Annotated in this window: 57 protein-coding genes, 5 tRNA genes, 1 other RNA gene and 2 pseudogenes; 18 read left to right on the forward strand and 47 right to left on the reverse strand. The window is 48.1% G+C overall.

Annotated elements, in window-relative coordinates:
• Positions 1-110: 110 nt before the first annotated feature.
• The 5 genes and pseudogenes from EDM55_RS27090 to EDM55_RS27110 all read right to left on the reverse strand — a co-directional run bounded on the left by EDM55_RS27090 (position 111) and on the right by EDM55_RS27110 (position 4,858).
• Positions 111-752, reverse strand: coding sequence for a replication initiation factor domain-containing protein (locus tag EDM55_RS27090; RefSeq protein ID WP_259676109.1), 642 nt, complete (start codon positions 750-752; stop codon positions 111-113).
• 843 nt (positions 753-1,595) lie between these two features.
• Positions 1,596-1,949 carry a hypothetical protein gene (locus EDM55_RS27095; RefSeq protein WP_122961834.1) on the reverse strand — a complete coding sequence of 118 codons (354 nt, stop codon included), beginning with the start codon at positions 1,947-1,949 and terminating at the stop codon, positions 1,596-1,598.
• Positions 1,950-2,544: 595 nt separating this feature from the next.
• Positions 2,545-2,676: pseudogene (locus EDM55_RS31545) on the reverse strand (RHS repeat-associated core domain-containing protein); the annotation flags it as partial.
• 31 nt (positions 2,677-2,707) lie between these two features.
• Positions 2,708-3,939, reverse strand: a pseudogene (locus tag EDM55_RS27105) (IS110 family RNA-guided transposase).
• Positions 3,940-4,078: 139 nt separating this feature from the next.
• The gene (locus EDM55_RS27110) at positions 4,079-4,858 is read right to left on the reverse strand and encodes a recombinase family protein (RefSeq protein WP_122961835.1); all 780 of its coding nucleotides are present in this window, start codon (positions 4,856-4,858) and stop codon (positions 4,079-4,081) included.
• A gap of 160 nt (positions 4,859-5,018) precedes the next feature.
• On the opposite strand from EDM55_RS27110, the gene EDM55_RS27115 reads away from it, so the two are divergent.
• Positions 5,019-5,219 (forward strand): helix-turn-helix domain-containing protein, encoded by a 201-nt coding sequence (locus tag EDM55_RS27115; RefSeq protein ID WP_122961836.1) that lies wholly within the window; start codon positions 5,019-5,021, stop codon positions 5,217-5,219.
• Positions 5,220-5,471: 252 nt separating this feature from the next.
• Here EDM55_RS27115 and EDM55_RS27120 read toward each other — a convergent pair whose 3' ends face one another.
• From EDM55_RS27120 to secG, 11 genes are all read right to left on the reverse strand, one after another.
• A complete protein-coding gene (locus EDM55_RS27120) occupies positions 5,472-6,386 on the reverse strand; it encodes a phage/plasmid replication domain-containing protein (protein ID WP_122961837.1) in 915 nt (304 codons plus the stop codon).
• 169 nt (positions 6,387-6,555) lie between these two features.
• Positions 6,556-7,512: a phage lytic cycle repressor MrpR family protein gene (locus EDM55_RS27125; protein ID WP_122961838.1), complete on the reverse strand. Its 957-nt coding sequence runs from the start codon at positions 7,510-7,512 to the stop codon at positions 6,556-6,558.
• 176 nt (positions 7,513-7,688) lie between these two features.
• Complete coding sequence (locus EDM55_RS27130) at positions 7,689-7,943, reverse strand: hypothetical protein (protein WP_122961839.1); 255 nt, start codon at positions 7,941-7,943, stop codon at positions 7,689-7,691.
• A gap of 2 nt (positions 7,944-7,945) precedes the next feature.
• Positions 7,946-9,382: an RHS repeat-associated core domain-containing protein gene (locus tag EDM55_RS31340; protein WP_141295725.1), complete on the reverse strand. Its 1,437-nt coding sequence runs from the start codon at positions 9,380-9,382 to the stop codon at positions 7,946-7,948.
• Positions 9,383-9,528: 146 nt separating this feature from the next.
• The gene (locus tag EDM55_RS27140; RefSeq protein WP_122961840.1) at positions 9,529-10,206 is read right to left on the reverse strand and encodes a helix-turn-helix domain-containing protein; all 678 of its coding nucleotides are present in this window, start codon (positions 10,204-10,206) and stop codon (positions 9,529-9,531) included.
• Positions 10,207-10,339: 133 nt separating this feature from the next.
• Positions 10,340-10,846 (reverse strand): NUDIX hydrolase, encoded by a 507-nt coding sequence (locus tag EDM55_RS27145; protein WP_170184456.1) that lies wholly within the window; start codon positions 10,844-10,846, stop codon positions 10,340-10,342.
• Between the two features lie 501 nt (positions 10,847-11,347).
• The gene (locus tag EDM55_RS27150) at positions 11,348-11,683 is read right to left on the reverse strand and encodes a helix-turn-helix domain-containing protein (protein ID WP_122961842.1); all 336 of its coding nucleotides are present in this window, start codon (positions 11,681-11,683) and stop codon (positions 11,348-11,350) included.
• A gap of 182 nt (positions 11,684-11,865) precedes the next feature.
• Positions 11,866-12,222, reverse strand: a transfer-messenger RNA (tmRNA) gene (gene ssrA, locus EDM55_RS27155).
• A gap of 254 nt (positions 12,223-12,476) precedes the next feature.
• On the reverse strand, positions 12,477-12,950 hold the full coding sequence (gene smpB / locus EDM55_RS27160; RefSeq protein WP_055745511.1) for an SsrA-binding protein SmpB: 474 nt from the start codon (positions 12,948-12,950) through the stop codon (positions 12,477-12,479).
• A gap of 118 nt (positions 12,951-13,068) precedes the next feature.
• The gene (rnr, locus tag EDM55_RS27165) at positions 13,069-15,570 is read right to left on the reverse strand and encodes a ribonuclease R (protein ID WP_122961843.1); all 2,502 of its coding nucleotides are present in this window, start codon (positions 15,568-15,570) and stop codon (positions 13,069-13,071) included.
• Between the two features lie 143 nt (positions 15,571-15,713).
• A complete protein-coding gene (secG, locus tag EDM55_RS27170) occupies positions 15,714-15,956 on the reverse strand; it encodes a preprotein translocase subunit SecG (protein ID WP_003843341.1) in 243 nt (80 codons plus the stop codon).
• Between the two features lie 292 nt (positions 15,957-16,248).
• Here secG and EDM55_RS27175 point away from each other — a divergent pair, with 292 nt between their 5' ends.
• The 5 genes from EDM55_RS27175 (at position 16,249) to EDM55_RS27195 (ending at position 20,127) form a co-directional block, all read left to right on the forward strand.
• Positions 16,249-16,647 carry a YqzM family protein gene (locus EDM55_RS27175; protein WP_092275265.1) on the forward strand — a complete coding sequence of 133 codons (399 nt, stop codon included), beginning with the start codon at positions 16,249-16,251 and terminating at the stop codon, positions 16,645-16,647.
• Positions 16,648-16,732: 85 nt separating this feature from the next.
• Positions 16,733-17,494, forward strand: coding sequence for an ABC transporter ATP-binding protein (locus EDM55_RS27180; protein ID WP_092275267.1), 762 nt, complete (start codon positions 16,733-16,735; stop codon positions 17,492-17,494).
• Positions 17,491-18,243, forward strand: coding sequence for an ABC transporter permease (locus EDM55_RS27185; RefSeq protein ID WP_092275270.1), 753 nt, complete (start codon positions 17,491-17,493; stop codon positions 18,241-18,243). Before EDM55_RS27180 ends, EDM55_RS27185 begins: the two co-directional genes overlap by 4 nt.
• Positions 18,244-18,356: 113 nt before the next feature.
• Entirely contained in the window at positions 18,357-18,881 is a 525-nt protein-coding gene (locus EDM55_RS27190; RefSeq protein WP_092275273.1) for an RNA polymerase sigma factor, read from the forward strand.
• Positions 18,871-20,127, forward strand: coding sequence for a YjgB family protein (locus tag EDM55_RS27195; RefSeq protein ID WP_122961844.1), 1,257 nt, complete (start codon positions 18,871-18,873; stop codon positions 20,125-20,127). Before EDM55_RS27190 ends, EDM55_RS27195 begins: the two co-directional genes overlap by 11 nt.
• A 120-nt stretch (positions 20,128-20,247) precedes the next feature.
• Here the strand turns inward: EDM55_RS27195 and EDM55_RS27200 are convergent, their stop codons facing one another.
• Positions 20,248-21,270, reverse strand: coding sequence for an ABC transporter substrate-binding protein (locus EDM55_RS27200; protein WP_092275279.1), 1,023 nt, complete (start codon positions 21,268-21,270; stop codon positions 20,248-20,250).
• A 218-nt stretch (positions 21,271-21,488) separates the two neighbouring features.
• Between EDM55_RS27200 and EDM55_RS27205 the strand changes: the two genes are divergently transcribed.
• The 5 genes from EDM55_RS27205 to EDM55_RS30020 all read left to right on the forward strand — a co-directional run bounded on the left by EDM55_RS27205 (position 21,489) and on the right by EDM55_RS30020 (position 25,079).
• On the forward strand, positions 21,489-22,499 hold the full coding sequence (locus EDM55_RS27205) for a FecCD family ABC transporter permease (protein ID WP_122961845.1): 1,011 nt from the start codon (positions 21,489-21,491) through the stop codon (positions 22,497-22,499).
• Positions 22,496-23,527 (forward strand): FecCD family ABC transporter permease, encoded by a 1,032-nt coding sequence (locus tag EDM55_RS27210; protein WP_122961846.1) that lies wholly within the window; start codon positions 22,496-22,498, stop codon positions 23,525-23,527. The genes EDM55_RS27205 and EDM55_RS27210 overlap by 4 nt, the downstream gene beginning before the upstream one ends.
• A 19-nt stretch (positions 23,528-23,546) precedes the next feature.
• The gene (locus EDM55_RS27215; protein ID WP_092275288.1) at positions 23,547-24,374 is read left to right on the forward strand and encodes an ABC transporter ATP-binding protein; all 828 of its coding nucleotides are present in this window, start codon (positions 23,547-23,549) and stop codon (positions 24,372-24,374) included.
• A gap of 199 nt (positions 24,375-24,573) precedes the next feature.
• Positions 24,574-24,723: a hypothetical protein gene (locus EDM55_RS30490; protein ID WP_170184455.1), complete on the forward strand. Its 150-nt coding sequence runs from the start codon at positions 24,574-24,576 to the stop codon at positions 24,721-24,723.
• A 116-nt stretch (positions 24,724-24,839) separates the two neighbouring features.
• On the forward strand, positions 24,840-25,079 hold the full coding sequence (locus EDM55_RS30020) for a hypothetical protein (protein ID WP_141295721.1): 240 nt from the start codon (positions 24,840-24,842) through the stop codon (positions 25,077-25,079).
• Between the two features lie 81 nt (positions 25,080-25,160).
• On the opposite strand, the gene eno is transcribed toward EDM55_RS30020, so the two are convergent.
• The 11 genes from eno to EDM55_RS27270 form a co-directional block, all read right to left on the reverse strand.
• Complete coding sequence (gene eno / locus EDM55_RS27220) at positions 25,161-26,447, reverse strand: phosphopyruvate hydratase (protein ID WP_092275290.1); 1,287 nt, start codon at positions 26,445-26,447, stop codon at positions 25,161-25,163.
• A gap of 91 nt (positions 26,448-26,538) precedes the next feature.
• Positions 26,539-28,080 (reverse strand): 2,3-bisphosphoglycerate-independent phosphoglycerate mutase, encoded by a 1,542-nt coding sequence (gene gpmI / locus EDM55_RS27225; RefSeq protein ID WP_122961847.1) that lies wholly within the window; start codon positions 28,078-28,080, stop codon positions 26,539-26,541.
• A gap of 30 nt (positions 28,081-28,110) precedes the next feature.
• Positions 28,111-28,866: a triose-phosphate isomerase gene (tpiA, locus tag EDM55_RS27230; RefSeq protein ID WP_092275296.1), complete on the reverse strand. Its 756-nt coding sequence runs from the start codon at positions 28,864-28,866 to the stop codon at positions 28,111-28,113.
• 11 nt (positions 28,867-28,877) lie between these two features.
• Complete coding sequence (locus EDM55_RS27235; RefSeq protein ID WP_122961848.1) at positions 28,878-30,062, reverse strand: phosphoglycerate kinase; 1,185 nt, start codon at positions 30,060-30,062, stop codon at positions 28,878-28,880.
• A gap of 99 nt (positions 30,063-30,161) precedes the next feature.
• Positions 30,162-31,166: a type I glyceraldehyde-3-phosphate dehydrogenase gene (gene gap, locus EDM55_RS27240; RefSeq protein WP_122961849.1), complete on the reverse strand. Its 1,005-nt coding sequence runs from the start codon at positions 31,164-31,166 to the stop codon at positions 30,162-30,164.
• A gap of 19 nt (positions 31,167-31,185) precedes the next feature.
• Positions 31,186-32,547, reverse strand: a complete 1,362-nt coding sequence (locus tag EDM55_RS27245) for a Na+/H+ antiporter NhaC family protein (RefSeq protein ID WP_092275305.1) — start codon at positions 32,545-32,547, stop codon at positions 31,186-31,188.
• A gap of 28 nt (positions 32,548-32,575) precedes the next feature.
• Positions 32,576-33,595 (reverse strand): sugar-binding transcriptional regulator, encoded by a 1,020-nt coding sequence (locus EDM55_RS27250; protein ID WP_092275309.1) that lies wholly within the window; start codon positions 33,593-33,595, stop codon positions 32,576-32,578.
• A 181-nt stretch (positions 33,596-33,776) separates the two neighbouring features.
• The gene (locus EDM55_RS27255; RefSeq protein ID WP_092275384.1) at positions 33,777-34,031 is read right to left on the reverse strand and encodes a glutaredoxin family protein; all 255 of its coding nucleotides are present in this window, start codon (positions 34,029-34,031) and stop codon (positions 33,777-33,779) included.
• A 21-nt stretch (positions 34,032-34,052) separates the two neighbouring features.
• Positions 34,053-35,426, reverse strand: a complete 1,374-nt coding sequence (gene rpoN / locus EDM55_RS27260; protein WP_122961850.1) for an RNA polymerase factor sigma-54 — start codon at positions 35,424-35,426, stop codon at positions 34,053-34,055.
• Positions 35,427-35,594: 168 nt separating this feature from the next.
• The gene (locus EDM55_RS27265; RefSeq protein ID WP_122961851.1) at positions 35,595-36,635 is read right to left on the reverse strand and encodes a FecCD family ABC transporter permease; all 1,041 of its coding nucleotides are present in this window, start codon (positions 36,633-36,635) and stop codon (positions 35,595-35,597) included.
• On the reverse strand, positions 36,628-37,638 hold the full coding sequence (locus EDM55_RS27270; protein ID WP_122961852.1) for a FecCD family ABC transporter permease: 1,011 nt from the start codon (positions 37,636-37,638) through the stop codon (positions 36,628-36,630). The genes EDM55_RS27265 and EDM55_RS27270 overlap by 8 nt, the downstream gene beginning before the upstream one ends.
• A 175-nt stretch (positions 37,639-37,813) precedes the next feature.
• Between EDM55_RS27270 and EDM55_RS27275 the strand changes: the two genes are divergently transcribed.
• Together EDM55_RS27275 and EDM55_RS27280 are read left to right on the forward strand one after the other, a co-directional pair.
• Positions 37,814-38,842, forward strand: a complete 1,029-nt coding sequence (locus EDM55_RS27275) for an ABC transporter substrate-binding protein (RefSeq protein WP_373863346.1) — start codon at positions 37,814-37,816, stop codon at positions 38,840-38,842.
• 171 nt (positions 38,843-39,013) lie between these two features.
• Positions 39,014-39,088: transfer RNA gene (locus EDM55_RS27280), tRNA-Arg, on the forward strand.
• A 57-nt stretch (positions 39,089-39,145) separates the two neighbouring features.
• On the opposite strand, the gene EDM55_RS27285 is transcribed toward EDM55_RS27280, so the two are convergent.
• Positions 39,146-40,150 carry an ABC transporter substrate-binding protein gene (locus EDM55_RS27285; RefSeq protein ID WP_174769313.1) on the reverse strand — a complete coding sequence of 335 codons (1,005 nt, stop codon included), beginning with the start codon at positions 40,148-40,150 and terminating at the stop codon, positions 39,146-39,148.
• Positions 40,151-40,447: 297 nt separating this feature from the next.
• Between EDM55_RS27285 and EDM55_RS27290 the strand changes: the two genes are divergently transcribed.
• Positions 40,448-40,795 carry a TetR-like C-terminal domain-containing protein gene (locus EDM55_RS27290; protein ID WP_141295718.1) on the forward strand — a complete coding sequence of 116 codons (348 nt, stop codon included), beginning with the start codon at positions 40,448-40,450 and terminating at the stop codon, positions 40,793-40,795.
• 163 nt (positions 40,796-40,958) lie between these two features.
• Here the strand turns inward: EDM55_RS27290 and EDM55_RS30495 are convergent, their stop codons facing one another.
• On the reverse strand, positions 40,959-41,111 hold the full coding sequence (locus tag EDM55_RS30495; RefSeq protein ID WP_170184454.1) for a hypothetical protein: 153 nt from the start codon (positions 41,109-41,111) through the stop codon (positions 40,959-40,961).
• 211 nt (positions 41,112-41,322) lie between these two features.
• Between EDM55_RS30495 and EDM55_RS27295 the strand changes: the two genes are divergently transcribed.
• Together EDM55_RS27295 and EDM55_RS27300 are read left to right on the forward strand one after the other, a co-directional pair.
• On the forward strand, positions 41,323-43,200 hold the full coding sequence (locus EDM55_RS27295; RefSeq protein WP_122961854.1) for a PAS domain-containing sensor histidine kinase: 1,878 nt from the start codon (positions 41,323-41,325) through the stop codon (positions 43,198-43,200).
• Positions 43,201-43,240: 40 nt separating this feature from the next.
• Entirely contained in the window at positions 43,241-43,375 is a 135-nt protein-coding gene (locus tag EDM55_RS27300; RefSeq protein ID WP_092275328.1) for a DUF4023 domain-containing protein, read from the forward strand.
• 285 nt (positions 43,376-43,660) lie between these two features.
• Here EDM55_RS27300 and EDM55_RS27305 read toward each other — a convergent pair whose 3' ends face one another.
• Positions 43,661-44,890, reverse strand: coding sequence for a branched-chain amino acid ABC transporter substrate-binding protein (locus EDM55_RS27305; protein WP_122961855.1), 1,230 nt, complete (start codon positions 44,888-44,890; stop codon positions 43,661-43,663).
• A 375-nt stretch (positions 44,891-45,265) separates the two neighbouring features.
• Positions 45,266-45,727 carry a copper amine oxidase N-terminal domain-containing protein gene (locus EDM55_RS27310; RefSeq protein WP_092275334.1) on the reverse strand — a complete coding sequence of 154 codons (462 nt, stop codon included), beginning with the start codon at positions 45,725-45,727 and terminating at the stop codon, positions 45,266-45,268.
• Positions 45,728-45,975: 248 nt separating this feature from the next.
• On the opposite strand from EDM55_RS27310, the gene EDM55_RS27315 reads away from it, so the two are divergent.
• Both EDM55_RS27315 and clpP read left to right on the forward strand, forming a co-directional pair.
• Entirely contained in the window at positions 45,976-46,191 is a 216-nt protein-coding gene (locus EDM55_RS27315; RefSeq protein ID WP_092275337.1) for a hypothetical protein, read from the forward strand.
• Between the two features lie 137 nt (positions 46,192-46,328).
• Positions 46,329-46,925, forward strand: coding sequence for an ATP-dependent Clp endopeptidase proteolytic subunit ClpP (gene clpP, locus EDM55_RS27320; protein ID WP_174769314.1), 597 nt, complete (start codon positions 46,329-46,331; stop codon positions 46,923-46,925).
• 70 nt (positions 46,926-46,995) lie between these two features.
• Here the strand turns inward: clpP and EDM55_RS27325 are convergent, their stop codons facing one another.
• The 15 genes from EDM55_RS27325 to EDM55_RS27395 form a co-directional block, all read right to left on the reverse strand.
• Positions 46,996-47,238, reverse strand: coding sequence for an IS3 family transposase (locus EDM55_RS27325; RefSeq protein WP_258957893.1), 243 nt, complete (start codon positions 47,236-47,238; stop codon positions 46,996-46,998).
• Between the two features lie 85 nt (positions 47,239-47,323).
• Positions 47,324-48,070 (reverse strand): metallophosphoesterase family protein, encoded by a 747-nt coding sequence (locus tag EDM55_RS27330; RefSeq protein ID WP_092275343.1) that lies wholly within the window; start codon positions 48,068-48,070, stop codon positions 47,324-47,326.
• Entirely contained in the window at positions 48,067-48,393 is a 327-nt protein-coding gene (locus EDM55_RS27335) for an antibiotic biosynthesis monooxygenase (RefSeq protein WP_092275347.1), read from the reverse strand. Before EDM55_RS27335 ends, EDM55_RS27330 begins: the two co-directional genes overlap by 4 nt.
• A gap of 144 nt (positions 48,394-48,537) precedes the next feature.
• Positions 48,538-48,726: an H-type small acid-soluble spore protein gene (locus EDM55_RS27340; protein WP_092275350.1), complete on the reverse strand. Its 189-nt coding sequence runs from the start codon at positions 48,724-48,726 to the stop codon at positions 48,538-48,540.
• A gap of 33 nt (positions 48,727-48,759) precedes the next feature.
• Entirely contained in the window at positions 48,760-48,945 is a 186-nt protein-coding gene (locus EDM55_RS27345) for a hypothetical protein (protein ID WP_092275353.1), read from the reverse strand.
• A 134-nt stretch (positions 48,946-49,079) separates the two neighbouring features.
• The gene (locus tag EDM55_RS27350; protein WP_055745544.1) at positions 49,080-49,337 is read right to left on the reverse strand and encodes an HPr family phosphocarrier protein; all 258 of its coding nucleotides are present in this window, start codon (positions 49,335-49,337) and stop codon (positions 49,080-49,082) included.
• A gap of 49 nt (positions 49,338-49,386) precedes the next feature.
• Positions 49,387-50,334 carry a DNA-binding protein WhiA gene (gene whiA, locus EDM55_RS27355; protein ID WP_092275356.1) on the reverse strand — a complete coding sequence of 316 codons (948 nt, stop codon included), beginning with the start codon at positions 50,332-50,334 and terminating at the stop codon, positions 49,387-49,389.
• 6 nt (positions 50,335-50,340) lie between these two features.
• Positions 50,341-51,351: a gluconeogenesis morphogenetic factor MgfK gene (gene mgfK / locus EDM55_RS27360; protein ID WP_092275359.1), complete on the reverse strand. Its 1,011-nt coding sequence runs from the start codon at positions 51,349-51,351 to the stop codon at positions 50,341-50,343.
• Positions 51,352-51,438: 87 nt separating this feature from the next.
• Positions 51,439-52,320, reverse strand: a complete 882-nt coding sequence (gene rapZ, locus EDM55_RS27365; protein WP_092275362.1) for an RNase adapter RapZ — start codon at positions 52,318-52,320, stop codon at positions 51,439-51,441.
• 223 nt (positions 52,321-52,543) lie between these two features.
• The gene (gene trxB / locus EDM55_RS27370) at positions 52,544-53,503 is read right to left on the reverse strand and encodes a thioredoxin-disulfide reductase (protein ID WP_122961856.1); all 960 of its coding nucleotides are present in this window, start codon (positions 53,501-53,503) and stop codon (positions 52,544-52,546) included.
• Between the two features lie 79 nt (positions 53,504-53,582).
• A complete protein-coding gene (locus EDM55_RS27375; protein WP_122961857.1) occupies positions 53,583-55,226 on the reverse strand; it encodes a tetratricopeptide repeat protein in 1,644 nt (547 codons plus the stop codon).
• A 148-nt stretch (positions 55,227-55,374) separates the two neighbouring features.
• A tRNA-Gly gene (locus EDM55_RS27380) sits at positions 55,375-55,450 on the reverse strand.
• A 39-nt stretch (positions 55,451-55,489) separates the two neighbouring features.
• A tRNA-Lys gene (locus tag EDM55_RS27385) sits at positions 55,490-55,565 on the reverse strand.
• 5 nt (positions 55,566-55,570) lie between these two features.
• A tRNA-Phe gene (locus EDM55_RS27390) sits at positions 55,571-55,646 on the reverse strand.
• 184 nt (positions 55,647-55,830) lie between these two features.
• Positions 55,831-55,907 (reverse strand) — tRNA-Asp (locus EDM55_RS27395).
• Positions 55,908-55,973 lie beyond the last annotated feature (66 nt).

Below are 55,973 nucleotides of genomic sequence, written 5' to 3' on the forward strand. Positions count from 1 at the left end.
CGTTGATTCTGCTTTTTCGATCGCTTATACTTCATTGTGGAGTACCTCCTGTACGGGTAATTGTTCTTTGGACGGAACGTTTCCCAGTTTACAGAAGGTGCTTTTTTTATTCAAACCCCAAATTCATTCATTACAGGAATGGCTCGTTTTACCTTTCCACATATCAATGCACATGGAACAAGTACATTCTCTTCCCATTGTTCGTATGCAATTTCATCGAAATCGACCGTTTCTTGATCGGCAAGCAATTGCATAATCGTTCTTTTATGATGTGGAGTAAACTCATCCATTGTCATCAATCCATTCTGTACCGCAAGGGCAATTGCCCGTTTCTCCGGCTTCAATGGAGTGAGGTCATTCAGAACTTGACAGAAGTACAAGTTGTTAAACTGAGGGGGATACTGAATGAGGGACTCCATCGGAATCTTTTCAGCAGGTCGATAAACAATTTCCACTCTGGTTAGTTCCCCCACTGTTTTCTTGCCTTTCCGTTCCTCCTGCTCTTTCCTCTTGTCATACACCCTACAGTAGCCTGCCTGTTGACGTTGACTCTTTCTACCAAAGTATCTTGTTCCTTCATACAGATTCATCCGCCGCCCGGTCTTTGATGAAGTAAACACGTTAGTTATCGGACTAGGAATGTCAAATGCGACATCACAGCGAACAAACCATATCGAACTAGCGTTTTGATAAAGCGTATCTAAAAGGTGCTTGAACTCAGGCAGATAGTCTGGATGCGTTTCGATACGCAAAGAGTGCTTGTGTGCTTTCGGCTCATGGTATGGCTGATAGGAGATATGTAAGTAGGCTTCATGAGACAATTCGATATGAAGATGATACTTAAATCCCCAATCTGCTTTCCCGATAGACTCGGTGATACCATAGTAGTCTCAGATGTTTCGCTTAAATGGATTAAAGAATTTCCAATGCACATCCTTGTATTCAATGACAATCTTATCAATCGACAGCTTGATGTTGGTCATGTTCTTACCCCTCCAAAAATTTTGATGAATTTCTGGCTAAATTAGAGGGGAGGTGGCTAGCCTTTCACATGTCCTTCCCAAATGCTATATGAAACTGGCACGTTACCAGATTGATTTTGACCCTTACACTGTTTAATAGTCGGGACACCATACTCATTAGTTGCGAGAGTCCATTTTGCTTCATGTTCCTTTGCATAGTAATGATCGTTTCATCCATCTGGATAGTTGCAATGAAGAGATTTTTGTCCTCTCATCCGCCCTATCGAAATAGTCAGGCTAAAAGTTGCGTTTTTCATGGATTTTTGAGAAAAACGGGAGAAAGGGAGGATAAGCAAATTACGTGGATTAATGATGGTAACTGGGGATTTTTAAGGAAATGCAATAATATCGGAAAGTAGAATTAGGGTATATTTTTAGAGCATTATGTCCGTACACTCCATTTCATAAAAACTTTGTACGGGTATTACAAGGGTTATGTTGCCTATTTGGTGATAAAGCGGTTTATTCCGCACTGGGTAGGGTCTATATTAATCGCCGCCCAATTGGGCTTAATAAGCAAAAAGAAATCCCAGATGAGTAGTCGATTACTCGTCTGGGTTTCCGTTGGTAACGCTATTCCATTAAAAGAATACATTTCCATTTAGTCATGTGGACGTTGTAGTAGTTAAAGAAATCAAGTAAATCTTGACAAAGTAATTTCAATTCGTCAATTTCTTTATCCTTTTTTTTGTATTTAATCTCTGCCTCAAAAGATTTCTCAACGAATGAAAAGTCCTGCAACGTAAAAGGTCTGATATCCTTTTCATTCTTCGGGAATGCCCACGTGTCGATTATAGTAGGGAGATTTTCCCTATCATATTCATCTAACTCGTTATCCAACTCTACGCTGATTTTAACTACTGTTCCCGTTTTTGCAACAAATTCTGGAGAACTATAGATTTTTTCAATATCATCCCATTTGCTCAAAGTAACCCCCCCTTTAATATCCTGGCGATAAACGCTTACCCAAAGGTGTCATCTTAGCAAGTCCTTTAGCAATTACGACTGCTGCACCAACAGTCGTTAATGCCTTTCTCGTACCATTATCGTTTTGGACATACATAGAATACCGCGCTTCCCCTTTGTTCGGGAATGTGATTTCCATTTTTATCTGGTCGAAAACAGTTATACCTGAGATTGTATTTAACTTCTTCCCTTCTATCAATCCTCCAATTTTTTTATATAATTCGAGTTGCGGCTTAGGGTCTTGTCCATTCAAGGGCTTAACTTCCCAAACTTGATTTCCTAAGACAATATCGGCTTCATATTTCTTTTTCAGTAAACCGAAAAACTCAGTCTCGCCCGTTTCTAAACTCTTCTCTAACTCAGGCTGTTTTCCAGTATTTTCATATAACTTTTTCGCTACATTAATTTGTGCTATCTCATGGAATGGAGTATAGAGAGACGTATGTTTTCCATTACCTAGAGCAGTATTACCACCGAATACCATCATTGATGCTTCCCAGTCGGCTACTGCACCTGAGTTATATGTTCCTGAAATTAAATTTAATGACCAAACAGGCATATGACCACTAGGATCATGGTATTTTAGAGGATTATTATGAGTATACGTATACCGATTCAAACTCAGCGGATTATCCACTTGCCCTTTATACGTATCCTCCATGATAAAGCGCTCTATGGATAAAGGATAGGTGGCAACATTTCTGCTACCACCCCGCTCACTACGCCGCCTGTTTTGTAAGCTCAGGCATTTTATATTCCGTCTTGTACTTCATCATGCTGTATATGACGTTGACCAGTTTACGCATCACGCAAATAATCGCTTGCCACTTGGTTTTCCCTTCTGCTAGTTTTCTCTCGTAGTATGCGTGGTAGACAGGATGATTTGGTTTCTTCGCCCTTGATACACCCAGTTGACGAATTGCAAGGTTATAGAAGATATCGTACAAGCTACGGTTGCCTAACTTGCTCTTTTTACTCTTCTGCTTGTTCCCTGAACTATGCTGAACAGGGGCAATCCCAGCGAAATTTGCTAACTTGTCAGCACTGGAAAAACGTGAAATATCGCCAATCTCCGCAATTAATTCCGCGGCCGTGACCGTACTAATTCCGTGCATCGTCTCTAGTTTGTAATTCAGTAATGCAAGATGCTTCGCCAACTCTGTATCAATTTGCTCTAGCTGATGTTCCCTGATAATCAAGTCCCGAACCACATTTTTTACAAGAAAATCATTGACCCCTTGATAGTCCTTCGATGTATCTCCGTCTTGTTGTACGATAGATAGAATTTCTTCTGCCTTCTTGGTAGTCATGTAGCGATTGCTCTTCTTGTATGGAAGTTAGCCAATTCGTCCACACCCACCCCGCTCAAACAACTGGGAGAAGGATATTTCATCCAGAAAGCTAATGCCGTTTTCCCATCTACTTGTGAGAAGAATTTCTTTTAACTCGGATAGTGATAGCCTAGCAACTGATGAAGCTGTAACTTGATTCCTGTTACAACACTCACAATGTTCGCTCTTCTTGTGACAAGCTGTGAAATGGCATAGTAGAGGTCATTGGGATTAGCGGTTGGAAGTGTATCCAAATCGGAAACAAGGATTCGTGCCACACACTCTGCATCCCACGCATCTGTTTTCTTGTTATTTGGACTGCTTCTCCGCATGGATACCGTGAGTGCAGGATTTACAGATTTTACTTCATACTTGTTTTCGATAAGGAATATAGCTAGTCCTCTTCCGTAGCCGCCCACATCTTCCAGACCAAAAACAGGAGTCAAGTTTTCCTTCTTAGCTATCTTTTTTACCGATTTCAAGAACTCAGGGAAAGCTGATGGTTTGTTTCTGAACTGAATTTCTCCCTTCTTCTCCTGAAAACAATTGATAATCACTGCTGTATGATGATTCTTGTGCAAGTCTACACCTATGTAAAGGTATTTGAGTTTATGATGCATAAAGTGCCCCCTCTTCTGATTTACTTTTCAATTGCCTATGCAAAGAATGTCAGCACCCTCCGAACAAGCGTTAATCATGTCGATGAACACGCACGGATACGTCAGCTCGTACATTCTCTGTTAGACAACTGAAAAGGTTCTAAATAATTGGTTGATGAATACCTTGTGATTCAATGTGACTGTATGTATACTGCCCTTTGTAGAATCCCTCACGGTCTAGGATTCGCTTTACTTGCACTTTCGTAAATGATTTTTCTTGAGCGGTTCTGTAGCCCTCCACGTCTAGCTGTAGAGCCATTTGGGTGAGTGACCAAGTGGGATTCGTTTCACGTAAGGAAAACAATCTCCGCACCGTCTCCGCTTGTCTCTCATCTATCTGAATGGATTTTTGTCCTTTCGTTGCCGTATATCCGAAAGCAACTCCTCCCCCTGCATATCCTCCTTGTTGAGCTTTCTTTTTTCTTCCCCTCCCTAGTTTAAGCGCTATCTCCAAACGTTGGTATTGATCGAGTAATTCCATCATGCCATTGATCAGAAAATCATTAGGGTCATGGGCATAAATACTATAATTGGGCTGTTCAATTGCTTTTACGTCTACACTGTGCCGTTTTAATTCTCTTTGAATGAGGACTTTCACCATGTCGGCTCTCCACAATCGGGAAGTGTTGAGAACGATAATATGGCTTACGCTGTGCCAATGAAGATTAGCGAGTAATTCCTGTAATCCCTCACGCTCAATCGTTAATCCATTCTCGTCCACCTTTGCCCCGCTGATTCCTTCATCCTTGGAGATCCCTAGCATTTCTAGGTTATTCTCCTTACAAAAGCGCTCGATCTCCTCCACTTGGTACGATAAACTGTACCCATCCTTTACCTGTCCTTTGGTGGATACTCTGACATAACCGACTACTTTTTCCATACGTTTCACACCTACCGTTACAGGAATTAAAATTGATGTAACGCATATACGATACAATAACATTTTATATCGCCATTCCGATACAATCAACAACTTTTATGTATCGATAGAAATGTGATAAGCTTAATGGAAATAGTCATTTTTCTAAGGAGTATTTGAAATGTCAGTTAAAGTACGTCTAAATGAAATCTTAACTAGTCGGGGTATGTCCCAACGTGAGTTAGCTCGTTTGACTGGACTTCGCCCCAATACTATTAGTCATCTCTGTTCCAATACGGCAAATAGTATTTATTTTGAAACATTAGAACTCATATGTAAGACTTTAAACATTTCTATTGAGCAGCTTATTGAAATTGATTAGCTGCTTATCGTAAATTTCTACAACTTCACCGTGGAACTCGATGTGCAAGGCGCTTATCTTCGGTGCTAGATTCGGCTTTAGATGTAATTTGCCCCCCACCCTTCTAATCGTCAATGCATCCTTTTTCCATAGGTTGTACCAATTTGTCCTTATTCCTCCTACTTTTCACGCTTTGGCACCTTGAATCAAATACAATATTCTGTAATTATTATCGCTATCGTAAACGTAACAGATTCAATTGGGTGGATGTCTTCATCCCTGAACTGAATCAATAATCTCTAACCTTTTTAACGCTTCCTTTTTCGGGATGGTTATTTGCTTTGCCATACTCTTACGATTAGCAAGAGTGGAAGGTGTATAAATTGCCCTTATTCCATTTTCTTGGAACAAATTTTTAAACATAGTGTAGCCTAGATAAGTCTCAATCATGGATATATCCTCCTTATTATCCAAAAGCCATGCATAATCAATGGACTCCACATTTTCTGTGTACGGTAGTCCCTCAAGTGTCATTTTGATTATGTAGGTAAAAAAGGACTCCGTGACAAGATTAATCGCTCTCTTCTCTTTGGAATACTTTTTCAAGTCATTGTCACTTGGTCTGATTTCCAATCGCAATATCCCCTTAGACTGTTCAATGACTTCCTTCGGTTCCTTTATGCGTTTACATTGCTTGTACTTGTCGTATAGCATGACTCTACTACTTTTGTTAAAAAACTCTACGGTTTCATCATGATTATAGTTTCTCGTGTCTTTATATGGCATTTTCCCTTTGCTTAACTGACGAATATACTCCCCTGTTCGATTCCCAACATGGAAATTGCAGCAAACATCTAAACGGGTAATTCTCCAATCTTCATGGGCAATATGGATACCGAATAATAGCTGTAATCGTTCCTGTACTCGTTGAAAGAAGGTAGGAATATCTGATTGTTCAATGGATTTAACATTATTTCCATAAAGTAGTTTAGGAATAGAAACTTGAATCGTTAGGGCTTTGCTCCCATCTTGATACTTGATATATGGAATAACCTCGTCTTGTATTTTATATGTGGTTATGACACCCGTTTTCTGATTGCGGTATGTAAAAGATGTTAAATTGTATTGTTGTAGCATTTCTGGTTGGATAAATACAGGACTCACTTTCATTTTCATGGAATCAAACAATAAAAATCTCTCCTTTTTACTATAAATTTTAATATATTGAACGTGATTTAGCTTGTTATAACAAAATATAGCAACTCACACGATTCATCACCTCCTTCATACATTTACAATAAATTTTTGATTTTATTCGGTGTTTCTTTCCCAGCGATTCATTACGCAGGGAAGAAGCTTAATTATATAACGTTGCAATCATTTCGGGATTCACGAAATCTTGCATTCCCCACCAAAGATACTCAAGCTTGTTGCCATTCATTACTTTGCTCACACCGAATTGTTCACATATCTCAAAATACTGCTTTTTTCCGAGTACACCATCACGTTCTAACAGTTGTTTTCCCATCCAGATCATTCCACTACGCTGAATGTTTTTAACCTTGAGATGATCAAATCCAAAATAGTCTGCTAACGTAGACAACCGACCATAGATGACATGAGGACTCACTTGTTCTACGTGAACATTTCTCGTCTTTGATGGCTTGATGACATACCCTGTTTCGATTAATTCACTTGTCGTTTTCAGGTTAGCGGCTTCGACTATACCGTTTCCTTTGAGGTACTCCTTCTGATACCATGCTCCCAAAACCAACTTGATACACTGTTCTGAAACGTGAATATCCCTTCTATCCCCATTGTGATTGATCAATGTCAGTTGATGGGTGCTTTCATCAACATGTTCCCTTTTTAGGTTTCTAGCCTCACTTACTTCTCTCCCCTCTGCTCCTTCGAAAAGCAAAGAAAGGATGACAGCATCTTGGTAATTGTTACATTGAACAATCATCTCATCCACTTCGTGCTTGGTGAAAAATAAATGGTGTGCATTCCCAACCAAGCGAGTAAACCATTCTTTTCCTACAGACTCCAAGGGATTGTTATCCTTTTTTAGTCCCTCTTCAATTGACCAGTTTAGATAAGCCGAAATAGTACGTCCAGCCGTATTGATCGAATCACCTGTAGTGGCATGAAAGCTACGTAAGACTGTTTCAATATCTTCTAGCGTAAAATTATACAGTTCCTTTTGCTTTTCCATTTCAAATTGCATCGTTAGATTGAAGACTCTGGAGTAAGCTTTTTGAGTATTTTCCTTGTATCTATGAAGAAAGGTTGACTTTGTTTCAGGGTTATACATAGTTTGCACCTTACTCTCACGGTATTACTATAAATTTCAGTATTAGGATCGCTTGAAGTGATAATACTATAAATTTACAGTTTAATGCAAGGTTTATTTTTCAACTTTTTCCTCTGCATAATTTACAAAAAGAAACCCCAGACGAGTTGATCTCGTCTGGGGTTCGATGTAAATGATTAGAAGATAGTGGTAACCTCAACATCAACCCAAATATCTCTAAGCAGCTTTGACTTTATTCTAGCATTCTTCAATAAATCCATGACGTTATTGAAAATTTGAAGAGTCTCATAGTCATAAAACTTCATGATGTTCCATCCTTTATCGGTCTGGGTTATTGAATATTTTTCGCCTTGATAAACGAACTCTATCTCATGCCCTAAACCTAAATCTTCTTCAAGTTGTTCAAAAGAGTATCTCAAATTTTCTTCCATTCTTACCTCCATCGTCCTCGGGGTGGTTTTTTGGTCCAGTCCCAATCATGCTCATGTGGTACTTTTGGATGCATTTTAGGATTTCCGTGATCAGTAAAGTCAACATCTCGCAATGCTCTTCCATCAGAACCATAATATCTTCTTGTTTTCAAATCTCCATCTTCATCCATCAAGTCCATTGAAGAATTTGGTCTGCTAGACGTTGGCAGATTCCTACCTGTTGTTACAGAATGATCGGTAAGTTTTGGATAGTTAGTTAGTGCGTCTGGATCTAGATTTATCCCTGCAAGAAAATCAGGATAACCTTTTTCTATCTGATCTGCCATATATTCTTGTAGATTCCACTGTCGTAACTGTAACTGAGTTTCTCTACTAGAATTAAGGTAAACTTGGTTATCCCCTCTCATCCAAAGTATATATTTGTCATAACTTGATAAATCATCTTTTGTGAAACGATCTCCATAAGGTCTACCATCATATTTCTCTCTACTACCAATATGCTCATAATCAGGACTCCACGATGAAGAGGAACTATTACAACTTCCTCCATGTGACCATCTGCCATCTGCCGACTCACACCAATTCCCAGTAGGATCAATATTGTTAACTGGGTTGTTGTGAACATATGTGTAGCGGTTCAATGAGAGCGGATTATCCACTTGCCCCTTATACATATCCTCCGAAATAAACCGCCCTACGCTTGGATCATAGTACCGCGCACGTAAATAATACAATCCAGTCTTTTCATCATAAACCTCTCCGCTATATTTAAACGGGTTAGTCATACCCTCTGTCTGGGAAACTACTTTTCCCCAGGTGTCATACTCATACGTATTCAGGTCGTTCCCACTATTATCGCTAACAGACACAACATCACCGTGACTGTTATACCCATAATAACCACTTTCTCCAGATGCAAAGTCCTTTCGGAATAAAAGCTCATTACCCCAGATGTTCCGTGCTTGGACATTTCCAACTGCATCAAGCTCCTCAACGACCTTCCCATTCAAGTAGACGTATTTTGTTTCAGTACCATTTTCCACCTTTGTAGCACGCAATCCGTCTCCAAAGTAGGTGTAGGCTGAAGTATCTCCTGTCTTGGCATTAGAAGTACCACGTAGTCGGTTTCGTTCATCAAATGTGTACGTAACACTCCCGTTATCAACGGACTTTTTCCCTTCAAAAGGTGCATCGGCATTGAATTGACGGTTTAGTAGGTTTTCCGCCACCTGCTGCGGCGTGGCGTTTGTGTACTTCTTTTTCTTTCTCCGGATAACAGACTTGATTCCCATTACCTTCATTAACCGTTCTACGCGCTTATGGTTAATGGTTTTTCCGGTTTGTTTTCGCATATGCAGGGTTAATTGACGGTAGCCAAAGGTGTGCTCCACTTTCTCATAGATGGTCATCATCATCTGGGTAAACTGCTCATTCTCCATCTCTCGAGCACCGGGTTTGCGATTTAGCCACTTGTAATAGCTTGAGCGTGCAATTCCTGCAATTTCACATAGGAGTTGAACGCTAATTGACGTATCTTTTTGAAGCGCTTGGATGGCAAGGTAAATTGTTTCCTGCCGTGTCTGATTTAGCGTCGCCTTCTTTCTAGCTCCTCTAACTTTTTTAAGAATGCATTTTCCGCCCGAAGTCGCTCAATTTCGCACTCCATCTTCTTCATCTTGAGTTTCTGTTGATCGGCCTCTGTTAACTCCTCCGGAGTTTTCTTTCTCCCTCGGCCATCCTTTAACGCATCCTGACCGCCATCTTCGAATTTCTTCACCCATTGGTATACTTGCTGGTAGGAGACCTGAAAATGTTCAGCTGTCTTTTGGTAGTTATGTTCATGTGCCAGACAATACTGCACAATCTCAATTCGTTCTTGCCAAGTCGTAGAGCGACCCTTTGTCATAGCTTTTGCTTCCCCTTTATAGGCTTTTAAGCTGCTATGACCATTATACGTGTTGATCCAATTAAAAAGCTGTCTCGTGCTAGCAATCTTGTATTTATCGATGATCTGGTACTGAGACAATCCCCCCTCAAGGTAATCCTTTAGCGCTCGGAGCTTAAGCTCAGCACTATAGCGTTGAAGATGCGTACGACGCTCTAACCCTTCATATCCATACATCTTGTACCGACGCTGCCATTTCATTAAAGTCGTCTTGTTAATCTCATATTTCTTCGCAGCTGCCAGGAAACCAATTTCCCCATTTGATACTTCTTCGAGAATGGCGAGTTTCTCCAAAGCATTATATTTACCTCTAGACATGAAAAAGCTCCCCTCACAATAGCAAGCTTTTTATTATTTCGCCTGTCTACCGTATGGGGAGCATATCAGTCTTAGACTGCCGCTGTTGTCTTTGAACTAACGAACCCGTTAGTATAACAACAATAATGGGTCATCAAAACTCCAATATGTCCTTGGTATTAATGTGTTTTATTTCGTTAATACTTTCTGATTTCCCCTGGTTGGTCAACATTTCTAATAATCCGTCTGGGACAAGCTTAATATTCGGATTATCCTTAAAATCGGTCACACGTTTCCAAACTGCTATAAATTTGTTTTCCCCTTCGAAACCTTCAATAGCTTCGTGTTCATAAGATTTGTTGGAGAGTAACTTTGCTTCATATATAAAATCGAATTCATGACCAGTCTCGGCATAGTAAGGGAAAATATTCTCAATGATTCCCAATAGCCTTACTTCAGTAATTTCCTGATTGATTTCTTCCTTCACTTCACGAATTACAGCAGATTTACTGTCTTCACCGTATTCGATAGTTCCGCCGACTGGACGAAAAGTGATTACATCGTCCTCTTCCGGAAATTGTTCTAACAATATTGATTCCTCTTTCCAAATGATACAAAGTGAAGCCGCCCTGTATTTCAGAATTTGAGATATGCTAACCACTCCCTTAAATTGGATATAAATGTAATGATATTCCAAATGTTTTGGTAGGTAAAGTTAAACTAAATAGAGCTTTTGTTAGCTACTGTTGCTCAACTATCCTTCCCTTTACTTCTGTAAAAAAGAAGCTGCCTTCACCGTTGCAGCTTCTTTCGCTATAGAACCCGTTAGCGTAGTCACCAACCTTGAATATAATTCCTCCAAGGTCTTGTTTCAGCTTTGTCTCGCTCTTTTAAATCGGTGAAATCTCAGTCTATTTTACGCAACCTTTACAAGGAATTGGGTAATGCTTAGTTTGATTATTTATTCCGATATGAGTTATGAACCATTTTTTATGATCATGAGGATCATAGTAGAGTCTTGAATGCTCGTCATCATGTACATATTGTCCTCAATACCCACTTTTATCACCCCTATAATCACTCAGCATCGAATTTGAACTAATAATACCATTTGTCCAGATTATATTTTTACTTTTTTCTATACTTTTTTTACTGAAGTTAGCTATTTAAGATTATTCCTTATCTTTCTATGTATTTTAAATTCTATAAATTCTTCAATCTCTTTTTGGCAAATTAAGTCTAGTTCCCTCGTCTTTCTAATTAATTCATAATCTAATGATGTTACTTGGGACGACTCAACCCCCCCCATCACCAACCAGTTTAAGTCAATCTTAAAATGCTTCTTTATTTCATACAACGTTTCCACTGATGGTTTTAATTTTCCCTTTTCTATTTCACTTAACGTACCTTGAGAGATACCCATCAAAGCAGCAAAATCAATTTGAATCATGTTGTTAATCTTGCGTATATATTTTATTCTTCCTCCAATATCATTCATCTTAGACTCCTCCTTAATTAATGGGGAATATATACAAAGAAGTCCTCATTTTATTGAGGACTTCTTTTAGGTGTATATAATTAAAGCATTTGTTTGCCGAGAGTTTATTAAAGCATATACTTGCCAAAGCGGCAAAGATTTGATTTAAGTCACACCTTTACAGGTGACATCACTGATATGTAAGGTGGAGGCGGGGGGATTCGAACCCCCGTCCGAAAACAGCGATACATGAGCATCTCCGAGCGCAGTCACTCATTTAGAGTTTCGGTGACAGATTCGCGGAGTGACGCGCTGACCTGGCACCTAGCCTGATTGATCTTCTTCCTTCGGCTCCAGGCGGAAGCCTCCGGCGTATCCCACTAAAGTTGAGCGCTAGTCATGCCACATGGGCGATGGAATGGTAGCGCCTCACTGGTTATTAAGCAGCGAGAGAAAGTTGTTTGTTGCCAGTTAAATGGCGTTTGCGTTGATGACGAGGTCCGCAACCCCCCGGCTCGCTTCTCATGCTCTACCATCCCCGTCGAATCCAGAACGCCCCCAGGATAAGAGGTGACAAAAAGTCTAGGTGAAGAGACAACCATCATGTTCCGCACCTAGACTGTGTTTAACAGTGTACTGTTTACTGCTCCTTAACTATAGCACATTGGCCAAGCAAAACTCAACGTTGATTCCTGCCAGCCATGCCATCGGGAACCAGACTTGGAAAGTCAAACTTTCTTTGCCACCGCTATAGTCGTGTACATTCCCGCCATTGTGCGGGTGGCGGTTTGTAACGAAGTGCAGCTATACCAGCCTACGCCTTCTGCCGCTCACGCAAGGCACGTTCCACTTCGCGCGCAGCGTCCTTCTTCTTGAGATCCTCGCGCTTGTCGTAGTTCTTCTTCCCTTTGACCAGCGCCAGCTCGACTTTGGCCCAGCCGCCCTTCAAATAAATGCTGAGCGGTACGAGCGAGTAGCCTCTCTCGCGGATCAGGCCGTTGAGCTTGAGAATTTCCAAGCGTCTCATCAGCAGTCTGCGGGTACGCTCCGGCTCATGGTTAAAGCGGTTGCCCTGCTCGTACGGGCTGATGTGCACGTTGTACAGCATCAGCTCGCCATTTTGCACACGGGCGAAGCTGTCCTTGAGCTGGACGCGGGCAGCTCGCACAGATTTGATCTCCGTTCCGGTCAGCTCGATACCCGCTTCAAATACTTGCTCGATGTGATAGTCGTGGCGTGCTTTTCGATTTTGGGCAACTGTTTTGGTCCCGGCTTTGTCTTTTGACATGGAGATCACCTCACTTGCGATTTTCCTGCGTTTCGTACCAGTAAGTCTAGCAAATTTTAACCAGTGTGGCAAGCCATTTACCCGGCAAATGCCGCATAAACGGCCATTACACAACTGTTTAACGGCGTTTCCGCTTCGCTGTTTGCGTCACGTTTTTCCGGTTCTTCTTCTTGGAGCGAACGAGATCCTCCCAGAACCCTTTTTGACGTTGGGTTGGCGTATCTGTTCCCTCTCCAGTTCCGATAGCGACCACATCTTCACTTGCAGTTGAGGTACTGCGTTGTCCACCGCGTCGGGAAGATGTTTTGGGTCCTTCATTCTTCCTGCGCTCTTTGTACTTTTGGCGGATGGCAGCTGGATGCGGCTTATCCTTATCCTTTTGACGTTCCGGTCGATCTGAACGGGAACGGTCCTGCTTACCGCCACGACGCTCTCCACCGCGTCCGTCGATGACCTTCGGCGTGCGTTCACGACTTCCGCGGAAGCCTGCAGCCTTGGTCATACCCACGATTTCAAAATCGATGGTCCGCTCATCTACATTGACACTTGCCACGCGGACCTGTACCAGATCGCCGATGCGGAACTGCTTGCCCGTCCGCTCCCCGACCAGAGCGTACATTTTCTCGTGGTAGTGGTAGTAATCGTCTGTCAAAAAGCTGACGTGAACCAAGCCTTCGATCGTATTCGGCAGCTCGACGAAGATCCCGAACGAGGTAACACTGGAGATAACGCCCTCGAACTCTTCTCCGACACGCTCCTTCATGAACTCCGCTTTTTTCAGATCGTCCGTTTCCCGCTCGGCATCTACAGCCAAACGCTCGCGCTGAGAAGCATGCTCCGCGATTAACGGCATGTGCTCTGTCCAATACGCCATGCGTTTTTCTGACAGCTGCTCTCCAGATTCGATCCAGTCACGAATGCGACGGTGAACGATCAGGTCGGGATAACGGCGGATCGGCGAAGTGAAGTGCGTGTAGAACTCCGTGGAAAGACCATAGTGCCCGAGGCTTTCCGCGTCATAACGCGCTTGCTTCATCGAACGCAGCATCACGGTGCTGATAATGATTTCTTCCGGCTTTCCTTTGACCTCTTCCAACAGCTGCTGCAGGGCTCTCGGATGTACCGAGTTACCTTTTCCACGAATAGAGTAGCCAAAGTTGGTGATGAACTCCATGAAAGCCATCAGCTTCTCGGCATTCGGATCTTCGTGGACCCGATACATGAAAGGCTGCTTCATCCAGTGGAAATGCTCGGCTACTGTTTCGTTGGCGGCAAGCATGAACTCTTCGATGATTTGCTCGGCAATGGAACGGGTGCGGAACCCGATATCCGTCGGTGTCCCCTCTTCGTTCACGTAAATTTTTGCTTCACGGAAGTCAAAGTCGATAGCACCGCGCTGCATCCGTTGCTGACGACGCTTGAGCGCCAGCTTCTCCATCTCCTGGAACATCGGGACGAGCTCGCTGTATTTCTCGATCAGCGCTTCATCCTTGTCCTGCAGGATGCTGCGTACGTCCGCATACGTCATCCGCTCGTTGGTGCGAATCACGCTGAGGAAAATGTCGTACTTCACGACCTTCGCCTCTTTGTCCATCTCCATGTCGCAGGAGATTGTCAGTCGATCGACCTTTGGATTCAAGCTGCAAATTCCGTTGGACAAACGGTGCGGAATCATCGGAATCACTCGGTCGACCAGGTAGACGCTGGTTCCGCGGCGATAGGCTTCATTATCTAAAGCCGATTTTTCCTGTACGTAATAGCTCACATCCGCGATATGAACTCCCAGGCGCACGTTGCCATTTGGCAGCGTCTCGAGGGACACGGCATCGTCGAGGTCTTTGGCGTCTGCACCGTCGATCGTGACCATCATACGGTCGCGCAGGTCGCGGCGTCCTTTAATCTCTTCTTCGGAGATTTCACTAGGCGCAGCCTCTGCTTCGGACAATACATCCTCGGGAAATGCCTCTGGCAGGTTAAACTTGCGGATGATCGAGAGAATATCGACGCCTGGGTCGTTTTTGTGACCCAAAATCTCTACGACTTCTCCCTCCGGATTCACTCTGCCTTCCGGATAACGCACGATGTTGACCACGACTTTGTGGCCATCTACGGCTCCGTTGTACGCATTTTTCGGAATGAACACGTCCTTGCCGATTCGCTTCTCATCCGGGATGACAAATGCGTAATGCTGCTCATCCTTAAACGTCCCCACGACTTGCTTGATGCCCCGCTCTACGACGCGAATGATGCGTCCTTCCAGCCGGTTGCCCCCTGGCTCCTTCTCGACTCGAACGAATACGGTGTCGCCGTGCAAAGCGCCATTCATATCATTCGCATGGACGTAGACGTCTTCCATCTCCGGTGTCTCCGGAATGACAAAGCCAAAGCCTTTCGGGTGACTCTGCAAACGCCCACGCACCAAATTCATTTTCTCTGGAACGCCGTAGCGATTCGCCCTCGTCCTGATGACCTCGCCGCTCGCTTCCAGTCCATTGAGCGTTTTCACCAGTTCTTTAAACGTTGCGGAATCCTGAATCCCAAAAGCTTCTTCCAATTCCTTTACGGTCATCGGGTGGTATGCCTGCTCCCGCATGAACGCAAGAATATCTTGATCCTTCATTCACAAACCTCCTTTTTCGCTTGGTTGATCACCGAGCTTCCTTTTCACTCATTACTATGTAGTATTCACCGGTTACACGCATCGCAATCGGAATAGAGAAAAAGGCAGCAAGTCGCACTTGCTGCCTTTTGGCCATTCGTCTATTACGCCCCTGTTTTCAAGAAATAACCGAGCAAAATCGCAAAAATCATGAAAGCTACCGCAAATACAACGGTCAGCTTGCCCAAAAGTGCGTCAATCCCACGAGCTTTTTGTTTGCCCATGAGTTGCTCAGCACCGCCACCAATCGCTCCCGAAAGGCCGGCACTTTTACCAGATTGTAACAATACGACGATAATTAAGCCAATACTTGCAATCACAAGTAAGATTTTCGCAGCCAATGCCATCTTCATTCACCTCAAAACGTATTTCCAAGGCGGTAAAAAACCAATACGTCTACTTTATCACAATTCATAGCTAGCATCAAGCTGGCTGTGCCTACAGATTTAGTGAACTTCTACCAGAATTGTCACGTTGTATGCAGGGCAATAATATATAGAAGGAACGAATAGTGAAGTAGAGATTATTTGGAAATTGTGTACTTTCTTTGTCGGTTTTTTAGTCGCCTTGCAACTGTCAAGATTTTGCCGTAAAATTGCAGTTGAACCTTTATTACTTGCCTTGGGAGGTCTTTGTCAGATGGCTGGGTCCAACAAAAAAGACATGAATCAAAACGACGTAATTGATTCCGCGAAGGCCTTTTTTACTTCGTTTGGTATCTTGTTTCTAGTTTTTCTCATTGCACTTGTAGGATCGATTATTTTCCCACCAAAACATGGGGAAGAAGCTGCAGGCCCAGGTGGAGCACCTACTGCTAACATTGACGCTGCTGCTATTTTTAAACAAAACTGCGCTTCCTGTCACGGTCAAAACCTGGAAGGGATCGTTGGACCAAACTTGACTAAGGTTGGTGCAACTCACAGCGCTGAAGACATCCAGAAAATCATTAAAGAAGGAAAAGGCGGCATGCCTCCAGGATTGCTGAAAAAGAATCCAGAGATTCAAGCTGTTGCCCAATGGCTGTCTGAACACAAATAAGTACATAGATGGCCCGATTAAAGAACACCGGAGACTCGTCCTCTTCGGTGTTTTCGCCATTATATAAGGAAGTGAGCAGCCGAACATGAAGCCCCAACTAGAAATCGAAAATCTAGGAAAGCAGCACGCTACTCTCGCAGATGCATGGCTGTTTCGCCATTTCTCCGCAAGCGTCACCGAACCTGAAATCGTCGGCATCCTCGGCAAATCGGGGCAAGGCAAAAGCACGCTGCTCCGTATTTTGGGACGCTTGGATAAAGCTAGCCAAGGCAGCATCCGTCTCCAAAATAAAGATCTTAGTCTATGGGAGCCTGAGGCGTGGCGGATGACAATGAGCTATGTCGCCCAGCAGCCCGTGATGCTGCCTGGAACGGTCGGAGATAATCTACGTATCACGAGCGTGCTCCATCAGCGCCCTTTTGACGAAAAGCTGGCGAAAGACTACATGGAGCAGCTGGCTTTGGAACATCTGGACTGGGACAAATCAGCAGCTAAGCTCTCAGGTGGTGAAAAGCAGCGTCTCGCTCTCATCCGCAGCCTTCTCTTGCGGCCTCAGGTGCTCTTATTAGATGAAGTCACATCCTCACTCGATATGATCAGCAAACAAGCTGCAGAACGCCTCCTGATCGATCTGCATACACGTGCAGGCACGACTCTGCTCTGGATCACGCATGATCTCGAAGAAGCAAGGACAGCGTGCAACCGGATCTGGTTTATGGCAAACGGACAGCTCGAGGAGGATTCCCCAAGCCAATCCTTTTTTCGCTCCCCGCATTCAGCTGCCGCACGTGATTTTCTGAATCACCCGACTTCATCGGCAATGGCAGCCACGGAGGTACAAGCATGACCTATTCTTCCTTTTCCTTGTGGTTCGCGTTTGCCTTTGTCCTCATCGCTCTTTTGCTGTCTGTCTGGCAGAAGCTCGGTCTGGAAAAGGAAATCGCTATCGGAACAATTCGCTCAACGGTGCAGCTCCTTGTGATCGGCTACGTTCTTCAATTTGTTTTCCACTCCAACAGCACCTGGTTTATTGTGATCCTGATTGTCATGATGGTGACTGTAGCTGCGAAGAATGCCGCCAGCCGCGGTGCCCAGCTCCCCGGAATCTTCTGGCGAATCGCCTTTTCCCTGCTCATCACCGAAATCATTACGATGGGGCTACTAGTCACATTCAAGCTGATTACTCCTACCCCGCAATACTTGATTCCCATGAGCGGAATGATCATCGGCAGCTCCATGGTTGTCTGCGGACTTTACTTGAATCATATGAATCGGGAAACCGAGAGTGCCCGCGGAGAAATCGAAGCCCTGCTAAGCCTTGGCGCTACTCCTCGTCAAGCGATCCAGGGCGTTTTGAAGCGCGCAGTCAAGGCGAGTATGATTCCTACCTTTGATACCATGAAAACGATCGGTCTCGTTCAGCTGCCTGGCATGATGACCGGCATGATCGTGGCCGGTGCCAGTCCGATCGAGGCTGTCCGCTATCAAATTCTGATCATGCTCACTTTCTCCTCTTCTGCGGCTATTTCTGCCGTTCTCATCAGTCTCGTCAGCTACCGTCTCTGGTTTACCCGTGAAGCATTTTTACGTTCCTAATAACTCTTTCTCCACCAACTGCCGGGCATCTCGGCAGTTTTTTTTCGTGAACTGTAATGAAAACATGCCCGATACGTCAAATTACAAGGAGAAAGAGCAAAGGTGGTTCCGCTATGGACAAAAACGACTTGATTGAGCAATGGTTTCTGCGCTATGGCGATGATATTTACAAGTTTCTCGTTTACTACACGGGCAGTAGAGACGTAGATGACTTAGTACAGGATGTTTTCCTCAAGGCTCTCGGCTCCGTTGACTCGTTTCAAGGGAGATCGCAGCCCAAGACATGGCTCCTGACGATCGCTCGACATACGGCCATCGATCACGCCAGAAAAAAGCGTCTGCGCAGTTGGCTGCCCGACATGTGGCTCTCTCATCTGGCTTCCGATGAAAAGACCCCCGAGGAACAGCTGGATCTACAGGAAGAACAACAAGCGCTTTACCGAGCGATCCAGCAAGTAAAGCCCGCTTATCGAGAGGTACTCATCCTCCGGGGCATCAAAGGTCTGTCTGCCAAAGAAACAGCGGAAATCCTGCAATGGTCGGAAAACAAGGTCAATGTCACTTTGCACCGCGCCATGAAAGCAGTCAGAGACAAGCTGGAGCTGGCAGGAAAGGAGCTGATCGGAAATGTCATCTAAAACAGACGAGCAACTGATGGAAGAATTGCGCAAACTACCTGATATCCAGATGTCACATGACACTAAACAAAAGATCGTTTCGACGATTCGATCCAAGGAGGCACTCAACATGGAACAAACCGTACACCCTCGACGCTTCGGCTATTTCGGAAAAGGATTGGCGATTTGCTCCGTACTCGCAGCTACTGTCTGGATGGGGACCACACTCATCCAAACCAACCAGCCAGCAACATTGCCTGGCATCTCTAATGGCGCAAGCCCTACTCCTTCTGCTCCGAATCCAGTACCGAACTCTCAAAACGGTGTCGTAACCCCTACTCCGACTGCGCCAGCAACCCCTCAAGGCGAGGAATTGCTCAATACCATCCGAAAGAGGGCGGAAAAGGGAGCCGTCATCAACTCGACCTACACTGTAGAGACAACTGTTTTTGACGATGTAGAAAAGGCATGGGGGGCTCCAGACCGCTCTGTCTATGCAAATGGGCTCACATACGCTACCTACGAAAAACACGGTGTGGAGATCGGCTACAACAAAGGCATGCAAATCGTGGAAATCCGTTCGTTCGACCCGCGAATCAAGCAGCTGACCCTCGCCGATATCGAGAAAAAATGGGGAAAACCAAATCGTGTCGGAGAATTCGCCGGACAGCAGATCTACACCTACGATGTGACAGACAAGTACCAGGTCAAATTCGCGTTTGAGCCGTCAGCAGCAAACAACAACCAGATGGTGCTCGTTCGCTACAGCGTCTACTATCCGCAAGGCAATCACAATCTGATGGCGGATATGAATCCGACAGAGCTGCTGCAAAACCTGCGCGATCTCGCTAAAGACGGAAAAACGCTCGGAAGCGAGTTCCGCGTAGAAAAGGATGTTTTCGATACGGTTGAAAAAGAGTGGGGCAAACCGGATATCGTCTCGACTGTCAATGGAATCACCTACAATACGTATCGTGGCCGCGGTTTAGTCTTTGGCTTCAATAAAGGAATGCAGATCGTCGATATCCGCTCCTATAACTATCAGCTGCAGTACATCCCTCTGGCAGACGTCGTGAAAACATTGGGCAAACCGCAAAGCAACGCCAATGTCGGCGGGCAAACCATCTACACCTACAAGGTCAACGACAACTACGAGCTGAAGATCGTCTTCTCCGGCATCTACGACGGAAGCAATGCCAACAAGCTGTACATCGATCATGTCAATGTCTTTTATCCACGAGGAACGATCAACAACATGGCTGGATAACTTCCCCTAGTAGCAACGAAGCACACACGAGCTCCCCAAGAGCTTATGTGTGCTTTTTTTGGAAGACAAAAAGACGACCGGAGCCCATACGCTCCAATCGTCTTTCTGTTAGCGAAAACCTTATTTACCGATGATGTAGCCTTCCAGCTCATCCAGTACTTTGTTCGCTGCGATTACACCGCCGGAAGTGTTCCAGATGGTGTCATCCACTTTGAATGCTTTACCCGCTTTTACTACGTTCAGGTTTTTCCAGAGAGAATCATTTGTCCACTCTTGCTCCAGCTTGGAAGCTTCGCCTTTACCTGTTTCGTAAGTGAAGTAGAACATGATGTCGCCGTCCATCTCAGGAATGCGCTCTTTTGTTACTTCTGCTGCGAACTCTTCCTTGTTTTGGGAGGCTGGACGAGCAAGTCCGAGATCTTTGAAGATAGCGCCAGTGAAGGTGTCGTTGTAGTAAATGCGAACTTTACCTGGCATGAAACGTACTACGGAAACTTGTGTTTTCAGCTTGTCGCCTGCTTTAGCTTTGAACTCTTCTACACGCTTGTTCCAGTCAGCGATGACTTTCTCGCCTTCTGCTTTTTTGTTTACTGCTTCAGCGAACAGGGAGAAGTTTGCTTTCCAGTCACCGCGTGGCTCATCTACGAAAACAGTTGGTGCGATTGCACTCAATTGCTGATAAATTTTCTCTTGGCGGAATTTCATACCCAGAATCAGGTCTGGCTTCAGAGCCGCGATGGCTTCCAGGTTTGGTTGAGACTCAGAACCAACTACTTTTACACCTTCCAATTGCGGTTTTACAAAATCGTAGAACTGCGTTGGATCAGTAAAGGAACCTACAGCACCGACAGGTTTTACACCCAGGGCCAGAAGTGTTTCCACCCCTTGCGTAGTCAGCATAACAACGCGTTGTGGCGTACCTTTAATAGTCGTTTCGCCCATGACGTGTTTGACTGTGTAAGATTGATCCGCGCTACCAGTGTTGCCATTGCCGCCTGCCGCTTGTTCGGCTGGCTTTTGTTCGGCTGGCTTTTGTTCAGCCGCTTGTTGACCTCCGCCGCAGCCAGTTACGATCAACAGCATCGCCATCAGGACAGCAAAAAATGCCTTGCCGCCTGCGGTCCGATATGTACGAGAAAACATGATGAAAGGACCCCTTCCTTCTCTAAAAGTTCACGTTGAGATTGAGAATTACCTTCAATAACAATGATTATCCTACAGGCAAGCCCATAAGAAGTCAACAAGAAATTGATAATGACTATCAACATCATTGACACATCTCCCACCTCCATCTAAACTTAACCTTGTTACGAAATTCACTCTAATGAAAGCAGACTGCTAAATAAAAGGATGTAACTGCCATGAATGCTTTATTATCCAGCAATTTTCGTAAGATTTTGGGAGTCGTTTTCGCCCTTCTTTTTCTTGCTTATCTCAGCTATGCCAGTCTCGTTTTCGGCGTAATCGATACGAGCTGGCAGACGGCTATCGATGCGTACACACAGTTCAACGGCACAAACGAGCACATCGTTATCAAAGAGGTCCGTGTCCCGCGTGTGCTAAACGGTCTCACCGTCGGCTTTTGTCTCGGCGTGGCAGGTATGCTGCTGCAATCGCTGACGCGAAATCCTGTAGCAGATGTGGAGCTGTTCGGTCTCAATGCAGGCGCTTCCGTTTTCGTCGTGTTCGCCGTCACCTTCTTTGGCATCAGCTCCCTGACCGAGTTTACTTGGATCTCCTTCGTTGGTGCAGCCGTAGCAGGCCTTATCGTGTATATATTAGGCTCCCTGGGACGAGATGGTTTGACACCAGTCAAGCTCGTGCTCGCGGGTGCTGCAATTACTGCCCTGGCCGGATCTATTCGACACGGCATGATGGTATTAAATGAAAAGGCTACCGACGAGGTCCTCTTCTGGCTCGCAGGCTCCATCGGTGGCAGAAAGCTCGAATATTTGGCCACCGTGTTTCCTTACATGCTGCTCGCATGGATTGCTGCCTTCCTGCTAGCTCGCCCTATTCAAACGCTTTTAATGGGGGATGATGTCGCAAAAGGCTTGGGGCAACGAACGCTGCTCGTCAAAATCCTCACCGGTGTGGTCATCGTGCTTTTGTCCGGTTGCGCTGTAGCTGTGGCTGGCCCAATCGGCTTTGTCGGCCTGGTCACTCCTCATCTCGCCCGGTACTTTGTCGGGATCAGCACGGCATGGGGAATGTTGTACAGCGGTTTGCTCGGCTCGATCCTGCTGCTAGTCTCAGACATCGCCGCTCGCTTTATCGCGATGCCTGCTGAAGTACCGATTGGTGTAATGACAGCCCTTATCGGCATCCCATTCTTCATCTATGTCGCACGAAAGGGGCTGGAAAAAGGATGAAACAATACCTGCCTCTCCGCATTGGCAAGACATCCATTCATCTACATAAGAAAACCGTGGTTTACACAACCCTGGCGATTCTGCTGACCATTGTAGCTGCTATCGTCAGTCTGGGAATAGGTGAAATGTACATTCGCCCTCTCGACGTCGTCAAAGCCTTGCTTGGCTTCGGTGCCGAGCAAGATGCGCTAATCGTTCAGCAGTTCCGCATGCCACGGATCATCATCGCCATTCTCGTCGGTGCCGCTCTAGCTGCTGCCGGTGCCATCATGCAAGGGATCGTGCGAAATCCGCTGGCTGCTCCAGACATTCTCGGCATTTCCAGCGGGGCATCCGTGGCGGCTGTGGCGTTTTTGCTCTTCTTTGAAAACGTCAGTATCAAGTGGCTGCCACCTACGTCCTTTCTCGGAGCCATGGCGACTACGATTCTCCTTTATGCGCTCGCTTGGAAAAAAGGCGTGACCCCGCTGCGACTCGTGTTAATCGGGGTAGGGATAAAGATCGCTGCAGGCGCGGTCGTGACGCTCTTGATCATGTTCAGCCCGTTTCTTTTGCAAAACAAAGCCTTGCTCTGGCTGACAGGCAGTATCTACGGTGTGGACTGGAATGATGTGCTGATGATCCTGCCGTGGGTTGTGATCTTGATCGTGGCAGCTGCCTTGCTCGCGAGAAGAGTGAACATTCAACAGCTCGGAGACGATATTGCTACCAGCTTGGGAAGCTTCCTGCAGCTGGATCGCTTTCTCCTCCTGATCATCTGTGCCGCATTGACTGGTACAGCTGTTTCTGTAGGCGGAGACATCAGCTTCGTCGCACTGCTCGCGCCTCACATCGCCAAGCAGCTGATTGGCCCCTCTTTTGGTGGAGCCTTGCCGCTTTCGGCTTTTATCGGATCCTTGATTCTCTTGATTGCCGATCTCATCGGCCGCGTCGCTTTTTCACCGCTCGACATACCGGTCGGCGTTTTCACCTCAGCAGTGGGCGCCCCGTTCTTCATTTACCTGCTTTACAAAAATCGAAATCGCTAGTGGAAGGAGACGAATGATCATGCAAGCTCTGGAAACCCGTCAGCTCACTTTGTCCTATGGAGATCGCAACATCATTGAGACACTGGATTTGAATATCCCCCGTGGAAAAATCACCGTCTTTATCGGGAGTAACGGAAGCGGGAAGTCTACTCTGCTTCGTTCCCTGGCTCGCCTGCTCAAGCCAAAGGAAGGAGCCATCCTGCTCGAAGGGGAATCCATCGCCAAGCGCTCGACCAAGGAAGTAGCGAAACGACTGGCTATCCTGCCCCAAGGTCCTACCGCTCCGGAAGGTTTGACCGTTCTCCAGCTGGTGAAGCAAGGACGCTATCCTTACCAAAACTGGCTTCAGCAATGGTCCGAGGAAGATGAGAAAATGGTGAATCGAGCGCTGGAAGCGACTCAGCTGACTGCCCTCGCCAATCGTCCGGTCGACTCTCTCTCCGGCGGTCAACGCCAACGCGCCTGGATCGCGATGACGCTGGCGCAAGGAACGGAAACCATCCTGCTGGATGAGCCGACTACCTACCTCGATATGTCTCACCAAATTGAGATTCTGGACCTGCTGTTTGAGTTGAACGAAACCGAGCAGCGTACCATCGTGATGGTCTTGCATGATCTGAATCTGGCTTGCCGCTACGCTCACCACATCGTGGCAGTCCACAATTCCACAGTCGTGGCAGAAGGCTCGCCTGATGACGTACTGACAACGGATCTCGTGCGAACCGTATTCGATATGGATTGCCAGATCACACTCGATCCTCTGTATGGCACGCCGATGTGCATTCCGTACAGCAAAAGCCGGCTGGCTGCCGCCGTGCTGGAGAAAAAAACTGCGCTGCTTTCCTGATTAGAAAACTTGGTCCGCCAAGCCTTTTCGCAAGAGCCTTAGTTGTCTTTCTGTACAAGCAAATACTGACCCCATCCGTGCGGGTCAGTATTTTTTTGCTTTTTGCATGCACAGGCGAAAGAGATATAGGCACACTCCGCCCCTTCTCCATACAATGGAAGTATCATCGGTTTTCTGCCAGCGGAAGGGAGTGTGCGTGATGAAGCCAACCAAGTCTATCAAAGGAAACCAACAAAATCCGACGTCGACGTCCCCTCCTGACTCCCTAGGCTCCTTGCAGGAGTATGTATACGTGCGCCCAAAGTATACGACTGGATACTCTCCAGCTGCTGGCAGCGATACCAGATAGCCGTTCCGGAACCATACATTTGCATTTTGCAAAAGGCCTTATGCTCCGGGCGTGACATCTACGTAAGCTGATTGGATCCCTTCTCCGTCGACTGTGCTAAAGCTCTGTCTATACGAGTGCTTCCACCGATTCGCCGGACGGTTCTACCTGTAAGTGGTCACGGCTTTCCAGCAGGCGTCGTTCGCACTGTGCTCGAGCTTTGTGCCTCGATTTTTGTTTTTGCGGACAGTGAGCTGCTGTTTGATTTCACGACCACCCTGCTCTTGCTAGACGAGCTGGTTGCCTGTACAGAACTCATCGAAGAGGCGATAGCACAAACCGATATCCAAGCCAAACCATGCCCGCCTCGGCGATAGCTCGATAAGCAACGTAAAAAAGGGCTGTTTCCACACCTTTTACAGGTGGAAACAGCCCTTATCTTCCTATGCGATTCGATACTACTTCTTCAGGTTGTAGAAAGCAGCACGGCCGCCAAAGCGGGAAGTATCGCCCAACTCGTCCTCGATACGGAGCAATTGGTTGTACTTCGCTACACGGTCTGTACGGGAAGGCGCACCTGTCTTGATTTGCCCAGCATTTGTCGCTACGGCAATGTCAGAGATGGTGGAGTCTTCGGTTTCACCGGAGCGGTGGGAAATAACCGCTGTGTAGCCTGCGCGCTTCGCCATTTCGATCGCTTCGAAGGTCTCTGTCAGCGTACCGATTTGGTTTACTTTCACCAGGATGGAGTTTCCAGTCGCGGTTTCGATACCACGTGCCAGACGCTCCGTGTTTGTTACGAACAGGTCGTCTCCAACGAGCTGCACTTTACTGCCCAGCTTGTCAGTCAGTGCTTTCCAGCCATCCCAGTCGTCTTCGGACAAACCGTCTTCGATCGAGATGATAGGGTATTTGCTTACCAGATCTTCGTAGAACGCGATCATTTCTTCCGTCGTTTTCACAACGCCTTCGCCTTCGAAGTGGTATTTGCCATCTTTGTACATTTCAGTAGCCGCTACGTCGAGCGCGAGGAATACATCTTTACCTGGCTCATAGCCAGCAGCCTGGATCGCAGCCAAAATGGTTGTGATCGCTTCTTCGTTGGATGTGAGGTTTGGTGCGAAGCCACCCTCATCCCCTACAGCTGTGCTCAGACCTTTTTCGGACAGCACTTTTTTCAGGGAGTGGAAAATTTCCGCGCCTGTGCGCAGCGCTTCTTTAAAGGATTCTGCCCCGACAGGCATCACCATGAATTCCTGAATATCAACGGTGTTGTCTGCGTGCTTACCACCGTTCAGGATGTTCATCATAGGTACTGGCAGTGTTCTTGCGTTGAAGCCGCCCAGGTAGTTGTACAGTGGCAGACCCAAGGAATCTGCTGCTGCACGAGCTACTGCCATGGACACGCCCAGGATCGCATTTGCACCCAGCTTGCCTTTGTTGTGAGTACCATCGAGCTGCAGCATCGCCATGTCTACGCCTACTTGATCCAGCGCGTCCATACCGATCAGCTCAGGTGCGATGATTTCGTTTACGTTCTCTACAGCTTTCAGCACGCCTTTACCCAGGTAGCGGGATTTGTCGCCATCACGCAGTTCAACCGCTTCATAAGCACCCGTAGAAGCGCCCGACGGAACAGCAGCGCGGCCCATCGAACCGTCTTCCAGATACACTTCGACTTCCACAGTTGGGTTACCGCGGGAATCCATAATCTCGCGTGCGTAAATGTCTGTAATCATCGCCATTACTCATCCATCTCCTTTGTTTTCGAGCGGGTCTCCCCACCATTATTTATAGACTTGCATTCGGCACCATTTCAGTTTGTGCCAGAGCGAGCTATTTTGCAAGTAACGATTTGCCTGACATTTCTGTAGGTTGTGGAACACCGAGAAGAGCCAGCAAGGTTGGCGACAAATCAGCCAAAATACCGTCCTCGCGCAGCGTCACACCTTCTTTGGTCACAATGACCGGTACAGGGTATGTGCTGTGAGAAGTAATCGGGCGTCCAGCTGGGTCCAGCATCAGGTCAGCGTTTCCATGATCTGCTGTGATGACTGCCACTCCGCCCTTTGCCGTAATCGCTTCTACGACACGTCCCAGGCAAGCATCTACCGTTTCTACCGCCTTGATGGTCGGCTCCATGAGGCCGGAGTGTCCCACCATGTCGCAGTTGGCGAAGTTGAGGATGATCGCGTCAAAATTGTCTGCTTCGATCTCGGCAACTACTGCATCTGTCAGCTCAATCGCACTCATTTCCGGCTGCAAATCGTAGGTCGCCACTTTCGGAGACGGGATGAGAATACGGGTCTCTCCCGGGAATTCCTGCTCACGTCCTCCGCTAAAGAAGAACGTTACGTGCGGGTACTTTTCCGTTTCTGCAATGCGCAGCTGCTTCAATCCTTGCTGGGAAAGTACCTCTCCGAGCGTGTTGTCCAAATTGGACGGCTTGTAGGCTACATATCCATCGACTGACTCGGAAAAGTGCGTCAGGCAGACGAAGTAAAGATTGCGCGGGCGCTTTTCTCCCCGGTCAAAACCGCGGAAATCCTCGTTCGTGAAAGCCTGCGAGATTTGAATCGCACGGTCTGGACGGAAGTTGTAGAAGATGATGGCATCCCCGTCTTGAATCGTAGCGACTGGCGCTCCCTGCTCATCCACAATCGCGGTTGGCATGACGAATTCATCCATAATAGACTTCTCGTACGATTCCTTTACGGCTTTGATCGGATCCTGATAATGCGGCGCATCCGCGTACACCATCGCACGGTACGCCTTTTCGATCCGCTCCCAGCGCTTGTCGCGGTCCATCGCGTAGTATCGTCCTTGCACGGTTGCAATTTTCCCTACACCGATTTCTGCAATCTTGGCTTGCAAATCTTCGATGTATCCCACGGCGCTGTCAGGGGATACGTCACGGCCGTCGAGGAAGCCATGGATATACACTTGCTCGAAGTTTTGTTTCTTCGCCATTTCGAGAATCGCAAACAAGTGGGCAATATGGCTGTGTACGCCCCCATCGGACAAGAGGCCAAACAGGTGCAGCTGCTTGTTGTTCTCTTTTACATGGCGGAACGCATCCAGCAAGGTTTCGTTTTCAAAAAACTCTCCTTCGCGGATGGACTTGGTGATACGGGTCAGGTCCTGATACACGACACGCCCCGCTCCGATGTTGAGGTGCCCCACTTCCGAGTTACCCATCTGACCTTCTGGCAGCCCAACTGCGAGCCCGCTCGCTTCCAGGGTGGCATGGGGATAGTGATTCCAATAACGGTCAAAATTCGGTTTCTTCGCTTGCGCTACTGCGTTGCCGTACGTCTCATCACGCAGGGCAAAGCCATCTACAATCAGCAGCGCAACCGGTTTCGGCCGGTTTGCCATCTCGTTTCTCCTCCTATTGCTGAGCTTCGTTTACAAGCAAGCTCCGTTTACGAGCTGCAAATAACTTTCTGCAACCAGGCTCGCTCCACCGACCAACGCTCCGTCGATATCCGGCTGAGCCATGTAGCTGGCGATATTCTCCGGTTTCACACTGCCGCCGTACTGAATGCGAATTTGCTCCGCTGTTTCCTGCCCAAAGCGCTCGGCAATCGTCTGGCGAATGATCGCGATCGTTTCGTTGGCATCCTCAGCTGTAGAAGATTTGCCTGTCCCAATCGCCCAGATCGGCTCGTACGCGATCACGACATTCGCAAGCTGTGCAGCATAAAGTCCAGCCAACGCTCCCTCTGTCTGCGTACGCACGACGTTCGCTGTCTCGCCCGCTTCCCGCTGCTCCAGACTCTCGCCTACGCATACGATTGGCACCAAATCATGCTTCAGGGCAGCATGCACCTTTTTATTCACGGTCTCATCCGTTTCTTGAAAATACTGGCGGCGCTCCGAATGGCCGAGGATGACATATTTCACCCCAATTTCCTTTAGCATGCCCGGGCTGATCTCTCCGGTATAGGCTCCCTGCTCTTCAAAGTGCATGTTTTGTGCACCCAGCGCAATATCCGTACCTGCGAAAATCTGGCCCAATGCCGGAAGCGCTGTAAAAGGAGCGCAAACGACTTTTTCGACGCCAGCCTTTGTTGTCCCCGCTTTGGCTTCTTGCGCAAAGGCAGTAGCTTCTGCGATCGTTTTGAACATCTTCCAGTTCCCCGCGATAATTGGTGTTCTCAAGAAAACTCCCCCTATTCGTTATCGGCGAGCACCGCAACCCCTGGCAGTTCTTTTCCTTCCATGAATTCCAGGGAAGCTCCGCCGCCCGTAGAAATATGTGTCATTTGTTCCGCTACGCCTGCTTTTTCAACAGCGGCTACCGAGTCCCCGCCACCGATGATAGTCGTACCCGAGCATTCCGACATCGCCTTCGCTACACCGATCGTACCTTGGGCAAATGCGTCCATTTCAAACACGCCCATCGGTCCATTCCATACGACCGTTTTCGAGTCCACAATCACTTTGTGGTACTGCTCTACGGTTTTCGGGCCGATATCGAGTGCCATCCACCCATCTGGAATCGCATCGATACTCACCGTCTGCTTCTCCGCATCGGCTGCAAAACGGTCAGCGACAACTACATCTACTGGCATGAGCAAAGACACATTGCGTTCTTTTGCCTGTGCCATCAGCGTGCGTGCCAGATCCAGCTTATCGTCTTCACACAAAGAAGCACCGATTCCATAGCCCTGTGCTTTCAAAAACGTATTCGCCATGCCGCCGCCGATAATCAAATGATCGACCTTGGTCAACAGATTTTCGATAACAGCAATTTTATCTTTCACCTTTGCTCCGCCGACAATCGCCGTAAACGGACGCTCTGGACGAGAAAGAGCTCCACCCATAAAGCGGATTTCCTTTTCCATCAATAGGCCTGCTACAGCCGGTATGTAATTAGCGATCCCTGCTGTAGAAGCATGGGCGCGGTGTGCGGTACCAAACGCGTCGTTTACAAACAGATCAGCAAGCGCTGCAAAGCTTTTTGCAATGTCCGGATCGTTCTTTTCTTCCCCTGCGTGGAAGCGTACGTTTTCCAACAGAATGACGTCTCCTGCTTCCATTTGCTGAACAGCTGCTTCCACTTCTGCTCCGATGGAGTCATCCAGCTTCTTTACGTCTTTCCCCAAAAGAGTAGACAGATGGGCAGCGACCGGGGTCAGACGCATCTCTTCCACTACTTGCCCGCTAGGACGGCCAAAATGGCTTGCCAGGATTACTTTTGCCCCTGCTTCCACCAGGAATTGAATGGTCGGCACGGCAGCACGGATGCGTGTATCATCGGTGATAATCCCGTCCTGCATTGGCACGTTGAAGTCGACGCGGCAGAATACACGCTTGCCTGCCAGTTCAACATCGCGGATAGATTTCTTATTCATGAACGATCCTCCCAAATCATTGGCTTTTTATTCGTAAAACAGATATGGGAAAAGGGAGATTGCTCTCCCTTTTTTTCCACAACAGTTCTATTTTATCTGTTAGAAGCCGCGCTGCGCAACAAAATGGCACAAGTCTACAACACGATTTGAGTAACCCCATTCATTATCGTACCAAGATACTACTTTGACCATGTTTCCTTCTAGGACCATAGTCGACAAGGCATCGATTGTCGAGGATGCTGGGTTCCCATTGTAGTCGGAGGATACGAGCGGTGCTTCGGAATAGCCAAGGATGCCTTTGAGTGGTCCCTCTGCTGCTTCCTTCAACGCCAGGTTCAGTTCATCAACCGTCACATCTGCTTTCAGTTCAGCTACCAGATCCACGACAGATACGTTAGGAGTTGGTACGCGCATTGCGAAGCCGTTCAGCTTGCCTTTCAGCTCAGGCAGTACGAGTGCCACTGCTTTTGCTGCTCCTGTGGAGGTAGGGATGATATTCTCTGCTGCTGCACGCGCACGGCGCAGATCTTTGTGCGGCAGGTCGAGAATTTGCTGGTCGTTGGTATAGGAGTGGACGGTTGTCATCAAGCCGCGCACGATACCGAATTTGTCGTTCAGGACTTTCGCAAAAGGTGCCAGGCAGTTCGTAGTGCAGGATGCGTTGGAAATCACGGTGTGCTGTGCTGGATCGTATTTGTCTTCGTTTACGCCCATAACCACTGTGATGTCTTCATTGGTAGCAGGTGCGGAAATGATAACTTTTTTCGCTCCGCCTTCCAGGTGCTTCGCTGCATCTTCGCGTTTGGTGAAACGACCTGTGGATTCTACCACGATCTCTACGCCGTAATTCGCCCATTTGAGCTGAGCTGGATCACGTTCAGCGAGAACCTTGATTTCTTTTCCGCCTACGATCAGCGAGTTTTCGCCTGCTTCTACATCCAGATCAAGCACGCCATGAACCGTATCGTATTTGAGCAGATGTGCCAATGTCTGTGCATCAGTCAGGTCATTGACTGCCACGATTTCCACATCTGGATTGTTCAGCGCTGCACGAAACACGTTGCGACCAATGCGTCCAAAACCGTTAATACCAACCTTTACCATAAGGAATACCTCCCACTAGTTATATCGCTTTTTTATTGGCTATTGAGCCCCCCTCCGTGTTGAAATTTCGGGAGGCAACAATCGTTACAATCGGCAACAGCAAGGAAAAGAACAGGTACGGCAGCGTTTCTACCGTAGATACACCCAAGGCGATTGAAATCACCATCGCCAGCCCATTCCAAGGAATCAGAACAGGCATGACCAGCGTCGTGTCCATCATCGTTTTCCCCAAAAACACCCGTCCGTCGTTCCACTGTGAGAAGCGATGGAGCAAGGTAGATCCGAGCACGAGGATCGGGATCGTCTGATTGCAGCTGATGATGACGACCAACAGCGACAGGGCTGCAGCCTTCGCTACCAGAACCGTGCTCTTTTTGGTAGATCCCATCATCTTGTCAACGATGGGAGTCAAGAGGTTAGCCCTGTTCAAAATTCCGTTCAAAAATCCTGCAAGGATGATCAGGATGAGTACACTGATAATCGACAGCATCCCGCCACCGTGTACCAGCTCATCGAGTGACGTGCCTGAGTGCAGCTCGTAGCCGTAAAGCATGGAGCCTGCAAACGTCTTGGCGTCAGGAGTCGCCGTCACAAACACCAGAATGGCACTGGCAACAATTCCGTAAAGCAGGGCGACTATCGCTTTTACTCGAAAGGCAAAGGAAGCAATCAGCACAATCAGCGGCAGCATGAGCAGCCAGCTGATGGAATAATGACGCAGGAGAAGCTCCTGGTACATCTGAATGGTATTGCTCGAGCCAGCCTGTGACCGAAACAGATCGAGCACCAGGTACAGTACCACACAAATACCTACGGTCAGCCATGCAGGGCGTCGCGTCTGTCTATCCTTCTCTTCTGTCATTCCTACACTGGACAATACCAGCAAGCGGCTGCTGGAGATGGGCGAGAAACGCTCACCAACCATCGCTCCAGAGATTAATGCGCCTGCGACCATCCCCTGTGAAATGTCAGCAGCATGCGCGATCCCCATGAGCGATAAGCCGACGGTACTCAGTGTTCCCACAGACGTCCCGAGCAAATAGCTCACGGCCGCAGTCATGAGAAAAGCTAGGACCAGCAGGTAGTCAACATTGACGATGGAAAGCCCGTAGTAGATGATTGCGGGAATCGTACCTCCCATCATCAACAGCGGAATCAGCAGCCCGACCAGAAACAGGATCATCAGAACAGGCTTTGTCTGCTTGACGCCTTCCCAGCCAAAGGCAAATTGTGCTTTCCATGAATAGCCAAGCTTCACTACACTAACCAGTGTGACCAAGATCGCGAAAACAATCCCCAGCGCGAGCGGAAAACCAATCGTCAAGCTGAGCACGATACCTGCGATCAGCGAGAAAATCGGGAGCATCGCTGCCATAGGCATTTCAATCAACTTCCTTCCTTTTATACAGTCATGTAGACAACAGAGACCTCGCAGCCCCTTCATCTGTGATAAGTACATTCTGACATGACTGTTTGGCAAAGGAAAGAATCGCTTTTGCCTTGCTTTCGCCACCCGCAATGGATAGCACTTTCTCCGCTTCGTGAACCTCCTCCAGCTGCAATCCGATGGTCGGCATGCGCTGGACCGTCACTCCCGCCTCATCAAAGTAATACCCAAACGCCTCTGAAACCGCTCCAGCAGCCTCCAGCTCATGAAGCTCATCTTCGGAGTAGTTCCTCCGTTTCGCCATCGTCATCGCGTCACCGATCCCATGCAAGACGATGCGCGCCTCTCCCAGGAGCGAAAGGACGTCTTGTACCTGCGGCTCCTTGAGCAGTGTCTGCAGCGCTTCTGGATGGAGTCGGTCAGGCACGTGAAGCAGTCGGTAGGAAGCCCCCGTCTTTGCCGCCATCGCAGAGGCAAGCGTATTCGCCTGCAGCTCCACTCGCTCTCCAAGGCCACCGCGAGCCGGTACGAACTGGACGGAGCGGAAAGCAGCGGATGGCGATAAATGCTTCGCTACACTGGCTATGGAGGAGCCACCTGTAACCGCGACGATATCTCCCTCGGAGATGACCTGCTTGAGTACGCGAGCTCCCACGCGTCCCAGCTCTTCCTTCACCCAGGGCGACTGATCGGCATTGCCTGAGACGACGATGACTTCCGCGATCCCCAGCTTTCGCTGCAAGCCTTCAGCAAGATCTGTCAGACCGAACAATTCGCCTACCATCGGCTCCATCTCATCCAACACCTGCATGCCTTCTTCACTGAGACTCATACCCGCTGCGGTCACGTGGAGCAGTCCTGTTTCTTTTAAAAGATCCACTTCTGCTCGCAAGATCCGCTCGGTCGTACCCATTTCCTGAGCCAGGCCCCTTCTGCCAATCGGCTGCAGGTGATAGATCGAACGCAGCAGCATGTATCGGTCGCGCAAGATGGGAATCAGGTCGGGTAAAAGCTTTTGTTGCAACTCAAGTAATCGGCGCATAAACCTTCTTCCTTGTGTGTGTGGATGGGCTATTCATATTACGGGACGTTTTTTGTCCCTCTATATACATTTTATGTCCCGCGTGGAGCAAAAAAAAAGAAATCTCGCTACAACACGAATGTAGCACATCTCCTAAAAACTTGCAAGACCTCCCCAAGCCCACTTAACGTGGGGAGACCTTTTACTTGCTGGTCCTGCGCGTCAGTTCCTGATGCAGTTCCTGAAATGTCACGACATGCGTCACCGAACGGAAAACAATCTCCCCGTCGATCGCCACTACAGGAATGACCAGCATCATCTCTTCGTGCAGCACTGGATCACTCTCAATATCAACCACCTGCAGACGAAGCGGGAACTCCTTTGCCAAGGTGCGGATCAAGAGCTCCACCTCGTCGCACAGGTGGCATCTGTTTCTTCCATAGAGGACTATTTCCATCACTCGTTCTTGTACCAAACGTTAAAACCTCTTTCTTTTTGCGGACGACGGAATCATCATTTCTTCCCGGTATTTGGCAACCGTTCGGCGAGAAATCTCGATTCCCTCTGTCTGCAGCATTTCTCCCAGCTTTTGATCGGACAGCGGTGCCTTCCGGTCTTCCTGCTCGATCAAGGCCTTGATTCTCCGCTTCACACTCTCTGATGAGGTCGCTTCCCCGCTCGAAGTAGAGAGCGCAGAGGTAAAGAAGTACTTCAGTTCAAATATTCCCCTTGGGGTCTGTACGTATTTATTGCTGGTCGCCCGACTGATCGTAGACTCATGTAGACTGACCTTTTCGGCAATTTCTTTTTGCGTCATCGGCTTGAGGTAGTCGATCCCGCGATCAAAAAAGTCCTGCTGCATTTCCACGATCGCCTGTGTCACGCGCATGAGCGTCAGCCTGCGCTGCTCCAAGCTTTTCGCCAGCCACATCGCCGCATTCAGCTTTTCGTGAATGAATTGCTTCGCTTCCTCCTGGCTCTTTTGCTGGCTTAGCATTTTTTCATAAAAGCTGTTGATTTTCAGGCGAGGTGTCGCAATGTCATTGACCAGTACCACATACTCGTTTCCTACCTTTTCGACCGCTACATCCGGGATCACATAGCGTGTATCCGCATGAGAGTACGCTGCACCCGGACGCGGATTCAATGTACGCACCAGATCCGCCATCGCCTGCACGTCCAAAGGGGTGCATCCGACCTTATCGGCAATGCGCTGGTAGCGATTATCCGCCAGATCCTGCAAGTGGAACTTCACCACCTGGACGATCTTTTCATCATCGAGGGCCAGGTGTTCCAGCTGCAGCAGCAAGCATTCCTCCAAGCTTCGCGCCGCGACTCCAACCGGATCAAAGTGCTGCAGGATCGACAGCACGTCTTCGATCTCCAAAAGATCCGCTCCCAGCTTGGCGCTCGCTTCCTCGAGCGTGACCTCCAAGTATCCCTTTTCATCCAGATTTCCGATCAAGAACAAAGCAATTTTCTTTTGCAGCGGAGTAAAGCCTTTTACATACCCGAGCTGGCGTTCCAGATGCTCATACAGGCTATCCGAGCCTTGCTGGACAAAATCAAGCGGATTGTAAGTGCTTTCATTTTTAGTTGCAGTGTACTCGCCTGACGCCCGATTCCCTACGATTTCCTTCCAGTCAATTTCCGGCGTCGGCTTTTCCGCCTTGGCTGAGGCCACTTCTCGCGGTGCTTCCAGATCGAAGACTGGATTTTCGATGGCCTGCTCCTGCAAATAGGAAATCAGATCGACGGCAGAATACTGCAATATGGTAATCGCCTGACGCAGCTCCGGCGTCATCACTAGCTTCAGCGTCTGTTCTTGAAACAATCCCAGTCCCATGTTCATGAAGAAATCGCCCCTTTCCTCTTTCCGGCACTTCCTCTAGCTGCTTTTCGTCTCTCGTCTCTATTGTCATTATATTCGTTCTCCCTTGCAATTTTCCTGCCAATAAATGAATACCTAGCGGAAAAAAGTGGCCCATCGATCAAGGCCACTTTTCTGGAGGATTTGCGTTTATTCTCTTTTGCTTCTATATAACAAGTACATAAAGAAAGGGGCACCCACAGCAGCCGTAAAAACACCAGCGGGCACATCCAAAGGCACAAACAGCGTCCGCGCTGCCGAGTCCGCCAACAGGACAAAGAGTCCACCCAATAGCGCAGAGGTCGGCAGCAGGGCACCGTAGGACGAGCCTACCAGCTTACGTGCCATATGAGGTGCCATCAGGCCCACGAAGCCGATTCCTCCGGCAATCCCTACGGCAGCAGCTGCCAGGGCCACACTTACCGCGATGAGGATCAAACGCTTCCTTTCTACCTGCACCCCTACGCTTTTGGCAATATCATCTCCCAGCTCCTGTACATTAAGCGTACGCGACTGGATGATCGTCACCAGCAAAAAGCCGACTACCCATGGCAGAATGGTGAGAACATGATCCCACGAGGTTCCATAAACCGTTCCCGACATCCAGCCAAGCGCTTGGGAAGTCAGATACAACGGACCTGAGATCATAAAGTAAACGGACAACGCTCCCATTGCCGCCGAAATGGAGACACCGATCAAGGCAAAGCGAAACGGCGACAGCCCCCGCTTCCAAGCCGTCACATAAGTCAGCGAAGCTGCGAAAAAGCCGCCGATCAAAGCTACCAGGGGCAGCCAATGAATGCTGTAAGTCCCATTGGAAAAAGCGATAAACGCAACCGCAGCAGCAGTTGCTCCATTTGTCGTCCCGATCAAGTCAGGTGAAGCCAGAGGATTGCGGACGAGCGCCTGCAAAATGGCTCCAGAAACAGCCAGCGCGGCACCGACCATGACCGATACCAGAATGCGAGGCAGACGCAAATTCACGACGACCAGCTGGAAGGTGCTGTCCCCCATCCCGACTAGCGATTTCAGTACTTCCGACACTGGGATGCGAATGCTCCCCAGCCCGATACTTGCCACAATCGCCACAGCAAGCAGGCTAATGAGCATGCCGATAATCACAAAAGAACGAACGTGAATCTGAAACGAAAGCAAAGGCTTTTGACTGCGAACGACCGCAAATTTATTCATGCGCCCTCCTCCTAACGATGGCGATGACAAACGGCACGCCGATGACAGCCGTAGCCACTCCTACTGGTACTTCCTCCGGCATCAGCAGAAAACGGGATACCAGATCCGCCAAGACGAGAAACATGCCTCCCATGACCACACTGTAAGGAATCACCCAGCGATGGTCTATCCCGACCAGATAGCGGCAGATATGCGGAATTACGATCCCGACAAAGCCGATGGGACCTGTGAGCGCAACCGCCCCCCCTGCGAGAAGGACGACGACGATCACGATACAAGCCTTCACCCAGACAATTTTTTGTCCGAGGCTCTTCGCGACATCATCGCCGAGGGCCATCAGATTTAAAGAGCCAGCCAGAAAAATGGAAAGGATCCATCCAGTCACAAGATACGGAATAATCATCTGGGCGTGGCGCAAATCTCTGCCTGACACGGAACCTACCAGCCAGTAGAGTGCTTCTTCCATCGTCTTATCGTCGATGAGCATAAACAGCGAGGTCAAAGAAGACGCAAACGCAGCGACTGCCGCGCCAGAGAGCGTCACCTTTACGGGGGACATCCCTCCTCTACCTGCAGAACCAAGTATGTAGACGATCAAGGCAGTCAAGGCTGCACCTAAAAATCCGACCCACATCATCTGCGTAAAGGTAAACATACCTCCGAACAAAAACAAGGCAACGACAATCAGCAGGGCCGCTCCCGAGTTGATCCCAAAAACGGAAGGGGAAGCGAGTGGATTGCGGGTCAAAGCCTGCAAAAGGACTCCCGCCAATGCCAAGCTCCCTCCTACAAAGGCTGCTACGATCGCTCGAGGAACCCTCGTATGCAAAATGATGAGCTGCTCGTTGCTCCCGGTAAAGCTGGTATACGCTTCAATCGCAGTCGCAATGCGAAAGTTTTGGATACCGTACAGAACGCTAGCAACCATGGCTATACCTAATAAGACGATTCCTACAACTAGAACAACCGACTTTTGAACGCGGCTGTGCAAAAGAAATTTCACGGCTGTTCCCTACTTTCTTCCCAGGCAATTTCCTCTCATTGTAAGCTGTCTATTTCCAGCTCGTCAATGAGATTGATAATTGTTATCAAAAAATCCGTTGACATTCCTTTTCCTTAATTATACAGTATGACTTGTATAAACGATAATGAATATCACTATCAGGAGGTCGTCCATCATGCTTACTCCTCGTAAGCCAGTCTTTCAGGTTTTATGCTCCCTCGGCTTGTCTTTGATGCTGTTTGTCACAGGCTGCGGCTCCGGTAGTCAAAATGCTGCAGGCGGTCAAAATGCCGCAAATAGTCAGCCAACAACAGCAGCAACAACAGCACCCGCTTCAACTCCCGCTTCTAGCGATACCCGCTCGGAAGTGAGAAAGATTAAACATGCGATGGGGGAAACCGAGCTCAAAGGAGATCCCCAGCGCGTTGTGATCCTCACCAACGAAGGGACAGAAGCCCTTCTCAGTCTCGGCGTCAAGCCCGTAGGAGCAGTCAAGTCCTGGCAAGGCGAGCCCTGGTATGACCATATTAAAGAGCAAATGCAAGGTGTCACCGATCTTGGCGAGGAAACCCAGCCCAATATCGAGCTGATCGCCAGTCTGAAGCCGGATCTGATCATCGGCAACAAAGTACGTCAGGAAAAAATCTACTCCCAGCTTTCCTCCATCGCACCGACCGTGTTTGCCGAGGACCTGTCCGGAAGCTGGAAGATCAACTTCAAGCTTTATGCGGAAACGGTAAACAAAAAGGCAAAGGGTGATAAGCTTCTGGCCAGCTTTGACCAAAGAGTAGAGGAAGCGAAAACCAAACTGGGTGAAAAGACAAAGACGAAGGTATCGATCGTCCGCTTCTTGCCAGGAAAGGTCCGCCTCTACATGAAAGACACGTTTGCAGGCGTGCTGTTCAACCAGCTCGGCTTTGCACGTCCCGCTTCTCAGGATAAAGATGAATTCATGCAAGTCATCGCAAAAGAACAAATGGCTGAAGCCGATGGCGATGTCCTGTTCTACTGGGTCTCCGACTACGACGACAAAGCGGCTGCGACTTACCGTGACGAATGGGTCAATGATCCTCTTTGGAAAAACCTGAGCGTTGTAAAAAACAATCAAGTCTTCCAAGTCAACGAAGTCATCTGGAATACAGGCGGTGGCATCCTGTCCGCCAACCTGCTGCTCGATGAGATCGTGGCACACTTTTCGAAGTAAGATCGCGTAAACGCATAAAACAGAAGGGGCAACGTCACGGCGCGGCTGCCCCTTCCCTTTTCCCTTGAATGAGTTCACCCTCACGAAAAAATTGAACCAAAAGCAGGTTTTTTGTTTGCATTTGGCTCAGAAGATGTCTTATAATGGGTAAGTATTACTTTTCCATACCATACGCCTGTAGCTCAGTGGATAGAGCAATGGTCTCCGGAACCATGTGCGGGGGTTCGATTCCCTTCAGGCGTACCATCGAAGTAATGAGAAGACTGAATGATTCCAGTCTTCTTTTGTTTTCCTTCCCCTTGTCTATTTGATTTCCCCGAAGATCCTCTCCACGTCTTTTACCATCAGTTCAGCAGCCAGAATGCCTCCCGAAGAGTTCCAGATCGCTTCGTTCACCAGGTAAGCGCGCCCTGTCTTAACCACCTTCATGTTTTGCGCGAGTGGATCGCTGAGCCATTCCTTTGCTGTTTTGGTCGCTCCGTCATCGCCTTCACGATCGGAAGTAAAGTAGAAGAAAACATCCCCATCCAGCAGGTTGATCTGCTCTTTCGCAATGTCTTGCGTGAACTCATCCTTGTTTTGTGCTTCCGGTCTTGCAAATCCGATCTTATCCAGAATGACTCCCGCGAAATTGTTTTTGAGGTATGCTCGTACTTTGCCAGGCTGGAAGCGAGCCATGGATACCTGCATTTTTGTTTTATCGCCGAGCTTCGTTTTCGCTTCCTCGATCGTTTTGTTGAAAGCGTCGAGTACGGCCTTTCCTTCTGCTTCCTTGTTCAGTGCCTGTGTGTACAGCTCAAAGTTCTCGATCATGCTGTCACCGAGATTTTCGGTAAATACGGTTGGAGCGATGGACGAAAGCTGCGTGTAGATTTTCTCTTGGCGTACCTTCGTACCGAGGATCAGGTCCGGCTTCAGGCTTGCGATCAGCTCCATGTTCGGCTGCGTTTCATCTCCTACTACTTCCACTTTGCCCATTTGATCCTTGATGTGATCGTACCACGGGTCACCGATCCACGATTTGACGGCCCCTACCGGCTTGATTCCCAATGCGAGCAAGCTCTCCGTCCCCTGTGTGGTCAACACGACAATCCGCTGTGGTGTCCCTGTAATCTTGGTTTCTCCCATGGCATGCGTGATCGTTCTCGCCTCTTCTGCGGCTGGCGCTAGACTTTCCTTGGCTGCAGGTGCTTGTGTTGCGGCTGGAGCTGGTGCCGTTGTCTGACTCCCGCACGCGGATACGAGCAACGATAATACGACGAGCAGCATCGCTGTGATTCTTCCTTTTGTGAAAGCTCTGGTAAACATGAATCTTTTCCCCCTAGCATCCTTTGTTAAAAATGAATATCATTATCAGTTAAAAAGACATAAAAAAAATAAAACATCCTTTCCCGATATCCCTGCCCCCTTCTCTGTTCTCCCGATGCGCATGCGGCAGATCAAATGTTACAATTGTAACACTAATATAGATTTCTCTCGTTTTCAAATGATTTCACGCAAATCAGAGGGAAAATAGACAAACGAAAGGATTTGTCACTCTACCAAGATAAAGACGATATTTTGTTTGACTATTTATGCCAGCTTTATGCGGAGCTCTGGCTAAAAGTGGATGAACCCAATGGACTGGACGAAAATATGTTTATCTCGCTGTTTCGCATGTGGAAGGAGCATACGCCTGTCTCCCTTGTAACCAACATTAACAACCGAGACCGGAAAATCAGGCAAATCATCTTTCGCAGCCTGGAATATGTCATTTCTGAGCTCGTCCAGCCTGACTCTGAGGCAAAGAAGCCTTTTCCCCTGGAAGGACTGGACTACTATGCCCAACGCTCCCTTTCCTCTACCCTTCACGTCTTGCTAACCGAGTGGACTTTGCGCGAGTTTCGCGAGACGCCGGAGGAAATCGGACGACTCGCCTTCCAGCTGACTAGCTCGATGCGGGCCTTGCTGTAAAAGTTGCAATAAGAAAACCTCTATCGAGGCCTGCTCAAGGAGGAGCGACCGCGTTTTAGTGGAAAGTTTTCATGCGCTCCAGAATTCATAAGCATTACGCTTATAAATTCTTATACGTTGAAAAAAGCCTGCAGCAGCGGCCGCAGGCTTCTATATGTGAAAGCTATTGATCCAATTCTTTCCGAATACCCTCTTTACCCGGTAACGGATCGATCCGCTCCGACTTGCGGGAGTAAGCTTTATTCGTGACCCAGAGGGTGCTTCCGATAATTAGAACGAATATAATGACCACCACTACAAGAAAACCCGTTGTCATTCACAATCCCCCCTGTCTTTCTTTTTCTCTTCATTATACCTGATTTCTACGCTGCAGGATGTCACTCATTTAAGCCAATCTCGTGAATTTCAAATCACTCTCGATAATTCCGTCCTCAGCGATAGGAAAAAGGCATCTTCAAAGCGAATAGTTACGACATCATCCATCACAGTGCATTACACCATCCCACTGACAAGGCAGGGAACCAACAATGGACAAGCTCACTTCCTCCTTTTCATGGAAAAGGAAGAGATCCAAAAAGCAATTATCCACGCAACGGCTTTCCGATCAGCTCCTTCGTGCCTTTTTTCACTACACGACGGATGCGATTTCATTCAGTGATATGGACAACACGCTCATCTTAATCAATCAAGCTTTTGAACACAATTACGGATGGACAATGGACGAGCTAAAGGAAACACCCTATTGTTTTATCCCGGAGGATCTGAAGGTGGAAGCCCATCAGCTCTTTGACGCTGTACGCACAATGGGGGTACAAATCACCAATTTCGAAACCGTTCGCCAGCGTAAAGACGGATCCCTGATGGATGTGAACCTGACGATTGTACCCATTTTCGACGAGCATGGGACCATTATCGGTTCTGCTTGCACCGCTCGCGATATTTCGGACCGTAAAAAAGTCGAAGAAGCCTTGAAGCAGAGCGAGACCAAATATCGCCTGTTGATCGATCATACCCAAGACATTATTACGATTTTTAATCCCGCCATGGAACGCATTTATATCTCACCATCTGTCGAGCAGCATCTCGGATATTCGCACATGGAGTTCCAGTCCTCAAGTCGATTGCTGCTCGTTCACCCTGACGACATGCCTCTTATGCGAGCTTGCCACCAGCAAATCATGGCAACCAAGGAGCAAGTCCAGTTTGAAGTTCGCTCCCTAAGCAGAGACGGTTCACCCATTGTGTTTGACACACGCGGCTTCCCCATCCTCGATGATCAAGGACAGGTGGAAAACATCATGTTCGTCGCACGCAACGTAACGGAACGAAAGTATTCCGAGGCTGCCCTGCTCCGAAGCGAAGAGAAAAACAGGATCATCCTCGAGCACACCGACGATTTTATCATGATTACCGATAAACAGGGAGAAATCCTGTACCTGTCGCCCTCTCATGAACGTGTGCTGGGGCGTCACAAGCTCATGTCACAAGTGACGCTGGAGCACGTACATCCCGATGACCGCAATCTTTTCATCAAGCATTTCAACCAGTTGATCCACTATCAAAAAGCAGGAACGTACGAATTCCGCTATCAATGCGAGAACGGCAAGTGGATCGTCTTAGAATCCAAAGGTGTTCCGATCATGACCAAGGAAAATGAATGCGACGGCTTCATCTTGGTATCCCGCGATATTACCGAGCGCCGGAACAATGAAGAGCTTTTGCGCAAAGCAGAAAAGCTATCCGTCATCGGAGAGCTGGCAGCAGGAATCGCCCATGAGATCCGCAATCCCTTGACTTCTCTAAAGGGCTTCATTCAGCTGCTGTATCCGACTCTGCAGGACAACAAGCTGTACGCCGACATCATGCTATCCGAGCTCGAGCGAATCAATCTCATTGTCAGTGAGCTGCTGATCTTGTCCAAACCGCAGAATCTGCAGATCAAGCCGATTTCCCTCATCGTCCTGATGCAAAACCTGCTGGCACTGCTCGCCTCGGAGGCCAACCTGAAAAATATACGGTTCCAGACCTCCTTTGGCAAATGCCCTCCTATCGCTGGTGAAGAAAATCAGCTGAAGCAAGTATTTATCAACATTATAAAGAACTCGATCGAGGCCATTGCGAATCATGGGCAGGGGGAAATCCGTATCTCCACCCGATTGCTGCCAAATCGCCACGTCTTGGTCAGACTGGCTGACAACGGTTGTGGGGTACCCGAGGAATTATTGTCCAAGCTGGGCGAGCCGTTTTTCACGACCAAAGATAAGGGAACGGGTCTTGGCCTGATGATCAGTAACAAAATCATCAAGGATCACAATGGCACCTTCCATATCACCAGCAAAAAAAATCAGGGAACCGTCGTAAAAATCACCCTGCCGATTGTCGACGATGACATTGGGTCATCCTAACAGGGTACGATTCCTTAGGGCAATGGGAGGTGTGCAATCCATGGATTTTACGAAAATGAGTACGAGTGAGTTCGTGGCCAAAATCCACGAAGCGCAAGCCAAAGACCTCAAGAACAAGCAGCATCAAGGGTATAATCACCCTGAAAAACGCCTGCCGAACAAACAGGGCCTTTAAGCGTTTGGCCACTGCATTGGCCCCACTTACAGAAAATGCCCACCCTCGAGCACTCAGCTCAACGGGTGGGCATTTCCTTTGCTGCTTTACTGCGGATCCTGCTTGTTCAGGTTGCGGTCTCGCTCAGACTTTTGGTTCTGGCTCTTTTGATTCTTACTGCTGTGACCTTGGTTGCCGCCGTTTTGGGTGTTGCGATTGTTTGACATTCGATTCCCTTCCTTTGCTGGGGCTTAAGGTTGTCATGCCAAACGTAGTATGTCCCAAAACGCTTTCGCACCTAAGTCGTTATTTCGCTTCGCCGATAAATACTTTTTGGCCGTTCTCGTATTTGTACACGTATACGGATGCAAATGTGTTGTCGCCTTTATCGTCGAAGGTTACGTTTACGAATTTACCTTTGTAGTCTTTTGTTTTGTGAACAGCTTCCAGCACTTGCTCACGGGAAGGCTTTTTGCCGCCGTTTGCTTTGATCGCTTCTTCCAGACCATTCAGCATAACACCCATGGAGTCATAGCCAAAGGAAGTAAAGATCCCTACTTTGTTGCCAGTCGAGCTTTCGAAGTCGGAGATCCACTTCTTGCCGTCTTCTGTAGCGCCTACATCGCCAACCGTGGAAGTAAAGACAACGTTGTTCGCGTTGTCAGCACCTGCGATTTTCACCAGGTCTGCAGAGTCGTAGCCGTCTCCACCCATGAAGATCCCTTTAAAGCCTTTTTCACGCGCTTGCTTCACGATGATTCCTGCATCGGAGTAGTAACCTCCGAAGTATACCATCTCTGGGTTTGCCGCAACGATTTGGTTGATCACTGCGCTGTAGTCTTTTTCACCAGCTGTTACGCCTTCGAAGCCCAGGATTTGAACGCCGTCTTTCTCAAATTGCTTTTTCACTTCTTCTGCCAGACCTTGGCCGTATGCTTGCTTGTCATGCATTAGATAAGCTGTTTTAATATTCAGCTGATTTTTTGCGTAGATCGCTGCTTTGGATCCTTGTTGGTCGTCACGCGCGCAAATGCGGTGTACGATCTTTTTGCCTTGCTCGGTCAGGTCGGAGCCTGTTGCAGAAGGAGAAACCATTACCAGCTTTTCTTGATCGTATTGAGCAGCGGCCGTAATGGAAGCACCGGTAGTCGCATGTCCAACTACCCCTACCACGTCTGGGTTGGAAATCAGCATTTGTGCTACCGCTACCCCTTGTTTCGGGTCAGCCTGGTCGTCTTGAGCGGAAAGCTGCACGTCGAAGCCCAGTTTCTTGAAGGCTTCCGCTTTCTCTTTCAGTGCGTACTCTGCACCAGCTTTTGCCGTGCTTCCATAGTCAGAATATTGGCCCGACATTGGCCCTACGACGCCGATTACCAGCTTTTCCAATGTGCCGCCTGCACTTGCACCGCCGCTGTTGCTTTGCTCCGATGTGCCGCTTTGTTGTGGAGCAGCACTTTGACCTCCACCACAGCCAGCCAAGAGTGAACCCAACGCAAACGTAGCTGCGAGAATTGACAGTGTCTTCTGTTTTTTCATAGCAAACATCCCCCTCTTTATTTACGAACAAACTATGAACTACTACTACATTGTAAAATAAATTAGAAAATTTGCAACTAAAATAACAATTTTTCTATTCCATATGAACGATGATAATATATTTAAATAGAAACAGCCGCTTCCTGATAAGGAAACGGCTTCATTTGGAAAATACTTTCTATTCTTTGTATTTATGGGAATACGCTTTGCACATCACGTAAATGGCCACTGCCACAAAAACAATGATCATGACTACGCTGGCAATCGTGCTTCCTTGCATGTCTGGTGCTCCTCTCCGTTGCACGTGCTTTGTCTCTATTATAGGGAAGCTCGGAGACGACTACAACGGAGGATTCCTCCAGAAGCTTTCGCTGACTATGATTTGATTTCGATCGTCAGGTTGTAGGTAAGCTTTTTCGCATCGTAGCTGACTTTTGCTCCCAGCTCCTGTGCAATGAATACGAGCGGAACCAGAACCGCACCCGTCGTTACACGCGGTGCATACGGGACTCTGGTTTCCTTACCGTTTTTATAAGCAAACGTGCTATTTTGGTACATGCGCAGCGCGTACTTGTTGTCCTTTGCCACCAGAAGCGATTTGCTCATCGTATCCCAAGCTGCCGAACCACCCAAAGCAATTGCCAGCGTACTGGAGTTCACGTAAGCTACACCATTTTCCGTAACGATGTCCTGCGGGAAAGCAAGCTCCTTTCCGTTCAGGTTGACCTTGATTTTTTGCTGTTGGACCGGAGCCGACTGGGCAAAGGCAGCCGTTGCTGCTACACTGCCAGTCAAGAGCGCTGCTGTCAGGAAAAATGCCGAAAGCTTGCGAAGCATGGTAAACACCCCTCAATTGTTAATGAAATAAATTCCAAATTTTTAACTTCGACGCTTGTTTTACGGAATCCTTTTTTCTACCACTCTTTTCCTATGCAGAAGAATCCTCATTCATGCCCACACTATAGACAATAACAAACATTTACCCAGTCAAATTTTTCTTGATTAAAAAAAATATCCCGCGAACAAATGTTTTTGTGCACAAGCTGTGGATAAAACTGTGGGTAACTTATAAACGTGAGGTACTTATGGCAGAAGAGCGTTATTTCTTGATCTTCCAGGAAGCAAGCGACGAAGAATGCCTGCTGACCATCCAGCCCTATCAGGACGAGCAGTCCCTGGCGGAGGCCATCAACCAGCTGCAGGCCAAACAAATTGACGAATACACGATCATTCACGGGAAAAAGATGACGGCGAAGCTGCGTCTTGCAGTGGAATTAAGCGAGGTAGAAGACGAAGAATAAATGTTTTCTTTGCTCAATAGGTTTAAGGGTAGGCAAGTTGGCAAACATGGTAATGAGGGCTTGCAGTTAAGTGTTTGACCTTCATTGACCTTTTGTGTATGATATTCTTACAAAGAGAGGAGGAAGACTAGATGCACATGAATTTGATCCCTACTGTCATTGAACAGACCAACCGCGGTGAACGTGCTTATGATATTTATTCCCGCCTGCTCAAGGACCGCATCATCTTTCTGGGAACCCCCATTAACGATACGGTAGCGAACATTGTGGTGGCCCAGTTGTTGTTCCTTCAGGCAGAAGATCCAGACAAAGATATTTCTCTGTACATCAATAGCCCTGGCGGTTCCATTACAGCCGGTATGGCCATTTACGATACGATGAACTTCATCAAGCCTGCTGTCTCCACGATTTGTATCGGTATGGCAGCTTCGATGGGTGCCTTCTTGCTGGCAGCCGGTGAAAAAGGCAAACGTTTTGCGCTTCCGAACAGTGAAGTGATGATCCACCAACCTTTGGGTGGCGCGCAAGGTCAAGCGAGCGACATCGAAATCGCTGCAAAACGTATTTTGAAAATGCGTGACCACTTGAATCAAATCCTTGCTGAGCGTACCGGCCAGCCTCTGGAGCGCATTCAGAAGGATACAGATCGCGACAACTTCCTCAGTGCTGCTGATGCGGTTGAATACGGACTGATCGATAAAGTGATCACTTCCGAGCCTTCTTCGAAAAAATAAGCTTTCGGAATGAAAAAACACCCGCCCCGAGTTGGTCAAGACCCCAAATCATAGACAGCTAAGAAAAGCCCTACCCAACAAGCTGGCTCCGGTACTGTACCGGGGTCAGCTTGTTTAACTTTCTTTGTGGTCGGCTGTTATTGTAAAAATGGATGTATTCCTCAATTCGCCTATGTGCTTCCTCAACAGATCGAATATCATATGGATAGTGCGCTTCTGTCTTGAGATGCGAGAAGAAGCTCTCCATTGAGGCATTGTCATAACAATTGCCTCGGCGAGACATGCTGATTTGGGCGCCAACCTTTGGCAGCATGTCGTGGTAATCGTAGGACGTGTACTGGAAACCCTGATCGCTGTGAAGGGGTGCACTTTAAGTGGCTGGGTGTTTTTCTTATGGGTTACGGTATGTAGGCGTATCCCGTACGTATGGCGTAGCTGTAATCCGGTCTGCCCTTTTCTTCTGCAATTCGGCTTGCCTGCTCCCAATCATAGGGAACCATGATTTGCTCCGCCCTCCAGCCATGCGTGGTTCGCCACAATATCGCGTATTTCGCATGTGGCGACAAGGACTCCATCGCGTGTGGATGCGGCTCTTCCTCGTAATAGGCGGGAAAACCGACACTGCCCGGATTCATGACAAGCTTGCCATCTGGCAGCTGCACGCTCTTTGGCAGATGCGTATGCCCACAGACAATGACGCGTTGCTCGAGGTGCTTGAGCTGCTCCGCAACCGCTTGAAGCTCTCTGTTGGCTGCTCCGTTTTCCGTGACCTCCTCCAGCAGATACGTATCATCTGAAAAAGGCGTTCCGTGGCAAAAGAAGATGTCTTCGTAGACCCAAGTCTTCCGAAACGTACGGATCCATTCCAGGTGCGCATCGGTAAGCAATGGCTTCACCTGCTGAAACGTCAAAGACTCGCTTTGCTCCTCCAACAAAATCCGATCGCAATTTCCCATGATAGAAATGACATTCTTCTTGGCCATGAGTCTCTCCGCCGTCTCCAGAGGACATATCGGACCAAATAGCACATCTCCCAGGTTTACGATCATGTCAATCTCTCTCTTATCCAGATCAGCCAGCACTGCATCCAGAGCAAATACGTTGCTATGCACGTCTGAGAGGATCGCAATCCCTTTTGCGGTCATGATTCGCTTGCCGCCTTTTTCACAGACTTCACTTCATAGAGAGCAGCTTCCGAACTTACAATATATTCAGGCTTCGGCTTTCCGAGATTCGCTTTGTGTCCAGCGATATGAGCGTCACTCTTCTCCCATTGCTTCCAGTGAGCCTCTGACTCCCAGCGGACAATCACCATGACCTCTTCGTCTCCACGACTGACCTTTTTTACGGGAACGGTTGAATCAATGAAGCCTTCCTGTTTCTCGACTAGTCCCTCACCACTGAATCGAGCGACTACTTTATCGGCATTCCCTTCTGTTTCAACCGTTTTGCGAACCTGTACAAACATGCAAATCCCCTCCCTATGTATCTCCTTACTTAAAAGTATATTTGACAAGAATTTTCATTGTCAAATCACTGGCAAGCTGATAGAAGCGAAAAAAACCGAGCGCATTGGATTTTTTCTCCACTGAACGCCCGGTTTGTATAATGGTCACTGATCCCGTTTTTCCTCCAGCTGACCTACCTGAACTCTCAAGCTGCTGGCAGGATTTCGTTCGGTATGGATGCGAGCCGTTTGCGTTGACTCGTCCAGCTCGTCAATCCATACGGAATCTCCCTTGTAGTGTACCACGATTTTTTCGTTGGAGTGGACAATCTCCTGCGCACGTGTCAAATCCATTCTGCTTCCCTCCTGATCATGACTTCCCCGTAGTTATTCTAGCGCTTGCTTGGCTGCAGTAGCACCGGTCATTGTGTCGACACTCGTCTCCTCGATCAATCCATTCTGATCGGTGACTAGCCCTCCACCCAAGCCTTCGTTAATCATGCGGTCAATATCCATGTCATAGGAGTCGCGGCCTTCATTGCAGCTGTCTTGGCACGTATCGCGATTGGTCATTTTCGTTCCCCCTCGTTGAGTTTTTCACATGGATTAGCATGTCCCAACGAGGCAAAAAATGACGCAAAAACCGCTAAATCCGCTCCATCCAAAAAAAGACACCTCCCAAGTGGAAAGTGTCCTCTGCTCTACTACTATTCTTCTTTGCTTACTAGCTTGGCAAGACTCGTTACTGCCTGGGAGGCATCCGGCCCTTCTGCCAAAATGGTGATTTCCGTACCCGAACTGATCGCGAGGCTCATGATACCCATGATGCTTTTCGCGTTCACTTTCTTATTTTCCTTTTCTACGAACACTTCCGAAGCAAAACGGTTGGCCTCCTGCACAAAAAAGGCTGCCGGGCGTGCCTGCAAACCGGTTTTCAATTGGACCACTACCTGCTGTTGAACCATGAATGGACCTCCTTCTCTAGAGACTATTATCCTTTAGTATATCATGCATCTACATCGAAATATTTTGTTTTTCTCGTAATTTGTCAGCGATTTCGTTAATTTTTCGCAGGCGGTGATTGACTCCCGATTTGCTGACAACTCCGCTAGGCAGCATCTCACCCAATTCCTTTAAATTAATATCGGGATGAGCCATCCTCAGCTCCGCTACCTCTCGCAGGCGTTTTGGCAAATTCTCCAAGCCCATTTCCTGATCGATGAGCTGAATATTCTCCAGTTGCTGCGTCGCTGCATTGACCGTCTTGTTAATATTGGCTATCTCGCAGTTATGCAAGCGATTCACCGAGTTGCGCATATCCTTGACGATTCGTACGTCCTCGAAATAGAGAAGTGCCTGGTGAGCTCCAATCAAACTCAAGAACTCCGTAATCTTTTCGCCTTCTTTAATGTAGAGAACATACCCTTTTTTCCGCTCGATGCACTTGGCATTTAGTTTATACCGATTGGCGATCTTGGTCAATGCCTCACAAAAATCCTGATAGGCCGTAAAAATCTCCAAATGATAGCTGGACGCCTCCGGGTGATTGACCGAACCCCCTGCCAGAAAAGCGCCGCGCAAATACGCTGCGCGGCAGCATGATTTCTTCACAATATCTGGCGCCACACCCGAGAGAAACGAGAGGCTCGAATCCATGATGCCCAAATCCTGCAAAATTTCGTTCGCCTTATTGGGTATCCTTACGATGTACACATTGTTCTTCTTCAAGCGCATTTTTTTCCGGACTAATAGCTCGGCGTGAATCTGGAACAGCCTTTTGATCAAGGTGTAAATCCGTCTCGCAATCGCCGCGTTTTCCGTTGTGACATCGAGTACGAACCGTCCTGCGCCGAACTGAAGGCTGCCGTTCATGCGAATCAAGGCAGACAGCTCCGCTTTGCTGCAACAGTCAGCACCCTCCTGCATCGTTAATTCTTTTTTGGTCTGCGCGGCGAATGACATTGACCCTCACTCCTTCTCTATCTTCAGCACCTTTCGCCTGCGCTTGACGAGTGCAACCACTTGTTTACTTACTGCCAGTGCATCGTGTCGCAGATAGCCGTCCTCAAATGTGACCAGCGGCTTGGCGACGACCTGTAGCCCTAGCTGTCGCAGCTTTTTCAGATCACATGGGACAGGAGCTGCTCCCTTTTCCGCATACTTTTCCAATACATAGGCTGGCAGCTCTGCTGAATTAACAATAATCGTATCTAAAAATGGTCCATCGACGTGCTCATACATGACGTTGACGTGCTTGGAAGCGGTAAACCCATCCGTCTCCCCAGGCTGTGTCATCACGTTGCAGATGTAAATCTTCGGAGCCGTCGAGCTTTTGATAGCGTCAAACAATCCTCGAACCAGCAAATTGGGCAGGATACTCGTGTACAAGCTTCCCGGCCCAATCAGGATCGCATCTGCTTCAGCGATCGCTGACAGAGCATCTGCCAGGGGAACTGCATCCTCCGGGTCGAGAAAGACTCGTTTGATTTCCTTTCCAGTCAGTGGAATCTGCGACTCTCCTACCACGTACGACCCGTCTGTCATTTCCGCGACGAGACGAATCGACTGTGTCGACGCGGGTAAAACATCCCCTCGAACCGCCAGAACTCCGCTCAATGTTTTCACAGCTGTAACGAAGTCTCCCGTAATCTCGTTCATCGCTGCAAGTAATAGATTTCCCAAATTATGCCCTGCTAAACCCGTGCCTGCGGAAAAACGATACTGCATCACTTTTTCCATCAATGGTTCCGTATCAGCTAGAGCCGTCAAAACGTTTCGAATATCTCCTGGCGGGAGCATATCCATTTCCTCGCGCAATCGACCAGAGCTTCCCCCATCATCGGCTACTGTCACAATTGCAGTTATATGCACAGGCTCGTGCTTCAGCCCTCGTAACAAAACGGACAGACCCGTACCTCCGCCGATTACGACAAGACGCAACTGCCTTGCCTGCAGCCTCCCCATTCCCTTAGTAGGCATATGTCACCTCATTATCCCTATTGCACACAAACACATGGCCTGGCTTTTAACGGGAACGATCCCCTTTATCTTCCTGCCATCCTATGCTCACTTGTTCTTTTCCATGTCTCGATGACTAACCCGTACGGTAAAATCTTTGCCAAAGGTCTCACCCAGATGCTCCGCAATCGCTACGGAACGGTGCTTCCCTCCCGTACAGCCAATCCCAATCACCAGCTGACTTTTTCCTTCGCGCTGATAATGCGGCAGTGTGTAGGACAAAAAGTCGACCAGCTTCTCGATAAACTCTTGTGTTTCTTTGTGCTTCATCACGTATTCCGCCACTTCCGGATCACAACCGGTTTTAGGACGAAGGTCTTCTACATAGTGCGGGTTCGGTAAAAACCGCACATCAAACATCAAGTCGGCATCGATCGGTGTGCCGTATTTAAACCCGAACGAGAGTACGTTGATCGTAAGCGGTGAACCTTGCTGACCGTATTGGTTAATGATTTTTTCCCGCAGCTGGGCAGGTTTCATTTGACTTGTATCAATAATCTGATGCGCCCAGCCCTTCATTTCCTGCAGCAGGCGTCGTTCAGCATGAATTCCTTCCAATGGCGAACCGTTTGGCGACAACGGGTGGCGACGACGTGTTTCCTTGTATCTGGACACCAGCGTGGTATCACTCGCATCGAGGTAGAGAATATGGTACGAAAGTCCGCTCATCTGGTTCAGGCTTTCGATCGTGACTGACAAGCTCTCAAAGAACTCCCGCCCACGCAAATCGATTACCAACGCAACCCGCTCAATACTTCCACCGGACTGTTTGACCAGTTCAGCGAATTTAGGAATCAGTACTGGCGGTAGGTTGTCTACGCAAAAGTAGCCCAGGTCCTCCAAGCTTTGTACCGCAACCGTTTTTCCTGCACCTGACATTCCCGTAATGATCAGCAGATTTATGGCCTTATCGTTTCCCAATTCTGTCACGCAACTCGCCTCCTACGATTCTGACAATAGCATACCATATTGACCGGCCCATTCGCACCTTTTTGGGAGTTTCCCCGCTTTTCCCAACAAGGGAACAAGCCCTTATAGACAAAAAAGATGCGCGACTGAGTACCAGCCACGCAACAATTGTTTATATAGATAAGGGGGTCAATTCATTGACTTAATCATAACTCCCAATTATTTCACCTATGTTACAACCAGGTTAAGAGATTGTGACATTTTGTTCCTTTAATGCTTCATTCAGTTCTTCCACGTAGTGTTGAGCCGATTGAGCGGCAATGGAACCGTCGCCTGTAGCTGTCACAACTTGGCGCAGCAATTTTTCACGAACGTCCCCTGCTGCAAATACACCTTTTACTTTGGTGTTCATTTTTTCATCGGTCAAGACGTAGCCAGCATCGTTTGTAATTCCCAGCGGACGTACGCTTTCCGTCAGTGGATCCATCCCTACATAAATGAATACGCCATCCGTAGCGAATTCACTTTGCTCACCTGTTTTCAAGTTTTCCAGCAAAACGGATTGCACTTTGCCTTCTCCACGAATTTCTTTCACCTGTGTATCCCAGATGACTTCGATTTTTTCATTTTCGAACGCGCGTTTTTGCAAGATCTTTTGCGCACGGAATTGGTCACGTCGGTGAATAATGGTCACTTTGGTAGCAAAGCGAGTCAGGAACACCGCTTCTTCAACTGCAGAGTCACCGCCCCCTACAACAACCAGCTCTTTGTTGCGGAAGAAAGCGCCGTCACACACTGCGCAATACGATACGCCGCGGCCAGACAGCTCTTTTTCACCCGGAGCACCCAACAGACGATGCTCAGCACCTGTCGCGATGATTACGGATTTAGCCAAGTATTCTTTATCTCCAGTAACAACCCGTTTGTACGGTGCTTCGTCACCGATTTCCTTGATTTCTCCGTATGCGTATTCCGCACCGAACTGTTGGGCGTGCTCGAACATTTTGGTCGAAAGATCCGGACCGAGAATAGAGGAGAAGCCTGGGTAGTTCTCGATCTCTTCTGTGTTCGCCATTTGGCCACCAGGGATACCGCGCTCCAGCATCAGGGTGCTCATATTCGCGCGAGAAGTGTATACAGCAGCCGTCATACCGGCAGGGCCAGCACCGGCTATAATTACATCATAAATTTTTTGGTCACTCATATAGGATGCCTCCTTCGTCAAGCAGGTTTGTCTTTGCTCATTTCTTGTTTCTTATTTATACTTATTATAATGTAAGAATCTATTTAAAATCAAGCTTCGACAACACTTTGACGCACTTCGCTACCGTAGAAATAGAAACCCCGTACTTTTCAGCAAGATAGGCTTGCGATTTCTTCTGATGACTCACCGCTCCGTATACATATTCTAATGCAGCGACCCATGCGATTGATTTCCGCACTTGTACATGATTGACTGCGTACTTCTGATGCTCCGCCCAGAACTGGAGGCACCAATTCCCGGCAGCTTCCTGACCTTCCTCGAACAAGTAGAGGCGAATTCCCTCTTCTACACTCTCCACATCCTGTAGGCTTGCATCTGCCTTTTCTACTGGGTTTGGAGCATCCTGTGGCATTGCAGCTCCCATATCTGCCAAAGCCAGCAGAGCCAGCTTCTGAAGCTGCTCGTTGTCGGTCGAGTGGTAAAACTGGCGAACCGCTGTTTCCGCTTCGTCATCACCAATCATTGACAATGTCTGCAGTACGGCAAACTTCACTTCATCTCTGCCATGCTGCAGCGCCCACAGCAGCGAAGCGCGAATCATGGGATCGGTCTTGAAATCTTCAACGCCGTTAAACGTGGCTTGCTCCCACGAGACTTCCCGCTGTGTCGGGTTGTATTGATACGGGATCGGTTTTATAGTTTCCCCTTCTTGCTCGCTTTTTACCATCTGAATGTATTGATCTGCGACACCGGCTTCCGGATCCATTTGCTTTGCTTTTTGCCACCAGCGCAGCGCTTGGTCTTTTCGTCCGCTCAAATAGGCAGAGATCGCAGCGTAATGATACGTACACGCTTCATGTGGACGGCCTGCCTTCAGGATGCGCTGGTAGTGGAAGTACGCCTCTTCGTGCTGTCCGAGAACCCCCATGGTAGTTGCCAGCTTATACGTGTTTTCCGGATGGAAGGGCACAACCTTTTTCAGCATGTCCATCAGCGCAATCAATTCGGTCGTATGATTGTGATGGGAAAGCAGCACCGCCAAATTGCACAGGGCATGGAGGTTGCCTTGCTCCATTTCCAATGTCTTTTCGATCGTCTTCATGGACTGCTGAAAATCGCCTGCGTAATAATAGGCGAGCGACAAATTGTTCCAGGCTGGGAGAAAGGACGGGTCATTATCCACGATTTCTTTTAAGGTGTCCAGTGCTTCCAAAAAGCGGCCTTCTTCCAGACTGCGACGTGCACGCTCGTGCTTGCTGTAGACGTCTTCGTTCTCGCTCGGTTGAAAATGACGCGGCGGCATATCGAGCTCAAAATAGATGTAGTCTAAAAGGTCCTCTGCATCCTCACGGTATGGTCCGTTGCCATCCTCCTGGAGGTAGCGAACCGCCATTTCTTCCGCCATCTGATAATCTTCCAGATTGGCGTAGTTGTTAGCCATGTAGAAGTATACTTCCGACATGGACGTATCCCATTTTTCTATTACCTCATAGAGAACATCATTTGAGGCTTCAAACTGTCCTGTCTCAGCGAGTGCGCTGGCCAGATGGCAATGGCACTCAGCGTTGGCAGGCTCAAGCTCAATCGCTCGGCGAAAGGAACGCAATGCTTTTTCATAGTCATACCGATTTAAAAAGCGCGTGCCACGATCCACAAAAAAAGCGGCATCTTGCTTAAAGTCAACGACGGTTGTTTTCTTCAAAATACTCTTGTTATGTTTCATAGAACCTCCAACATCGTAGGAGAAGCACTCCAAGTATCGTACCAGATGCGCTCGCGCCCTACAAGCTGACTCGTCTTGTAAGTGTTTTTGTGCCTAAAAGCAGGAAAACACCACTTGCTATGGAGCCAGTGGTGTTTACAGACAAGAATGGAGCGGACGAAGGGTCTCGAACCCTCGACCTTCGCCTTGGCAAGGCGACGCTCTACCAATTGAGCTACGTCCGCATGTGGTAACATTTTCTTTATTCAATTTAAGGTAAAAACTGGTGAGCCATGAAGGACTCGAACCTTCGACCCTCTGATTAAAAGTCAGATGCTCTACCAACTGAGCTAATGGCTCGTACATGGTGGCTCGGGACGGAATCGAACCGCCGACACGAGGATTTTCAGTCCTCTGCTCTACCGACTGAGCTACCGAGCCATACTTATATTCCGTTTTTATGCCATTTAGAAATGGCGGAGCTGACGGGACTCGCTTCAACTGGCGCCACTACGTCGATTAAACGACTAAGGCAAGCCAGATCTGCAGTACCCGTGTATTCCTCTCCGTTCACCTTCTTGGGTGAACCCGTTTACGGGTGAGAGGCCCGCAACTACTTTAGAAATGGCGGAGCTGACGGGACTCGAACCCGCGACCTCCGGTGTGACAGACCGGCGTGAACTCCAACTTCACCACAGCTCCGTGGAAAAGGATATTGACTACTGTCATTCCTTCAAAACTGAATACGCATGTTTGCTAAGATGTGTG

The sequence above is a fragment of the Brevibacillus centrosporus genome (genome assembly GCF_003710815.1).
Lineage (GTDB): Bacteria > Bacillota > Bacilli > Brevibacillales > Brevibacillaceae > Brevibacillus > Brevibacillus centrosporus.

Bases quoted from the DNA above. Each gene is read 5' to 3' on its own strand.
- EDM55_RS27110 (WP_122961835.1), bottom strand. From the start codon at position 4,858: ATGGAAAAAGTAGTCGGTTATGTCAGAGTATCCACCAAAGGACAGGTA.
- EDM55_RS27115 (WP_122961836.1), top strand. From the start codon at position 5,019: ATGTCAGTTAAAGTACGTCTAAATGAAATCTTAACTAGTCGGGGTATG.
- EDM55_RS27125 (WP_122961838.1), bottom strand. From the start codon at position 7,512: ATGTATAACCCTGAAACAAAGTCAACCTTTCTTCATAGATACAAGGAA.
- EDM55_RS27130 (WP_122961839.1), bottom strand. From the start codon at position 7,943: ATGGAAGAAAATTTGAGATACTCTTTTGAACAACTTGAAGAAGATTTA.
- EDM55_RS31340 (WP_141295725.1), bottom strand. From the start codon at position 9,382: ATGGAGAATGAGCAGTTTACCCAGATGATGATGACCATCTATGAGAAA.
- EDM55_RS27140 (WP_122961840.1), bottom strand. From the start codon at position 10,206: ATGTCTAGAGGTAAATATAATGCTTTGGAGAAACTCGCCATTCTCGAA.
- EDM55_RS27150 (WP_122961842.1), bottom strand. From the start codon at position 11,683: ATGAATGATATTGGAGGAAGAATAAAATATATACGCAAGATTAACAAC.
- smpB (WP_055745511.1), bottom strand. From the start codon at position 12,950: ATGTCAAAAGACAAAGCCGGGACCAAAACAGTTGCCCAAAATCGAAAA.
- rnr (WP_122961843.1), bottom strand. From the start codon at position 15,570: ATGAAGGATCAAGATATTCTTGCGTTCATGCGGGAGCAGGCATACCAC.
- secG (WP_003843341.1), bottom strand. From the start codon at position 15,956: ATGGCATTGGCTGCGAAAATCTTACTTGTGATTGCAAGTATTGGCTTA.
- EDM55_RS27175 (WP_092275265.1), top strand. From the start codon at position 16,249: ATGGCTGGGTCCAACAAAAAAGACATGAATCAAAACGACGTAATTGAT.
- EDM55_RS27180 (WP_092275267.1), top strand. From the start codon at position 16,733: ATGAAGCCCCAACTAGAAATCGAAAATCTAGGAAAGCAGCACGCTACT.
- EDM55_RS27185 (WP_092275270.1), top strand. From the start codon at position 17,491: ATGACCTATTCTTCCTTTTCCTTGTGGTTCGCGTTTGCCTTTGTCCTC.
- EDM55_RS27190 (WP_092275273.1), top strand. From the start codon at position 18,357: ATGGACAAAAACGACTTGATTGAGCAATGGTTTCTGCGCTATGGCGAT.
- EDM55_RS27195 (WP_122961844.1), top strand. From the start codon at position 18,871: ATGTCATCTAAAACAGACGAGCAACTGATGGAAGAATTGCGCAAACTA.
- EDM55_RS27200 (WP_092275279.1), bottom strand. From the start codon at position 21,270: ATGTTTTCTCGTACATATCGGACCGCAGGCGGCAAGGCATTTTTTGCT.
- EDM55_RS27205 (WP_122961845.1), top strand. From the start codon at position 21,489: ATGAATGCTTTATTATCCAGCAATTTTCGTAAGATTTTGGGAGTCGTT.
- EDM55_RS27210 (WP_122961846.1), top strand. From the start codon at position 22,496: ATGAAACAATACCTGCCTCTCCGCATTGGCAAGACATCCATTCATCTA.
- EDM55_RS27215 (WP_092275288.1), top strand. From the start codon at position 23,547: ATGCAAGCTCTGGAAACCCGTCAGCTCACTTTGTCCTATGGAGATCGC.
- EDM55_RS30490 (WP_170184455.1), top strand. From the start codon at position 24,574: ATGAAGCCAACCAAGTCTATCAAAGGAAACCAACAAAATCCGACGTCG.
- eno (WP_092275290.1), bottom strand. From the start codon at position 26,447: ATGGCGATGATTACAGACATTTACGCACGCGAGATTATGGATTCCCGC.
- gpmI (WP_122961847.1), bottom strand. From the start codon at position 28,080: ATGGCAAACCGGCCGAAACCGGTTGCGCTGCTGATTGTAGATGGCTTT.
- EDM55_RS27235 (WP_122961848.1), bottom strand. From the start codon at position 30,062: ATGAATAAGAAATCTATCCGCGATGTTGAACTGGCAGGCAAGCGTGTA.
- gap (WP_122961849.1), bottom strand. From the start codon at position 31,166: ATGGTAAAGGTTGGTATTAACGGTTTTGGACGCATTGGTCGCAACGTG.
- EDM55_RS27245 (WP_092275305.1), bottom strand. From the start codon at position 32,547: ATGCCTATGGCAGCGATGCTCCCGATTTTCTCGCTGATCGCAGGTATC.
- EDM55_RS27250 (WP_092275309.1), bottom strand. From the start codon at position 33,595: ATGCGCCGATTACTTGAGTTGCAACAAAAGCTTTTACCCGACCTGATT.
- EDM55_RS27255 (WP_092275384.1), bottom strand. From the start codon at position 34,031: ATGGAAATAGTCCTCTATGGAAGAAACAGATGCCACCTGTGCGACGAG.
- rpoN (WP_122961850.1), bottom strand. From the start codon at position 35,426: ATGAACATGGGACTGGGATTGTTTCAAGAACAGACGCTGAAGCTAGTG.
- EDM55_RS27265 (WP_122961851.1), bottom strand. From the start codon at position 36,635: ATGAATAAATTTGCGGTCGTTCGCAGTCAAAAGCCTTTGCTTTCGTTT.
- EDM55_RS27275 (WP_373863346.1), top strand. From the start codon at position 37,814: ATGCTTACTCCTCGTAAGCCAGTCTTTCAGGTTTTATGCTCCCTCGGC.
- EDM55_RS27285 (WP_174769313.1), bottom strand. From the start codon at position 40,150: ATGTTTACCAGAGCTTTCACAAAAGGAAGAATCACAGCGATGCTGCTC.
- EDM55_RS30495 (WP_170184454.1), bottom strand. From the start codon at position 41,111: ATGACAACGGGTTTTCTTGTAGTGGTGGTCATTATATTCGTTCTAATT.
- EDM55_RS27295 (WP_122961854.1), top strand. From the start codon at position 41,323: ATGGACAAGCTCACTTCCTCCTTTTCATGGAAAAGGAAGAGATCCAAA.
- EDM55_RS27300 (WP_092275328.1), top strand. From the start codon at position 43,241: ATGGATTTTACGAAAATGAGTACGAGTGAGTTCGTGGCCAAAATCCAC.
- EDM55_RS27305 (WP_122961855.1), bottom strand. From the start codon at position 44,890: ATGAAAAAACAGAAGACACTGTCAATTCTCGCAGCTACGTTTGCGTTG.
- EDM55_RS27310 (WP_092275334.1), bottom strand. From the start codon at position 45,727: ATGCTTCGCAAGCTTTCGGCATTTTTCCTGACAGCAGCGCTCTTGACT.
- EDM55_RS27315 (WP_092275337.1), top strand. From the start codon at position 45,976: ATGGCAGAAGAGCGTTATTTCTTGATCTTCCAGGAAGCAAGCGACGAA.
- clpP (WP_174769314.1), top strand. From the start codon at position 46,329: ATGAATTTGATCCCTACTGTCATTGAACAGACCAACCGCGGTGAACGT.
- EDM55_RS27325 (WP_258957893.1), bottom strand. From the start codon at position 47,238: ATGCTGCCAAAGGTTGGCGCCCAAATCAGCATGTCTCGCCGAGGCAAT.
- EDM55_RS27330 (WP_092275343.1), bottom strand. From the start codon at position 48,070: ATGACCGCAAAAGGGATTGCGATCCTCTCAGACGTGCATAGCAACGTA.
- EDM55_RS27335 (WP_092275347.1), bottom strand. From the start codon at position 48,393: ATGTTTGTACAGGTTCGCAAAACGGTTGAAACAGAAGGGAATGCCGAT.
- EDM55_RS27340 (WP_092275350.1), bottom strand. From the start codon at position 48,726: ATGGATTTGACACGTGCGCAGGAGATTGTCCACTCCAACGAAAAAATC.
- EDM55_RS27345 (WP_092275353.1), bottom strand. From the start codon at position 48,945: ATGACCAATCGCGATACGTGCCAAGACAGCTGCAATGAAGGCCGCGAC.
- EDM55_RS27350 (WP_055745544.1), bottom strand. From the start codon at position 49,337: ATGGTTCAACAGCAGGTAGTGGTCCAATTGAAAACCGGTTTGCAGGCA.
- whiA (WP_092275356.1), bottom strand. From the start codon at position 50,334: ATGTCATTCGCCGCGCAGACCAAAAAAGAATTAACGATGCAGGAGGGT.
- mgfK (WP_092275359.1), bottom strand. From the start codon at position 51,351: ATGCCTACTAAGGGAATGGGGAGGCTGCAGGCAAGGCAGTTGCGTCTT.
- trxB (WP_122961856.1), bottom strand. From the start codon at position 53,503: ATGAGTGACCAAAAAATTTATGATGTAATTATAGCCGGTGCTGGCCCT.
- EDM55_RS27375 (WP_122961857.1), bottom strand. From the start codon at position 55,226: ATGAAACATAACAAGAGTATTTTGAAGAAAACAACCGTCGTTGACTTT.